At 67.1% G+C, this 55,009-nt stretch carries 59 protein-coding genes (1 of these 59 cut by a window edge); 26 read left to right on the top strand and 33 right to left on the bottom strand.

Annotated elements, in window-relative coordinates:
- Window positions 1-4,233: the 5' portion of an NAD-glutamate dehydrogenase gene (locus tag VHA82_RS24380; RefSeq protein WP_325548145.1), read on the bottom strand. The gene continues 576 nt to the left of window position 1, outside the view; 4,233 of the gene's 4,809 nt are visible here — the first part of the coding sequence; its start codon is at window positions 4,231-4,233; its stop codon lies off the left edge, out of view.
- A gap of 3 nt (window positions 4,234-4,236) precedes the next feature.
- Here VHA82_RS24380 and VHA82_RS24375 point away from each other — a divergent pair, with 3 nt between their 5' ends.
- From VHA82_RS24375 to VHA82_RS24360, 4 genes are all read left to right on the top strand, one after another.
- On the top strand, window positions 4,237-6,723 hold the full coding sequence (locus tag VHA82_RS24375; RefSeq protein ID WP_414708696.1) for an NADP-dependent malic enzyme: 2,487 nt from the start codon (window positions 4,237-4,239) through the stop codon (window positions 6,721-6,723).
- Window positions 6,724-6,931: 208 nt separating this feature from the next.
- On the top strand, window positions 6,932-7,333 hold the full coding sequence (locus VHA82_RS24370) for a ribonuclease (protein WP_325548141.1): 402 nt from the start codon (window positions 6,932-6,934) through the stop codon (window positions 7,331-7,333).
- Between the two features lie 51 nt (window positions 7,334-7,384).
- Window positions 7,385-7,813 carry a barstar family protein gene (locus tag VHA82_RS24365; RefSeq protein WP_325548139.1) on the top strand — a complete coding sequence of 143 codons (429 nt, stop codon included), beginning with the start codon at window positions 7,385-7,387 and terminating at the stop codon, window positions 7,811-7,813.
- Window positions 7,814-7,869: 56 nt separating this feature from the next.
- Entirely contained in the window at window positions 7,870-7,992 is a 123-nt protein-coding gene (locus VHA82_RS24360; protein WP_325548137.1) for a hypothetical protein, read from the top strand.
- Between the two features lie 45 nt (window positions 7,993-8,037).
- On the opposite strand, the gene rsmA is transcribed toward VHA82_RS24360, so the two are convergent.
- Genes rsmA through VHA82_RS24345 form a run of 3 tightly spaced genes read right to left on the bottom strand, consistent with a single transcriptional unit; the run spans window position 8,038 to window position 12,591 of the window.
- Window positions 8,038-8,796: a 16S rRNA (adenine(1518)-N(6)/adenine(1519)-N(6))-dimethyltransferase RsmA gene (gene rsmA / locus VHA82_RS24355; RefSeq protein ID WP_325548135.1), complete on the bottom strand. Its 759-nt coding sequence runs from the start codon at window positions 8,794-8,796 to the stop codon at window positions 8,038-8,040.
- 55 nt (window positions 8,797-8,851) lie between these two features.
- Window positions 8,852-10,210: a peptidylprolyl isomerase gene (locus VHA82_RS24350; RefSeq protein WP_325548133.1), complete on the bottom strand. Its 1,359-nt coding sequence runs from the start codon at window positions 10,208-10,210 to the stop codon at window positions 8,852-8,854.
- 11 nt (window positions 10,211-10,221) lie between these two features.
- Window positions 10,222-12,591, bottom strand: a complete 2,370-nt coding sequence (locus VHA82_RS24345) for an LPS-assembly protein LptD (RefSeq protein ID WP_325548131.1) — start codon at window positions 12,589-12,591, stop codon at window positions 10,222-10,224.
- 69 nt (window positions 12,592-12,660) lie between these two features.
- On the opposite strand from VHA82_RS24345, the gene VHA82_RS24340 reads away from it, so the two are divergent.
- The 3 genes from VHA82_RS24340 to VHA82_RS24330 are packed head-to-tail and all read left to right on the top strand — an operon-like array spanning window position 12,661 to window position 15,163.
- Window positions 12,661-13,734, top strand: a complete 1,074-nt coding sequence (locus VHA82_RS24340; protein WP_325548128.1) for an aminoglycoside phosphotransferase family protein — start codon at window positions 12,661-12,663, stop codon at window positions 13,732-13,734.
- On the top strand, window positions 13,715-14,476 hold the full coding sequence (locus VHA82_RS24335) for a 16S rRNA (uracil(1498)-N(3))-methyltransferase (RefSeq protein WP_325548126.1): 762 nt from the start codon (window positions 13,715-13,717) through the stop codon (window positions 14,474-14,476). The genes VHA82_RS24340 and VHA82_RS24335 overlap by 20 nt, the downstream gene beginning before the upstream one ends.
- 27 nt (window positions 14,477-14,503) lie before the next feature.
- Complete coding sequence (locus VHA82_RS24330) at window positions 14,504-15,163, top strand: hypothetical protein (RefSeq protein ID WP_325548124.1); 660 nt, start codon at window positions 14,504-14,506, stop codon at window positions 15,161-15,163.
- 10 nt (window positions 15,164-15,173) lie between these two features.
- Here the strand turns inward: VHA82_RS24330 and VHA82_RS24325 are convergent, their stop codons facing one another.
- Both VHA82_RS24325 and VHA82_RS24320 read right to left on the bottom strand, forming a co-directional pair.
- The gene (locus VHA82_RS24325; protein WP_325548121.1) at window positions 15,174-16,031 is read right to left on the bottom strand and encodes a lysophospholipase; all 858 of its coding nucleotides are present in this window, start codon (window positions 16,029-16,031) and stop codon (window positions 15,174-15,176) included.
- A 122-nt stretch (window positions 16,032-16,153) separates the two neighbouring features.
- Window positions 16,154-17,611 carry a M20/M25/M40 family metallo-hydrolase gene (locus tag VHA82_RS24320; RefSeq protein ID WP_325548119.1) on the bottom strand — a complete coding sequence of 486 codons (1,458 nt, stop codon included), beginning with the start codon at window positions 17,609-17,611 and terminating at the stop codon, window positions 16,154-16,156.
- 90 nt (window positions 17,612-17,701) lie between these two features.
- On the opposite strand from VHA82_RS24320, the gene VHA82_RS24315 reads away from it, so the two are divergent.
- Both VHA82_RS24315 and VHA82_RS24310 read left to right on the top strand, forming a co-directional pair.
- Window positions 17,702-18,409 (top strand): hypothetical protein, encoded by a 708-nt coding sequence (locus VHA82_RS24315; RefSeq protein ID WP_325548117.1) that lies wholly within the window; start codon window positions 17,702-17,704, stop codon window positions 18,407-18,409.
- Window positions 18,406-19,158 (top strand): DUF72 domain-containing protein, encoded by a 753-nt coding sequence (locus VHA82_RS24310; protein WP_325548115.1) that lies wholly within the window; start codon window positions 18,406-18,408, stop codon window positions 19,156-19,158. The genes VHA82_RS24315 and VHA82_RS24310 overlap by 4 nt, the downstream gene beginning before the upstream one ends.
- 53 nt (window positions 19,159-19,211) lie before the next feature.
- Here the strand turns inward: VHA82_RS24310 and VHA82_RS24305 are convergent, their stop codons facing one another.
- From VHA82_RS24305 to metX, 4 genes are all read right to left on the bottom strand, one after another.
- On the bottom strand, window positions 19,212-19,796 hold the full coding sequence (locus tag VHA82_RS24305; protein ID WP_325548113.1) for a YigZ family protein: 585 nt from the start codon (window positions 19,794-19,796) through the stop codon (window positions 19,212-19,214).
- A gap of 19 nt (window positions 19,797-19,815) precedes the next feature.
- Window positions 19,816-20,625: a 2-oxo-tetronate isomerase gene (gene otnI / locus VHA82_RS24300; RefSeq protein WP_325548110.1), complete on the bottom strand. Its 810-nt coding sequence runs from the start codon at window positions 20,623-20,625 to the stop codon at window positions 19,816-19,818.
- Between the two features lie 64 nt (window positions 20,626-20,689).
- Window positions 20,690-21,274, bottom strand: coding sequence for a methionine biosynthesis protein MetW (gene metW, locus VHA82_RS24295; protein WP_325548108.1), 585 nt, complete (start codon window positions 21,272-21,274; stop codon window positions 20,690-20,692).
- Between the two features lie 13 nt (window positions 21,275-21,287).
- On the bottom strand, window positions 21,288-22,415 hold the full coding sequence (gene metX, locus VHA82_RS24290; protein WP_325548106.1) for a homoserine O-succinyltransferase MetX: 1,128 nt from the start codon (window positions 22,413-22,415) through the stop codon (window positions 21,288-21,290).
- Window positions 22,416-22,588: 173 nt separating this feature from the next.
- On the opposite strand from metX, the gene VHA82_RS24285 reads away from it, so the two are divergent.
- The 3 genes from VHA82_RS24285 (at window position 22,589) to VHA82_RS24275 (ending at window position 24,081) form a co-directional block, all read left to right on the top strand.
- Window positions 22,589-23,161, top strand: coding sequence for a sigma-70 family RNA polymerase sigma factor (locus tag VHA82_RS24285; RefSeq protein ID WP_325548103.1), 573 nt, complete (start codon window positions 22,589-22,591; stop codon window positions 23,159-23,161).
- Window positions 23,161-23,361, top strand: coding sequence for a zf-HC2 domain-containing protein (locus tag VHA82_RS24280; protein ID WP_325548101.1), 201 nt, complete (start codon window positions 23,161-23,163; stop codon window positions 23,359-23,361). The genes VHA82_RS24285 and VHA82_RS24280 overlap by 1 nt, the downstream gene beginning before the upstream one ends.
- A 258-nt stretch (window positions 23,362-23,619) precedes the next feature.
- On the top strand, window positions 23,620-24,081 hold the full coding sequence (locus VHA82_RS24275; protein ID WP_325548099.1) for an RNA-binding protein: 462 nt from the start codon (window positions 23,620-23,622) through the stop codon (window positions 24,079-24,081).
- Between the two features lie 134 nt (window positions 24,082-24,215).
- Here VHA82_RS24275 and VHA82_RS24270 read toward each other — a convergent pair whose 3' ends face one another.
- The 4 genes from VHA82_RS24270 to VHA82_RS24255 are packed head-to-tail and all read right to left on the bottom strand — an operon-like array spanning window position 24,216 to window position 27,153.
- Window positions 24,216-24,995 (bottom strand): SDR family oxidoreductase, encoded by a 780-nt coding sequence (locus tag VHA82_RS24270; RefSeq protein WP_325548096.1) that lies wholly within the window; start codon window positions 24,993-24,995, stop codon window positions 24,216-24,218.
- Window positions 24,992-25,618: an LPS export ABC transporter periplasmic protein LptC gene (gene lptC / locus VHA82_RS24265; RefSeq protein ID WP_325548517.1), complete on the bottom strand. Its 627-nt coding sequence runs from the start codon at window positions 25,616-25,618 to the stop codon at window positions 24,992-24,994. Before lptC ends, VHA82_RS24270 begins: the two co-directional genes overlap by 4 nt.
- A gap of 5 nt (window positions 25,619-25,623) precedes the next feature.
- Window positions 25,624-26,166, bottom strand: coding sequence for a KdsC family phosphatase (locus VHA82_RS24260; protein ID WP_325548094.1), 543 nt, complete (start codon window positions 26,164-26,166; stop codon window positions 25,624-25,626).
- 9 nt (window positions 26,167-26,175) lie between these two features.
- The gene (locus VHA82_RS24255; protein WP_325548092.1) at window positions 26,176-27,153 is read right to left on the bottom strand and encodes a KpsF/GutQ family sugar-phosphate isomerase; all 978 of its coding nucleotides are present in this window, start codon (window positions 27,151-27,153) and stop codon (window positions 26,176-26,178) included.
- Between the two features lie 101 nt (window positions 27,154-27,254).
- On the opposite strand from VHA82_RS24255, the gene VHA82_RS24250 reads away from it, so the two are divergent.
- Complete coding sequence (locus VHA82_RS24250) at window positions 27,255-29,240, top strand: cation:proton antiporter (protein WP_325548090.1); 1,986 nt, start codon at window positions 27,255-27,257, stop codon at window positions 29,238-29,240.
- Between the two features lie 4 nt (window positions 29,241-29,244).
- Window positions 29,245-29,811: an adenine phosphoribosyltransferase gene (locus VHA82_RS24245; RefSeq protein WP_325548087.1), complete on the top strand. Its 567-nt coding sequence runs from the start codon at window positions 29,245-29,247 to the stop codon at window positions 29,809-29,811.
- A gap of 70 nt (window positions 29,812-29,881) precedes the next feature.
- Here the strand turns inward: VHA82_RS24245 and VHA82_RS24240 are convergent, their stop codons facing one another.
- From VHA82_RS24240 to rpmH, 8 genes are all read right to left on the bottom strand, one after another.
- A complete protein-coding gene (locus VHA82_RS24240; RefSeq protein ID WP_325548085.1) occupies window positions 29,882-30,331 on the bottom strand; it encodes a cyclic nucleotide-binding domain-containing protein in 450 nt (149 codons plus the stop codon).
- A gap of 101 nt (window positions 30,332-30,432) precedes the next feature.
- Complete coding sequence (locus VHA82_RS24235) at window positions 30,433-31,260, bottom strand: hypothetical protein (protein ID WP_325548083.1); 828 nt, start codon at window positions 31,258-31,260, stop codon at window positions 30,433-30,435.
- Window positions 31,261-31,426: 166 nt separating this feature from the next.
- Window positions 31,427-31,918: a cyclic nucleotide-binding domain-containing protein gene (locus VHA82_RS24230; RefSeq protein WP_325548081.1), complete on the bottom strand. Its 492-nt coding sequence runs from the start codon at window positions 31,916-31,918 to the stop codon at window positions 31,427-31,429.
- Window positions 31,919-32,054: 136 nt separating this feature from the next.
- The gene (gene mnmE / locus VHA82_RS24225) at window positions 32,055-33,449 is read right to left on the bottom strand and encodes a tRNA uridine-5-carboxymethylaminomethyl(34) synthesis GTPase MnmE (protein ID WP_325548079.1); all 1,395 of its coding nucleotides are present in this window, start codon (window positions 33,447-33,449) and stop codon (window positions 32,055-32,057) included.
- Complete coding sequence (gene yidC, locus VHA82_RS24220; protein WP_325548077.1) at window positions 33,446-35,203, bottom strand: membrane protein insertase YidC; 1,758 nt, start codon at window positions 35,201-35,203, stop codon at window positions 33,446-33,448. The genes mnmE and yidC overlap by 4 nt, the downstream gene beginning before the upstream one ends.
- A complete protein-coding gene (gene yidD / locus VHA82_RS24215; RefSeq protein ID WP_325548075.1) occupies window positions 35,200-35,448 on the bottom strand; it encodes a membrane protein insertion efficiency factor YidD in 249 nt (82 codons plus the stop codon). Before yidD ends, yidC begins: the two co-directional genes overlap by 4 nt.
- A complete protein-coding gene (locus VHA82_RS24210) occupies window positions 35,445-35,963 on the bottom strand; it encodes a ribonuclease P protein component (protein ID WP_325548072.1) in 519 nt (172 codons plus the stop codon). The genes yidD and VHA82_RS24210 overlap by 4 nt, the downstream gene beginning before the upstream one ends.
- 43 nt (window positions 35,964-36,006) lie before the next feature.
- On the bottom strand, window positions 36,007-36,141 hold the full coding sequence (gene rpmH, locus VHA82_RS24205; protein ID WP_006299042.1) for a 50S ribosomal protein L34: 135 nt from the start codon (window positions 36,139-36,141) through the stop codon (window positions 36,007-36,009).
- A 170-nt stretch (window positions 36,142-36,311) separates the two neighbouring features.
- On the opposite strand from rpmH, the gene dnaA reads away from it, so the two are divergent.
- The 5 genes from dnaA to VHA82_RS24180 all read left to right on the top strand — a co-directional run bounded on the left by dnaA (window position 36,312) and on the right by VHA82_RS24180 (window position 43,280).
- A complete protein-coding gene (dnaA, locus tag VHA82_RS24200; RefSeq protein WP_325548068.1) occupies window positions 36,312-37,724 on the top strand; it encodes a chromosomal replication initiator protein DnaA in 1,413 nt (470 codons plus the stop codon).
- Window positions 37,725-37,966: 242 nt separating this feature from the next.
- Window positions 37,967-39,073: a DNA polymerase III subunit beta gene (gene dnaN / locus VHA82_RS24195; protein WP_325548066.1), complete on the top strand. Its 1,107-nt coding sequence runs from the start codon at window positions 37,967-37,969 to the stop codon at window positions 39,071-39,073.
- A 100-nt stretch (window positions 39,074-39,173) separates the two neighbouring features.
- Window positions 39,174-41,750: a DNA topoisomerase (ATP-hydrolyzing) subunit B gene (gene gyrB / locus VHA82_RS24190; protein ID WP_325548063.1), complete on the top strand. Its 2,577-nt coding sequence runs from the start codon at window positions 39,174-39,176 to the stop codon at window positions 41,748-41,750.
- Between the two features lie 95 nt (window positions 41,751-41,845).
- Window positions 41,846-43,015 (top strand): Fic family protein, encoded by a 1,170-nt coding sequence (locus VHA82_RS24185; protein WP_325548061.1) that lies wholly within the window; start codon window positions 41,846-41,848, stop codon window positions 43,013-43,015.
- A complete protein-coding gene (locus VHA82_RS24180; RefSeq protein ID WP_325548059.1) occupies window positions 42,945-43,280 on the top strand; it encodes a helix-turn-helix transcriptional regulator in 336 nt (111 codons plus the stop codon). The genes VHA82_RS24185 and VHA82_RS24180 overlap by 71 nt, the downstream gene beginning before the upstream one ends.
- Window positions 43,281-43,300: 20 nt before the next feature.
- Here VHA82_RS24180 and VHA82_RS24175 read toward each other — a convergent pair whose 3' ends face one another.
- Window positions 43,301-44,173: an NmrA family NAD(P)-binding protein gene (locus VHA82_RS24175; RefSeq protein ID WP_325548057.1), complete on the bottom strand. Its 873-nt coding sequence runs from the start codon at window positions 44,171-44,173 to the stop codon at window positions 43,301-43,303.
- A gap of 158 nt (window positions 44,174-44,331) precedes the next feature.
- Between VHA82_RS24175 and VHA82_RS24170 the strand changes: the two genes are divergently transcribed.
- Complete coding sequence (locus VHA82_RS24170) at window positions 44,332-45,225, top strand: sigma-70 family RNA polymerase sigma factor (RefSeq protein WP_325548054.1); 894 nt, start codon at window positions 44,332-44,334, stop codon at window positions 45,223-45,225.
- Window positions 45,226-45,256: 31 nt separating this feature from the next.
- Here the strand turns inward: VHA82_RS24170 and VHA82_RS24165 are convergent, their stop codons facing one another.
- Window positions 45,257-45,847: a TMEM175 family protein gene (locus VHA82_RS24165; protein WP_325548052.1), complete on the bottom strand. Its 591-nt coding sequence runs from the start codon at window positions 45,845-45,847 to the stop codon at window positions 45,257-45,259.
- Window positions 45,844-46,548, bottom strand: a complete 705-nt coding sequence (gene queC, locus VHA82_RS24160; protein WP_325548049.1) for a 7-cyano-7-deazaguanine synthase QueC — start codon at window positions 46,546-46,548, stop codon at window positions 45,844-45,846. The genes VHA82_RS24165 and queC overlap by 4 nt, the downstream gene beginning before the upstream one ends.
- A gap of 117 nt (window positions 46,549-46,665) precedes the next feature.
- Here queC and VHA82_RS24155 point away from each other — a divergent pair, with 117 nt between their 5' ends.
- From VHA82_RS24155 to VHA82_RS24135, 5 genes are all read left to right on the top strand, one after another.
- Window positions 46,666-47,565, top strand: coding sequence for a DUF2785 domain-containing protein (locus VHA82_RS24155; RefSeq protein WP_325548046.1), 900 nt, complete (start codon window positions 46,666-46,668; stop codon window positions 47,563-47,565).
- A gap of 202 nt (window positions 47,566-47,767) precedes the next feature.
- Window positions 47,768-48,067 (top strand): hypothetical protein, encoded by a 300-nt coding sequence (locus VHA82_RS24150; RefSeq protein ID WP_325548043.1) that lies wholly within the window; start codon window positions 47,768-47,770, stop codon window positions 48,065-48,067.
- Between the two features lie 25 nt (window positions 48,068-48,092).
- Complete coding sequence (locus tag VHA82_RS24145) at window positions 48,093-48,665, top strand: NnrU family protein (protein WP_325548041.1); 573 nt, start codon at window positions 48,093-48,095, stop codon at window positions 48,663-48,665.
- Between the two features lie 31 nt (window positions 48,666-48,696).
- Window positions 48,697-49,104, top strand: a complete 408-nt coding sequence (locus VHA82_RS24140; protein WP_325548039.1) for a PPC domain-containing DNA-binding protein — start codon at window positions 48,697-48,699, stop codon at window positions 49,102-49,104.
- 60 nt (window positions 49,105-49,164) lie between these two features.
- A complete protein-coding gene (locus tag VHA82_RS24135; protein ID WP_325548037.1) occupies window positions 49,165-49,545 on the top strand; it encodes a VOC family protein in 381 nt (126 codons plus the stop codon).
- 122 nt (window positions 49,546-49,667) lie between these two features.
- Here the strand turns inward: VHA82_RS24135 and VHA82_RS24130 are convergent, their stop codons facing one another.
- The 5 genes from VHA82_RS24130 to minC all read right to left on the bottom strand — a co-directional run bounded on the left by VHA82_RS24130 (window position 49,668) and on the right by minC (window position 52,349).
- Window positions 49,668-49,871, bottom strand: a complete 204-nt coding sequence (locus VHA82_RS24130; protein ID WP_325548035.1) for a hypothetical protein — start codon at window positions 49,869-49,871, stop codon at window positions 49,668-49,670.
- Window positions 49,872-49,988: 117 nt separating this feature from the next.
- On the bottom strand, window positions 49,989-50,468 hold the full coding sequence (locus tag VHA82_RS24125) for an SRPBCC domain-containing protein (RefSeq protein ID WP_325548033.1): 480 nt from the start codon (window positions 50,466-50,468) through the stop codon (window positions 49,989-49,991).
- Between the two features lie 72 nt (window positions 50,469-50,540).
- Complete coding sequence (minE, locus tag VHA82_RS24120; protein WP_325548031.1) at window positions 50,541-50,801, bottom strand: cell division topological specificity factor MinE; 261 nt, start codon at window positions 50,799-50,801, stop codon at window positions 50,541-50,543.
- A 2-nt stretch (window positions 50,802-50,803) separates the two neighbouring features.
- Window positions 50,804-51,619: a septum site-determining protein MinD gene (minD, locus tag VHA82_RS24115; RefSeq protein WP_325548029.1), complete on the bottom strand. Its 816-nt coding sequence runs from the start codon at window positions 51,617-51,619 to the stop codon at window positions 50,804-50,806.
- 16 nt (window positions 51,620-51,635) lie between these two features.
- Window positions 51,636-52,349, bottom strand: coding sequence for a septum site-determining protein MinC (gene minC / locus VHA82_RS24110; protein ID WP_325548027.1), 714 nt, complete (start codon window positions 52,347-52,349; stop codon window positions 51,636-51,638).
- A 176-nt stretch (window positions 52,350-52,525) separates the two neighbouring features.
- Between minC and VHA82_RS24105 the strand changes: the two genes are divergently transcribed.
- Window positions 52,526-52,927, top strand: coding sequence for a hypothetical protein (locus VHA82_RS24105; RefSeq protein WP_325548025.1), 402 nt, complete (start codon window positions 52,526-52,528; stop codon window positions 52,925-52,927).
- A gap of 50 nt (window positions 52,928-52,977) precedes the next feature.
- Here the strand turns inward: VHA82_RS24105 and VHA82_RS24100 are convergent, their stop codons facing one another.
- From VHA82_RS24100 to VHA82_RS24090, 3 genes are all read right to left on the bottom strand, one after another.
- Window positions 52,978-53,310, bottom strand: a complete 333-nt coding sequence (locus VHA82_RS24100) for a uracil-DNA glycosylase family protein (RefSeq protein WP_325548023.1) — start codon at window positions 53,308-53,310, stop codon at window positions 52,978-52,980.
- Complete coding sequence (locus VHA82_RS24095) at window positions 53,307-53,969, bottom strand: TIGR03915 family putative DNA repair protein (protein ID WP_325548021.1); 663 nt, start codon at window positions 53,967-53,969, stop codon at window positions 53,307-53,309. Before VHA82_RS24095 ends, VHA82_RS24100 begins: the two co-directional genes overlap by 4 nt.
- A 79-nt stretch (window positions 53,970-54,048) precedes the next feature.
- On the bottom strand, window positions 54,049-55,009 hold a 961-nt coding region (locus VHA82_RS24090), incomplete at its 5' end, for a YbhN family protein (protein WP_325548018.1).

Here is a 55,009-nt window from a genome sequence, read left to right as displayed (position 1 = left end):
CGTCGAGCGCGTGATGAGTCCTCGCAGCGCGATCACCATCTCGGCCTGCACCTCGTCGGCGACGACGTTGTCGAGCGCCTCGATCTCCTGCCAGGTCGCAACGAAGCCGAAGACCTCGCGCGTCGCGAGATACGCGCGCACGATCTGCGCCGCCGTCGTGCCCGTGATCTCGGACATGCGGTGCACGAAGGTCGGTCCCACGCGGTTGATCATGCTGTTGAGCACATGCGTGACGATGATCTCGCGCTTCAGCGGATGCCGCGGGATGTAGGCCGCGAATTTTTCCTTCAGCAGCTTCGGGAAGTAGCGCTCGAGCGCGGTCGCGACCCAGGGGTCTTCCGGCAGCTCGGAGGCGATCAGCTCGTCGTTCAGCCACATCTTGCTGTACGCGAGCAGCACCGCCTGTTCGGGCTGCGTGAGCGCGTCGCCTTTGAGCTTGCGCTCGGCGATTTCGTCGTCGCCCGGCAGGAATTCGATCGCGCGGTTGAGCTCTCCTTGCTTTTCGAGGAAGCGGATGAACCGCGCCTGTTCGTCCAGCAGCCGCGGCGCGAGCCGATGGCCGATCGACAGCGCCTGCGTCTGGAAGTAGTTGTCGCGCAGCACGAGCGCCGCGACGTCGTCCGTCATCTGCGGCAGCAGCGCGTTGCGCTGCTTTTGCGTCATCTCGCCGTCGGCCACCGCGATGCCCAGCAGAATCTTGATGTTGACTTCGTGGTCGGACGTGTCGACGCCCGCGGAGTTGTCGATGGCGTCGGTGTTGAGCTTCACGCCGTGCTGCGCCGCTTCGATGCGCCCGAGCTGCGTGAAGCCGAGGTTGCCGCCTTCGCCCACCACCTTGCAGCGCAGTTCACCGCCGTCGATGCGGATCGCATCGTTCGCGCGGTCGCCCACGTCGGCCTGCGTTTCGCTGGACGCCTTCACGTAGGTGCCGATGCCGCCGTTGTAGAGCAGGTCCACCGGCGCTTTCAGGATCGCCGTGATGAGCTCCGAGGGCGTGAGGTGTTCGGCCGCGATGCCCAGTGCCGCGCGCGCCTGCGGCGAGACCGGAACCGATTTCTCCGAGCGCGCCCACACGCCGCCGCCATCCGAAATCTGCTTGACGTCGTAGTCGGCCCACGACGAGCGGGGCAGCTTGAAGAGGCGCTCGCGTTCCGCGAACGTCGAGGCCGCATCGGGCGCGGGATCGATGAAGATGTGCCGATGGTCGAAGGCCGCCACGAGCCGGATATGGCGCGACAGCAGCATGCCGTTGCCGAAGACGTCGCCCGACATGTCGCCGATGCCCACGCAGGTGAAGTCGGTCGTCTGCGTATCCACGCCCATTTCGCGGAAATGGCGCTTCACGCTTTCCCACGCGCCGCGCGCGGTGATGCCCATCGCCTTGTGGTCGTAGCCCACGCTGCCGCCGGAGGCGAAGGCGTCGCCGAGCCAGTGGCCGTATTCGGCGCTGACCTGGTTCGCGTAGTCGGAGAACGTGGCCGTGCCCTTGTCGGCCGCGACCACGAGGTAGGGATCGTCCCCGTCGATGCGCACCACTTGCGGCGGCGGCACCGTCTTGCCGCCCACGAGGTTGTCCGTGAGGTCCAGGAGACCGCGCAGGTAGTCCTGGTAGCAGGCGACGCCTTCTTTCATGTAGGCCTCGCGGTCGCTCGCGGGCGGCGCCTTCTTCAACACGAAGCCGCCCTTGGAGCCGACCGGCACGATGACGGTGTTCTTCACCATCTGGGCCTTCACGAGTCCCAGCACCTCGGTGCGGAAGTCGTCGGGACGATCGGACCAGCGCAGGCCGCCGCGCGCGACCTTGCCGCCGCGCAGATGGATGCCTTCGAAGCGCGGCGAGTACACGAATATCTCGTAGAGCGGCCGCGGCTGCGGCATGCCCGGCACCTTCGCCGAATCGAGCTTGAAGCTGAGGAACGGCCGCCGCGCGCCGATCGCGCCCGAGTGGCCGACACCGGTGCGCCAGAAGTTCGTGCGCAGCGTCGCCTGCACGAGCGCGAGCAGCTGCCTCAGGACGCGATCCTCGGAGAGGTTGCTCACCTTCTCGAGCGCCTTCTCGATCGCGTTCACCTGCGCCTGGGCGCCGGCCTCGTCGCGCTTTTGGGGATCGAACCGCAGTTTGAAAAGGCCCACGAGCATGCGTGCGATGCGCGGGTGCGCGGCAAGCGTGGCGGAGATCGTGGCCTGCGACTGCGCGAAGCCGATCTGCTTCAGGTACTTCGCGTATGCGCGCAGCACCACCACTTCTTCGGCGGCGAGGCCCGCGAGCAGCACGAGGCGGTTGAAGTCGTCGTTCTCGACGTCGCCGCGAAAGACTCGCGCGAAGGCGTCTTCGAAGAGCCGCGCGAGCGATTCGGGTTCGGCCTGCGTCCCGGGCTGGGCCTGCAGTTCGAAGTCGTGCAGGAAGACCGGGCCGTTCGCGCCCTCGACTCGGTAGTTCGCCTCGCCGAGCACGCGCACGCCCATGTGTTCCAGCATCGGCAGGCTGTCCGAGAGGACCACCGGCGCGCCCAGGCGATAGACCTTCAGGCCGAGCGCACCGGGTGGCGCGCCGAGCGGCCAGTAGAGCGATTGCGCGAGCGCGGCACCGGGCGACAGCGTCGCGATCTTGCGCAGGTCGGGCACCGCCGAGCGCGGCGCGACGCGGTCCCGGTACGCCGCCGGAAAGGCCGCGCTCCACTGCTTGTAGAGCGCGAGGCCGTTGGCTTCGCCTTCGGCGTCGACGAGCGCATCGCGCAGGTCGTCGTCCCAGCGCCGTGCCGCGGCGGCGAGCTTGCGCTCGATGTCCTTGCGGTCGTAGGGCGGCGGCTGCTCGCCCGGGGCGGTGCGCACCGTGAAGTGGATGCGCGCGAGCGTCGTGCCCGACAGCAGCACGTCGAATTCGGCGCTCTGGCCGTTGAGCGCGGCAAGCAGGATGCGCTGGAACTTGATGCGCAGATCGGTCGAATAGGCTTCGCGCGGTGCGTACACGAGGCACGACACGAAGCGCGCGAACGGATCGCGCCACATGAAAAGTCGCAGGCGCTGGCGTTCGCCGAGGGCCAGCACGCCGAGCGCGGTGTCGTAGAGGTCTTCGAACGGGATCTGGAAGAGATCGTCGCGCGGATAGGTTTCGAGGATGTGCTGCAGCGCCTTGGCGAGGTGGCCGCCGGGCGAGAAACCCGCGCGCTGCACGATGGCGTCGACCTTGCCGCGCAGCAGCGGCGTTTCCGACACGCGCGAGCTGTAGGCGGTGGATGTGAAAAGGCCGATGAAGCGGTGTTCGCCGATCACGCGCCCGTCGCTCGCATAGCGCTTCACCCCGACGTAGTCGAGATGCCCGTCGCGATGCACGGTCGAGAGGCTGTTGGCCTTGGTGACGACGAGCACGGGCAGCGGCGCGCGCGCCACGGCGTACGAGGAGGGCGGCAGCACGGAAGTCGCCTGCATCATCGCGCCTTCGTCCGGGCGCAGGAGCCCGAGGCCGGTGCCGGGCACGACGCGCAGCGCGAGCTGGTCGCCTTCTTCCACGAGTTCGTGCTGACGGTACCCGAGCAGCGTGAAGTGCTGGTCGGCGAGCCAATCGAGGAAGGCGCGGCTCTCGGCGAGGTCCGCGGCAGGAACGGATGTCGCGGCCGCGAGTTCGTTCGATGCCTCGGTCAGGTGCGAGAGCATCGGCTTCCAGTCGGTGACGGCGGCGCGCACGTCGTGCAGCACGCGCTCCACGCCTTCGGCCATGCGCTGGCGCTGCGCGGCGTCGACCAGGCGGTCGATCTCGATGTACATCCACGATTCGCGCGGCGCATCGGCTGCGTCGCTGCGCGGGGCGATCGACTGCAGCAGCCCCTCGGCATCTCGCCGCACCGCGTAGATCGGGTGGATGATGAGATGCAGGCTATGGCCCTGGCGCTTGATTTCCATCGTGACGGAGTCGACCAGGAACGGCATGTCGTCGTTCACGATCTCGATCACGGTGTGACGCGAACCCCAGCCGTCGTCACCGAGCGAGGGGCTGAAGACGCGCACGCGCGCCACGCCGGCGTCGCGTTGCGCGCCGAACTGGCGATGCGACAACACCGCGCCGAGCAAGTCCTCGGGGCTGCGCTCCGACAGGTCGTCGGCGTCGACCTGCAGGAAGTATTCGCGTGCGAACGGTTCGAGCGCGCGGGCCTCGTCCGCGCCCAGCCGGGCGGCCGCGAGGGCCAGCACGGCGTCGACGCGCTCCGCGCGCATCAGTTCGATGGAGGCGTTCATGCGGTGTTCTCCTCGTGCGGGCCGCACTGTAAGGCGCGCCGAGCCGTTAAGGCCAATGCCGTTTGCTCGGCGCGCCATGCAAACGCGGCATGGCGCAAACGCTGCCCCGATACGCACATCCCCGTACTAGGGTTTACCCGAGCGGAGACTACAATCGCGATCCCGCAGGAGACAAGCATGCCCCCCGATCAATCGGTCAGCACCGAAGAAAAACGCGCGCAACTGCGCCAGGCCGCGCTCGAATACCACGAGTGGCCCACGCCCGGCAAAGTCGCGATCCACGCCACCAAGCAGCTGCTGAATCAGCACGACCTCTCGCTCGCCTATTCACCGGGCGTTGCCGCGCCGTGCGAAGAGATCGTGAAGGACCCGACCGCGGCATTTCGCTACACGAGCCGCGGCAATCTCGTGGCCGTCATCACCAACGGCACCGCCGTCCTGGGGCTCGGCGACATCGGCCCGCTCGCGGCCAAGCCGGTGATGGAAGGCAAGGGCGTGCTGTTCAAGAAGTTCGCCGGCATCGACGTCTTCGACATCGAGATCAACGAGAAGAACGATCTCGACAAACTCGTGGACGTGATCGCGGCGCTCGAGCCGACGTTCGGCGGCATCAATCTCGAAGACATCAAGGCGCCCGACTGCTTCTACGTGGAGCGCAAGCTTCGCGAGCGCATGAAGATCCCCGTGTTCCACGACGACCAGCACGGCACGGCGATCGTGGTGGGCGCGGCCGTCCTGAACGGCCTGAAGGTGGTCGGCAAGGACATCTCGCGGGTGAAGGTTGTGACCTCCGGCGCGGGCGCCGCGGCGCTCGCGTGCCTCGGGCTGCTGCTGAAACTCGGCGTGAAACGCGAAAACGTGTGGGTGACCGACCTCGCGGGCGTCGTCTACAAAGGCCGCAAGGAACTGATGGACGAGGACAAGGTGCAGTTCGCGCAGGAGACCGCGGCTCGCGGCCTCGCCGAGGTGATCGAGGGCGCCGACGTGTTCCTCGGCCTTTCGGCCGGCGGCGTGCTCAAGCCGGAGATGGTGAAGATGATGGCGGCGAGCCCGCTCATCCTGGCGCTCGCCAACCCGACGCCGGAGATCACGCCGGAAGAGGCGAAGGCCGCGCGCGCCGACTGCATCATCGCCACCGGCCGCACCGACTACGCCAACCAGGTGAACAACGTCCTGTGCTTTCCCTACATCTTCCGCGGCGCGCTCGACTCCGGAGCGACGACGATCACGATGGAGATGGAAATCGCCGCGGTGCATGCGATCGCGGAGCTCGCGCAGGCCGAGCAAAGCGAAGTGGTCGCGGCCGCCTACGCCGGGCAGCAGCTCGCCTTCGGGCCCGACTACCTGATCCCCAAGCCGTTCGACCCGCGCCTCATGATGAAGATCGCGCCCGCCGTGGCCAAGGCCGCGGAGGCAAGCGGCGTCGCGCTGCGGCCGGTGCGTGACATGGACGCCTATCGCGAGAAGCTGCAGGCGTTCGTCTACGCCTCGGGCACGACGATGAAGCCGATCTTCTCGGCCGCCCGGCTCGCCGCGAAGAAGCGCGTGGCCTTCTGCGAAGGCGAGGAAGAGCGCGTGCTGCGCGCGGCGCAGGTCGTGGTGGACGAGCAGATCGCGCGGCCCACGCTCATCGGGCGGCCGAAGATCATCGCCGAGCGCGTGGACAAGTTCGGGCTGCGCCTGCGCGAAGGCGTCGACTACGACGTGGTGAACACCGAGTACGACGAGCGCTATCGCGACTTCTGGCAGACCTACCATCGCATGAGCGACCGCAAGGGCGTGACGGCGCAGATGGCCAAGATCGAGATGCGACGGCGCCTCACGCTGATCGGCGCGATGCTGCTGCACAAGGGCCAGGTCGACGGGATGATCTGCGGCACCTGGGGCACGACCGACATCCACCTGCGCTATATCGACCAGGTGATCGGCAAACGCGCGGGGGTGAACACCTATGCCTGCATGAACGGCCTGCTGCTGCCGGGGCGGCAGGTGTTCCTGGTCGACACGCACGTGAACCAGGACCCGACCGCCGGGCAGCTGTCGGAGATCACGATGCTCGCGGCCGAGGAGATGCTGCGCTTCGGCATCAAGCCGAAAGTCGCGCTGCTCAGCCACTCGAACTTCGGCTCCCACAACTCGCCGAGCGCCACCAAGATGCGTGAGACGCTGGCCCACCTGCGCGACGAGGCGCCGTGGCTGGAAGTCGATGGCGAGATGCACGGCGACGTGGCGCTCGACGGCCATGCCCGCAACCTTCTGATGCCGCGCAGCACGCTCGCGGGCGACGCGAACCTGCTCGTTCTGCCCAACATCGATGCAGCCAATATTTCTTACAACCTGCTCAAGACCGCCGCGGGCGGCAACATCGCGATCGGCCCGGTGCTGCTCGGGGCCGCCAAGCCCGTGCATATCCTCACCGCCAGCACGACCGTGCGCCGGATCGTGAACATGACCGCCCTCACCGTCGCGGACGCCAACGCTGCACGGTAAGCGCTGCGCCGAGAGCTTGCGCTAACTCTCGCCGCCACGCCGCAGCTCGCGCACGTCAAGCGAAAGACCACCAAAGGCCTTGCCTTCCTGCCCAAAAAGTGGGCAGGCACTTGCTTTTTGGGGGGACCTGCGTCACACTACCGCTCTTGATTTTCCGGGTTTACCCGGAGTGTTTTTCCTCACGAAGGTCACCGTAGAAGGTCCGTTCATGGCCCGCGTTGCGGCTGTCAAGTTTGCGCTCACTAGCTGCATCCTGGCGGCGTTTTTCGGCGGCATCCCGGCTGAAGCCCGGCCGCCCGCGCAGGCGAACCTCCTGGGCGCAGAAGCGACGATCCAAGTCGCCGAGCTGCCCTCGCAGGCCCGGACCACCTACGAACGCGTCCGCCGCGGCGGGCCGTTTCCCTTCGACAAGGACGGCACGGTGTTCGGGAACCGGGAACGTTTGCTTCCGGTCAATACACGCGGCTACTGGCGCGAGTACACCGTCCGGACGCCGGGATCAAGTGACCGGGGGGCCCGGCGCATCGTGTGCGGAGGACCGATGAAGGCGCCGCACGCTTGTTATTACACCGCTGACCATTACGCCAGCTTTCGCAAGATCGTGGAGTGATCACCCCAAATGAAGCGGGACGACTTTTTGACTACGCAGAAAGACACGGAGATGGATACGCCACTTCGTCCAGAAACTTCCGAGGCACTGCTGAAGGGGGTACGCAGCAACATCGTGCAGTCGATCCGCGCCTTTCGCGTGCAGGATCTGCAGGATGCCGCGCGCGCGACCGGCCACCACTTCCTGTACGCCAACCTCGCCAATGCGCAGAGCAAGCAGGACGTGCTCGACCTGATCGCGCAACAGTTCATGTTGCCGACGCACTTCGGCAAGAACTTCGACGCGCTGTACGACTGCATGACCGACCCGCTGCACAAGTCGGGGCCGCAGCCGGGCTTCATCGTGGTGCTGGAACACATTCCGGCCAACGGCAAGTTCGACAAGGAAGCGCGTGAGCAGTTGCTGGACATCTTCCGGGACACGGCCGATTTCTGGGCCGACCGAAGGGTGCCATTCAGGTGCTTCTATTCTTTTCGGTAGCCCGTTCCGCACAACCAGGCCAAGCGGAACGGGCGAATGAGGCCCAAGGGGAAGTCGTGGCCCCCGTCGTCGCCGAAGGCGGCGAGAAGATGCCCACCGACAAGCTGCTCGATGTGTCGCCGCTCGCGCTGCGCATGAGCAGCCCCTTCAACGCCGGCTACTGGCTGGCGGCTGCGTGATCTGAAATCGGCATCCCCGCGGCTTCGGCGGCGGGGATGCTCGCTTCAGAGCGTCTGTGCCAGCGCCACGTACTGCGCCACGGGCACTTCCTCCGCGCGCCGCTGCACGTCGAATTCGCCGCCGAAGCCGCGCTGCTCCAGCCATCGTCCCAGTGTGTGCCGCAACAGCTTGCGGCGCTGGCTGAACGCCACCCGCACCACTTCGCCGAGTAGCCGGGGGTCCACCGGCGCCGGCGTCGCAAACGGAGTCATCCGGACCACCGCACTGTCCACCTTCGGCGGCGGATCGAAGGCGCTGGGGGACACGAAGAGCACCGACTCCATCGCGTAGCGCCACTGCAGCATCACGGAGAGCCGCCCATAGTCCGAGGTCGCCGGCGAGGCGACCATGCGATCCACCACTTCCTTCTGGAGCATGAAGTGCTGGTCCTCGATCCCAGGCGCAAAGGCGAGCAGATGAAACAGGATCGGCGTGGAGATGTTGTATGGGAGGTTGCCTACGACGCGCAGTCGGCCCGCGCCGAGCGTTCGCGCCAGCTCGGCGAAGTCCACCTTCAGCACGTCCGCTTCGATCACCGCAAGCTGCGGGTGTGTGCGAAGGCGCGCCGCGAGATCGCGGTCGAGCTCGATCACGGTGAGCCGCCCGAGCCGCTCCACGAGCGGCTGCGTGAGCGCGGCAAGGCCGGGGCCGATTTCCACCATCGCCTCACCCGCCTTGGGCGCGATTTCGCGCAGCATCGCGTCGATGATCGCGTCGTCGGCGAGGAAGTGCTGGCCGAAGCGCTTGCGGGCAACGTGTCTCATTTCACCGGCCGGCAGCGGCGAGGGAGCGGGTCCCGCGAAGGAGCGCGGGGCTCCATCAGATTTGCGGCGGCTCGCGATACTCCACGAATGCGCGGCCCCGCACTTCCTGCGCCCAGGAGACGTACGCTTCATCCAGCTTGCGCTCGCGCACGAGATTGCGTACCAGCTCGCGTTGCTCGCGCTCCGACAGCGTCACCTCGCGGCGTTCCAGAAGCTGCACCAGATGCACGCCGAAGCGCGTGATCACCGGCTCGGAGATCTCGCCCGGCTTCAGGTGATCGAGCGTCTCTTCGAATTCGGGCACGAACACGCCGGGATTGACCCATCCCAGGTCGCCGCCGTTGCGCGCGCTCGCATCCTGCGAGAAATCGCGCGCGAGTTGCGCGAAGTCCGCGTTGCCGGCCTGCACGCGCCGCTTGAATTCCGCCAGCCGCTCGAGCGCCTGGGCTTCGGTCAACTGCGGGCCGGGCCGCAGCAGGATGTGACGCACATGGCTTTGCGTCACCGCTGCGCCGGGCAAGCCGGCCTGGTGCTTTTCGAGCACCTTCACGATATGGAACCCGGCCGCGGACCGGATGATGTTGCTCACGCCGCCCGAAGGCAGGTCCTTCACCGCCTCGACGAAGAGCGGCGGCAGGCGGTCGGCCGAGCGCAGGCCGATCTGCCCGCCGTTGGTCGCGGCACCGGCCGCGTCCGACATTTCGGCGGCCACCTTGCCGAAGTCCTCGCCGGCGCGCACTCGCGCGAGCGCACGCTGTGCCTTCGCCTGCAGCTGAGCCACCTGCGCGTCGCTGGCCGTTTCCGGTACCGCGATCAGGATGTGCGCGAGCCCGAGCTCCAGACCCGTGAGGTCGTTGCCGCTGCGGGCGTCGCGCAGGTACTGGTCGATGTCGAGCTCGGTCACACGCACGCGCGATTCGAGCTCGCGGTCCCTCACACGCTGCAGCAGCATCTGGCTGCGCAAGTCTTCTCGGAAGCGGGACGGGTCCGCGCCCTCGGCGCGCATTCGTTCGCGCAGCTCGGCCACGGTGAGGCCGTTGTTGCGCGCGAAGTTCTGCTCCGCCTGGTCGACCTGGGCCTCGTCCACCTTCAGGCCGTTTTCGCGTGCGAGCTGAAGCTGCGCCTTCTCGTTGACCAGGCGCTCCAGCACCTGGACCGCGAGCTCCGACCTCGGCGGCAGGGGCTGGCCTTGCTGCTGCAGCTGCTGCTCGTAGCGCAAGAGCCGCATGCGCACCTCGTTGTTGGTGATCGGCTCGGAGTTCACGACCGCCACGATGAAGTCCGCCGGCCGCGGTCCGATGTCGGGTGCCCGCAGCGTGACCTGAGGCGTGACGCGCAGCCCCTGCGCGTGGGCGGGCAGCGCCGCGCAGGCAAGGATCAGCGCGAGCGCGCCGGTCGAAAGGCGGGAAATCATGGCTCTTTCCATCAGTCGTAATTCGTGAAGCGGCTCGGAGTCTTCGTCTCCTCGCGCAGGAACTGGTAGCGAGGGATATTTTCCCTGAGGGCCTGCAGGGCGTTGGACCCCAGCTTGCTGAAGCCCACGAACTCCAGCTGGAACAGCACGCGCGTGTTGGAATTCGTCGTGCCGCTTTGCAGGCGTTCGAACACGACACGCCCGATCCAGCAGCCGCCATCGTATTCCAGGCCGACGACCGAGTCGACCATCCGGTGATCCTTCATGCTGAAGTTCAGGCGCCCGACGCTGTACCAGCGGCCTGGGCCTTCACCCCGGCCCGGCCCCTGATGGGTCCCGCGGTCGCCCCAGAGGTCGTTGAGCGGCCACTGCCAGCCGACGTCGATCTGCTCGCTCTGGCCGCGCTCCAGCCGGTAGGCCGCGCTCACGACCCGGTAGTTCCCCGGGTGAAAGCTGCCGCCGAGGGTGGAGCGCTCGGACCGCCCGGTCTTCGGGTTGTATTGCACGGTCCCCGTGAAGTTCCATTGCGGCGACCAGTTGAGCGTCGCGCCGAAGAGCATGTCGGAAAAGCGTTCCGACACCGGCGTTTCGCCCGGGAGCACGACCTTCTGGTCCTCAAAGCGCAGGCGCTGCGCGATGCCGAAGCGCGCGATCTCCGCGCCGGTGGCTTCGTCGAGCAGGCGGCTGTTCACGCCCAGCGTGAGCAGGTTGTTGTCGGCGATGCGGTCGTTGCCGCCGAACGCGTTTTCCGTGTAGATGGTCGCGAAGTTGAAATCGTTGCGGGCCGAGTCGTAGTTGGGCAGCCAGTTCTGGTCGCGAAAGGGCGTGTATACGTAAAAGGCGCGCGGCTCCAGCGTCTGGCGAAACGTCCGCCCGAAGAACGTGGCGTCGCGCTCGAATACGAGGCCGCCGTCGAGGCTGAAGGTCGGCACCGTGCGATGCGCGGTCGTCTGGCCGCCCGCGAGCGGCGCGTCGAACTCGTATTGCGTCACGTGCAACTGCGCCTTCGGAATGAAGAACCAGCCGGGCGCCTGCCACGGCCGGCTCACCTGAGCGAGGACGAAGGCGCGCCGCGCGTCGGGCTGCAGCGTCAAGGCCGGCTCCGACTCGAACCGCGTGTGGTCCGCCTGCACGACAACATCCAGGCCGCCCGGAAAATCCGAGTGCTGATACGTCGCGACGAACTGCGGCGCGCGGTCGTACGGGGGCGTGATCGGCGCGGCCGGATCCTGCAGCGTCTGCCACTTGAGCACGCGCCCCTGCAGCGAGAAGTCGCCCAGGCTCCACGTGAGCAGGCCATCGTTGGCGAGCAGGCGCTGAGTGAGCGCCGCGCTGCTGTGCGAGAAGTCGCGCCAGTAGTTGTCGTCGCTCACGCGATTCAGGTTGACCGCCAGGCCGAGCGCGGGCAATCCCGGAAATTTCACCGCGCCTTCGTGCTGGACCGAATAGCCCCAGCGATCGCGGTCGCGCAGCTTGTCATCGGGCAGATAGTCCGCGCGAACGATGCCCTTGTAGTCGCGCTCCAGGTAGCGGAACTCGCCACCGAGGTCCACGCCGCGCTTGCTCATGAGCGTCGGATAGAACGTCGCGTCGCGGTTGGGCGCGATGTTCCAGTAGTACGGCAGCGTGATTTCGGCACCGTTCACGCTGCCCAGGCCGAATGTGGGTGGCAGCACGCCCGACTTGCGCGTGTCCGAAAGCGGAAAGCTCATCGAGGGGATCGGCAGGATCGGCAGGCCCATGAAGTCGAGTTCGGCGCCTTTGGCATAGCCGACGTCCTGCTCGGTGTCGAGCGCGATCGAGGCGGCCTTCAGTATCCAGTCGGGCATCCAGCTCGGACCGGGCAGCCGCTTGCACGTCGTGTAGGTCGCGTTGTGCACGACGGCGTGCCGCTCGTCGGTGAAGTCCACGCGGTCGGCTTCGCCGTAGGCTTCGTTGCGCAGGAACCGGTAGCGCGGCTCGTTGAAAAAGCCGGTGAAGGAGTCGACCTGCAGCTCGAGGTAGGGCCCCTCGAAGATGTTGCCCGCCTTGTTGATGTGCACGTTGCCGCGCGCGCGCGCCATGTCCGTGGGCTGCTGGTATTCGAGGCGGTCGGCCCGGATCACGGTGTCGCCGCGGCGCAGCTCGGCGTGGCCTTCGACGTCGGTTTCGAGGTCGGTGCGGCCGCTCACGTGCTCGCCCGAGACGAACGTGGGCAGCTCGTGCCGGCCGCCCGAGGGGATGTCCTCCCGCAGGCGCGGGCTCGCCTTCAGGCGCGGCTCGGGCTCCCCGGTCTGCGCACGCGCGAGGATCGGGGAGAGCGCCGCGAGCAGCGCCGCGGCCAGCGCGACCGGCGTGAGGGCGAAAAAGACGCGCGAAGCCTTCGGTGTCGAACGATGCATCGAAGTGTGACTGGGAGCGCCGGCATTCGCGAAAAGGCCGGCGCGGAGGATTTGTAGAATCGATTATCCATGAGCGATCCCGAGCCCTTGCCCGCAGTCCACTGGGCCGATCCCCGGCGCGAGCGCAGCTTTCACGACTGGCTCGGCCGGGCGGCCCCCCGCCACCGGCTCGACCCCGCCACCGTGCGCACGGCTTGCGCGGACGCGAGCTTTCGCCGCTATCTGAGAGTGGACGGCGAAGCAGGCAGTCTCATCGTGATGGATGCGCCGCCCGACAAGGAGGATTGCAGGCCGTTCGTGCGCGTGGCGTCGCTGATGCTCGAAGCCGGCCTCAACGTGCCGCGGGTGCTCGAGTGGGACGAGGCGCAGGGCTTCATGCTGCTCGACGACCTCGGCGAGCGCACCATGATCGAGGCGGTCGACCCCGCGCGGCCCGAGGCGAGCCAGCCGCTTTTCCTGCGCGCGCTCGATGCGCTCCTCGCGTGGCAGAGGGCATCTCGGCCCGGCGTCCTGCCGGCCTACGACGAGGCGCTCCTCGCCCGCGAACTGGCGCTCTTTCCCGACTGGTATCTCGCACGGCACAAGGGCGTCGCGGTGGAAGGCGAATTGCGCGACACGCTCGCTTCGCAGTTCGCGTTGATCGTGCGGCGCAATCTCGCATCGCCTTCCGTGTACGTGCACCGCGACTTCATGCCGCGCAACCTGATGGTGCCGCGCGACGAGGCCCAGTCGCGCCTGGGCGTGCTGGATTTCCAGGACGCGGTGCACGGCCCCATCACCTATGACATCGCGTGCCTGATGCGCGATGCGTTCGTGTCGTGGGACGAGGAATTCGTCCTCGACATCACCGTGCGCTACTGGAAGCAGGCGCAAAAGGCCGGACTGCCGGTGGACGGCGACTTCGGCGAGTTCTACCGCGCGGTCGAGTGGATGGGCCTGCAGCGGCACCTGAAGGTCGCGGGCATCTTCGCGCGGCTCACGCTGCGCGACGGCAAGCCGAAGTACCTCGCCGATGCGCCACGCTTCGTCGGCTACATCCGCGCGACGGCGGCCCGCTATCGCGAGCTCGCGCCGCTCGCGAGGATCGTGGACGAGGTGGAGGGCACGACCGCGGAAGCTGTCTATGCCTTCGGACGGGTCTAGCGCGGCCGCCTCGCCGAGGCCCAATGCCCAGCCGCGCATTCACGTGCCGGCGCGGCTCGAAAGCGGCGAGCGCGTCGATCTGCCCGCACCCGCGGCCCGGCACGTGCAGGTCCTGCGCCTGCAACCGGGCGATGCGCTCACGCTCTTCAATGGCGCGGGCGGCGAATTCGCGGCCACCGTGGAGCGCATGGGCCGCGGCGACGTCGCCGTGCGCGTCGGCCTTCATCGCCCCGTCGAACGCGAAGCGCCTCGTGCCGTGCATCTCGCGATCGGCATGCCGGCCAACGAGCGCATGGACTGGCTCGTGGAAAAGGCCACGGAACTGGGCGCCGAAAGCGTCCAGCCGCTCGCGTTCGAGCGCAGCGTGGTGAAGCTGCAGGCCGAGCGCGCCGCGAAGAAGCGCGACCACTGGCAGGCGATCGCGATCGCCGCGTGCGAGCAATGCGGCCGCAACCGGGTGCCGGCCGTGCACGCGCCGCAGGCACTCGCGCAGTGGCTGCGAGGCAACTCGACCGTCGGCATGCGACTTTTGCTTTCGCCTGGCGGCAAGCGCCTGCGCGACGCCCTTGGCGATGCCTCGAGCGCCGTGTGCGTGCTGAGCGGCCCCGAAGGCGGATTGAGCGCGGCGGAAGAAGCGCTCGCGATGGCGCATGGTTTCGTCCCCTCGACACTTGGCACGCGCATCCTGCGCGCCGAAACCGCCCCGCTCGCGGCGCTCGCATTCCTCGCGATTTCGGCCTAGCATTCGCCTCGGGGGGAGGACAATGCCATGCCGACACTGCAGCTCGCGCTCGAGATGCTCAAGAGCGACCCGGAGCAGTTCCTCAACATCTACTACCTGAAGGTGGTCGGTGCCGGGCGGAACAACCGGCAGATCTGGTACCGCTTCATGGCGTTCGAGGAAAACCGCGGCCTGAACGGTGTCAACGACTGGCACTTCATCCGCCGGCACAACGACGGCGGCAAGGACAAGAAGAATTTCCAGCTGGTCCCGAGCTGGGGCCAGATCCAGTACTCGCACTTCGGAGAGCTCGCCTTTCCGGTCTGGCACGTGCCCGTCGTCGAATCCACCAACATCACGTGGAACGACATCCAGCGCTGGGAGGACATTCCGCGCGACGGCGGCTCCGACATCATGGTGACGACGCTGCTGAACGCATGCTCCTTCGTCTGCGTGGGGATGCAGGACTGCGTGCGGATGATGCACGTGCAGCCGTCCGGAGGCCTCACCAACTACGACGTGATGCAGCGCGTCTCGCTGATCCAGGGCGGCCAGTACTGCAGCGCGCCGTTCGACTACAACCCCGTCACGACGGAAGTGACGATCATCGGCATCCGCCGCGACCGGCGCTGGACCGTGTATGCGCAATCGCACGTGCGCGACGGCTCCTTCAACATCAAGGCCGTGTGGACCGTCTTCGACGGCTGAGGCGAGGGCTTCAGGGAAAGCGTTCGTCCAGCCACTGCTTCACCGCTTCGAAGGCCGGCTCGGCATCGGGCTCGTTGAAGACCTCGTGGAAGGCCTCACCCAGGCAGCGCTCGGTGACGACGCCCTGCGGCGCCGCGCGTGCGAAGGCTCGGCTTCCCGAAGGGTCGACCAGCTGGTCGGCCCCGGCGTAGACGAGAAGCGTCGGCACTCGCCATTGCGGCGCGCGCTGGATCACCCAACGCCCGCCCTCGGCGATGAAGAGACCGAGCCGGCCGGAGATGCGGTCGTGCACTCGCTCGTCGTTGCGATAGGCCGCCGCCACCGCTGGGTCGCGCGAGAGGAAGTCCGGATTGAGGCCGTTGCCCACCGTGAAGTTGGGCGCGATGCGCGGAATGCCCGCGAGCATGAGCCGCTGCGCGAGCGACAGGCGCGTCGCGAGGGCGGGCGACGACAGCACGAGTCCGTCGACGGGCCCGCCGAGCTTTGCGACGAACGCACAAGCCACGAGGCCGCCCATGCTGTGGCCCATGACGATGAGCGGCGTGCGTTCGTCCATGCGCGAACGCGTGCTGCTCACGATGTCCGCGAGATCGTCCACCAGCCGCCAGTGGCTGGGCAACGCGCCACGCACGCCGCCCGAGTCGCCGTGGCCGTACTGGTCGTAGCCACGCACGGCAAAGCCCCAGTCGTTCAAGCGCCGCGCGATGCGGTCGTAGCGCCACGCGTGCTCGCCGAGACCATGCACGATCACGACGACGCCGCGCAGCGCGAGTCCTTCGGGCAGCGGCCAGTCCTGCACGGCGAGGTTGTCACCGTCGCTCGCGGTGTAGGTGGACAAGGTGGAGTCGCTGGCAGACGACGATCTCATTGCGATCAATCATCGCCGCGCACCGCAAGCCACGCAACATGCGCCGGCCACGCGGCGCGCGAAATGATCCGACCGGCAAGTGCGCAGCGCTTCCAGTGACTTGCGTCACAGGATTGGCGCGCTCACGGCATCTGTGCGATCACTTCCGCCACCGACGCGGTCAGCCGCTTGGCGTACGGCACGTGCAGGAATTCGTTCGGGCCGTGCGCGTTGCTGCGCGGGCCGAGCACGCCGCACACCATCATCTGCGCCGTCGGAAAGCCGCGGCTCAGCATGTTCATGAGCGGGATGGTGCCGCCTTGTCCGACGAAGCCGACGGGCTCGCCGTAGTGCGCGAGCGACGCGGCGTTGAGCGCGCGCACGAACCATTCGTCCGTCGCCGGCGCGTTCCATCCCGATGCCGCGCTGCCCGGCTGAAACGTGACTTTCGCCTGATACGGCGCGTTGTCTTCCAGCAGCGTCTTCAATTCCTGCACGGCCGCGGCGGCATCCACGAGCGGCGGCAGGCGCAGCGACAGCTTGAACGCGGTGAAGGGGCGCAGCACGTTGCCCGCGTCCAGCAGCGCGGGCAGGCCTTCGGCGCCCGTCACCGACAGCGTGGGCGTCCAGGTGCGGTTGATGAGCGCCTGCACCGGATCGGTCGTCGTGGGCAGAGCGCTTTGCGCGACACCGTCGCAGTCGGCGTGCACCCAGGGGAAGCGCCGGTAGACCTCTTCGCCCAGGATCGCCGCCGTCGCCTTCGCCTGCTCGATGCGCTCGGCCGGGATGTCGCAATGAAAACTCGCGGGCAAGAGGCGCCCGGTGGCGCTGTCTTCCAGGCGGTCGAGCACCTGCCGCATGATGCGAAAGCTCGACGGCACGAGGCCCGACGCGTCGCCCGAATGCACGCCTTCGGTGAGGATTTCGACCTTGAGCGTGCCCGACGCCATGCCGCGCAGCGACGTGGTGAGCCACAGCTGATCGTAGTTGCCCGCGCCGGAGTCGAGGCACACGACGAGCCCCACGTCGCCCAGGCGATCGCGCAAGGCATCGACGTAGGGCAGCAGATCGAAGGAACCCGATTCCTCGCAGGTCTCGACGAGCCCCACGATGCGCGGATGCGTGCCGCCGTTGGCCTTCAACGCCTCGATGGCTGCGACCGCCGCGTACACCGCATAGCCGTCGTCCGCGCCGCCGCGCCCGTAGAGCCTGCCGTCTTCGTACTTGGGCGTCCACGGCCCGAGGTCGCCTCGCCAGCCGGTGAATTCGGGCTGCTTGTCGAGGTGGCCGTACATGAGCGCCGTCTTGCCGCTGCCCCTACGCGTCGCGGGGACTTCGAAGAAGATGAGCGGCGTGCGCTGCGGCAGGCGCACGATCTCCAGCTTCAGCCCTTCGATCTTCTGCGCCTCGACCCACGCGGCCGCATTGCGCGCCACGGTCTCGAGCAGCCCGTGCTGCGCCCAGTCGGGATCGAACCCGGGCGACTTGGCCGGAATCTCGATGTAGTTCGTGAGCTGGCGCACGATGTCGCCGTCCCACTTCTCGGTGACTTGCGACAAGACGGCGGCGCTGTCGAGCACGGGGGTGGCGGTATCGTTCATGGCGACACTGTACGCCCGTTGCCGCGGCCTCCGCTACCATGCGCCCATTGGATGGGCCCGCTGGAGGGTCCGCGGCTTCGGAGATCCGCCTTGGTCAAATTCCTGGTCTGCGCCCTCTTCTACGGCGACTTCCCGCAGATCGCGCAGCGCTGCGCGCTCACGCTGCGGTCGATCCGCGCGACCGGAAAGGTCGACATGCGCATCGGCCTGAACGAGGTCTCGCGCACGACGCGCGAGGTGATCGACGCCGCGCTGCCCGGCGTGGACCTGATCGAAGCGAATCCGCAAATCTACAAGTTCCCGATGATGCGACGGCTCGTGCACGAGTATCGCGGCGACGCGACGCACCTCATGTGGTTCGACGACGACACCTGCCTGCACCCGGGCACGCAGGCAGTCACGTGGCTCGCGTCGGTCGCGATGCGGGCCGAACGCACGCAGGGCTCGCTCGGCTCGACCTACAAGCAGCGCCTCACGCCCCGCCAGCACGACTGGATTCGCGAGCAGCGCTGGTACACGGGCCGCGAGTTGCCGGACGAGATCGTGTTCAACACCGGAGGCTGGGTGGTCGTGCCGCTCGCGCTCTTGCGCCGGTGGGACTGGCCCGGCCCGGAGCTCGCGCACAATGGAGGCGACATGGTGCTGGGCGCGCTTCTTCTGCAGCAGGGGCTTCCCGTGGAGCAGTTCCGCGTGGGACTTGCCATCAACGCGGACGACCAGCTGCGCGAATCCGCGGCGAAGCGGCGTGGATACGTCGATCCGCAGGGGTCTGTCTGGCACGACCGCAACGGCATATGAACGAGCGCATCCATATCGGCGTCGGCGGCTGGACCTTCGAGCCCTGGCGCGACAACTTCTACCCGAAGGGGCTGCCGCACAAGGAGGAGCTCGCCTATGCGAGCCGGCATCTGACGGCCATCGAGATCAACGGCACCTTCTACAGCACGTTCAAGCCCGCGCAGTTCGCGAAGTGGCGCGACGAGACGCCCGAGGGGTTCGTGTTCTCGCTGAAGGCGCACCGCTTCGCGACCTATCGCCGCGACCTCTCGACGGCGCGCGAGCCCATCGAGCGCTTCGTGGGCAGCGGAATCGCCGAACTCCGCGACAAGCTGGGGCCGATCGTGTGGCAGCTCATGCCCTCGGCGAAGTTCGACGCGGACAACGTCGGCGCCTTCTTCGCGATGCTGCCGAAGGAAGCGGCCGGCCGGCCGCTGAAGCACGTGCTCGATGCGCGCCACGAGAGCTTCGATTGCGAACCGTATTTCGAGCTCGCCGAGCGCTACGGCGTGGGGACCGTGCACAGCGATTCCGACGACTATCCCGGCCTCGCGGATGCGGGCAGCGAGCTCGCGTACCTGCGCCTCATGCGCACGTCGGCGGACTGCCCCACGGGCTATCCGACGGAAGAGATCGCGAAGTGGGTGCAAGGCGCACGGGCGTGGGCCGGCAAAGGGCCCGGGCGCGAGGTGTTCATGTACTTCATCAGCGGCGCGAAGGAGCGCAATCCCGCGGCGGCGATGGAGGCGTTGCGCCTTCTCGCCGGGTAGGGGCGCGGTCACCGAAAGGGCGCTCTCCACCGCGCTCGCTTCGCCTGACTCGGTCAGGGAGTCCAGACGAGCCGACCCGCGGCAGCGTCGTCGAGCGCCGAGCGGATGTCGGCCACGCGCTCGTCCACCACGGCGAACGCCACTTCGACGCTTTCGCGATGCACCACCTCGAGCAGCTTCGCATCCGCGAGCTGCAACTGCCGGCGGACCATCCCTTCCAGCGCATACGGCACCGAACAGCGCAAGGTGACCGTGCGGCGCAGTGGCACCTTGCTCGCCGCCATCAGCGCCTGCGCGACCGCATCGGTGTACGCGCGCGCGAGACCGCCCGAGCCGAGCTTCACGCCGCCGAAATAGCGCACCACCGTCGCGAGCACGCCTTCCAGCGCCTGATGGCGCAGCACTTCGAGCATCGGCCGGCCCGCGCTGCCGCTCGGCTCGCCATCGTCGTTCGCAGCAGACTGCCCGCCTGCCAGCAGCGCCCAGCAGACGTGGGCCGCACCCGGATGCTCGGCGCGCAGGCGCGCCACGATTTCCAGGGCTTCGGCCCGGCTCGCCACCGCCCGCACGCAGGCAATGAAGCGGCTCTTGCGCACGACGAGCTCGGCTCGCGCCGGCGCTTCGATCGAATACGGCATGGGCGGCGCGCACCCGGCTTCAGGCCGCGCGCATCCATCCGAGACCGGCCGTCGTGCCCCCCGGCCGCGCGCCGAGCGCGGGCCGGTACTCGCAGCCGACCCAGCCGTCCCAGCCGTCCCAGCCGCATTGCGCCGACACCTCGTCGATCACGGCGAAGAGATAGCGGCAGTTCAGCTCGCCGCGGTCCGGCTCGTGCCGTTCGGGCACGCCCGCCACCTGCATGTGCCCGACGCGGCCCGTGGGGAGGAACTCTCGAATCTTCATCGCGACGTCGCCTTCGGCGACCTGGCAGTGATACAGGTCCATCTGCACCTGAACGTTGGATGCGCCGATCTCCTGCACGAGTGCATGCGCGTCGTGCTGGCGGTTCAGGAAATAGCGCGGGATGTCGCGCGTGTTGATCGGCTCGATCATGAGGTTCACGCCGCCGGCGGCCGCAAGGCGCGCGGCCCACCGCAGGTTGGAGACGTACGTGTCGCGCAGCCATCCGCGGTCCGCGCCTTCGGGCGCGAGCCCCGCCATCACGTGGATGCGCGGGCATCGCAGTTCCTCGGCGTAGCGCAGCGCGGCTTCGATGCCGCTGCGAAACTGCGCCTCGCGCCCCGGCATGCAGGCGAGGCCCCGTTCGCCCTCGGCACCGGGCGGCGCGTTGAAGAGGACCTGCTGCAGGCCCTGGTCGCGCAGACGCGCGGCGAGTTCGCGTGCCTCGTATTCATACGGGAACAGATACTCGACGGCGCGAAAGCCGTCGCGAGCCGCGGCCTCGAAACGGTCGAGGAACGCGTGCTCCGTGTACAGCATCGACAGGTTGGCGGCGAATCTGGGCACGAATCTGCGTGTTCGATCGAAATGTCGTGCGATTGTGCTCCGGCCGCCGGATGCGGGCCAGCGTTCAGCCGCGTTCGAACTTGAAGACCGCGGTGCTCGCCGTGAGGTTCGGCAGCATGCGCCGCACGGCGCCTTCCTGCAGCCCGAACGACTCCAGGATCGCGAGCCGGTTTCTCGTGGCGAGCACCTCGAAATCCTTGAACGTGCCCACCCGGATGTTGGGCGTGTCGTACCACTGATAGGGTAGCCGCTTGGTGACGGGCATGCGGCCGCGCAGGATGGCGAAGCGGTTCGGCCAATGCGCGAAGTTGGGAAAGGCCACCACGCCGCACTTGCCGACGCGAGCGGTTTCGCGCAGCATGGTTTCGGCGTTGCGCAGGTGCTGCAGCGTGTCGATCTGCAGCACGACGTCGAACGAGTCGTTGTCGAACATGGAAAGACCCTCTTCCAGGTTCAGCTGGATCACGTTCACGCCGCGCTTCACGCAGGCAAGCAGGTTCGCGTCGTCGATCTCGATGCCGTAGCCGCTGCAGCCGCGTTCGCGCTGCAGGAGGTCCAGCAGCGCCCCGTCGCCGCAGCCGAGGTCGAGCACGCGCGAGCCCTCGGGCACGAGCGAGGCGATGATCCGCAAGGTGGCACGATCGCTCATGGTGCGGTGCGCTTCATGAATGCTCCGCGGCGATGCGCTCGAAGTACGCTCGCACCACGGCCAGGTACTGCGGGTCCTCCAGCAGGAACGCGTCGTGGCCGTGCGGCGCGTCGATCTCCGCGTAGCTGATGTCGCGGCCGTTGTCGAGCAAGGCCTTCACGATCTCGCGGCTGCGCGCGGGCGAAAAGCGCCAGTCGGTCGTGAAGCTCACCAGCAGGAATTTCGCGCGCGCCGCGGCAAGCGCCCGCGAGAGGTTGCCGTCGAAACGCTTCGCCGGATCGAAGTAGTCCAGCGCGCGCGTGATGAGCAGGTACGTGTTGGCGTCGAAGTATTCGCTGAACTTGTCGCCCTGGTAGCGCAGGTAGCTTTCGATCTGGAACTCGATGTCCTGCGTCGTGTATTGCAGCTCCAGCCCGTTGCGCAACTGGCGCCCGAACTTCTCGTTCATCACGTCGTCCGAGAGGTACGTGATATGGCCGACCATCCGCGCGATGCGCAGCCCGCGCTTGGGCACGACGCCGTGTTCGTAGAAATGGCCGCCGTGAAAATCGGGGTCGGTGGTGATCGCGCGGCGTGCGACTTCGTTGAACGCGATGTTTTCCGCCGTGAGGTTGGGCGCGCTCGCCACGCCGATCGCGTGGCGCACGCGGTCGGGATACTGGAGCGTCCACGAGAGCGCCTGCATCCCCCCGAGGCTGCCGCCCATCACGGCCGCGAGGCGTTCGATGCCGAGTGCGTCGATGAGGCGCGCCTGCGCATCCACCCAGTCCTCGACGGTCACCACGGGAAAGTCGGAACCGTAGATGCGGCCGGTGTCGGGGTTCGCGTGCATGGGCCCGGTGGAGCCGAAGCACGATCCGAGGTTGTTCACGCCGATCACGAAGAAGCGGTCCGTATCCACGGGCTTGCCGGGCCCGATCATGCTGTCCCACCAGCCCACGTTGCCCGGCTGGTCCGCGTACACCCCCGCCACGTGGTGCGACGCGTTGAGCGCATGGCAGATCAGCACCGCGTTGCTGCGCTGGGCGTTCAACGTGCCGTAGGTTTCGTAGGCGAGGGTGTACCCGCGCACGGACGCGCCGCTTTGCAGCGCAAGCGGCGCGTCGAACTGCATGTTCTGCGAATGGGCGATGAGAGTCATCGAAACGGAAAGCAAAAAACCCGGCTCGCTAAACACGAAGCCGGGTGAGTCGCAGGCGTTTCGTCTTTAGCTGCATTTGGTAAAGCGCCCGCAAGCGGAAGAGCAAATCGGCGCTGCAGGCAGTATAGCAGCGCGCAGCGCGCGGCTCGCCGTGTGCGAAGATGCGGCCCCTGATGGCCACGCCACCGATCGAACACCAGCTCGAAGAGCACCGGGCGTATCTGCTGCGGTTCGCGCGGCTGCAGCTTCGCAACGAGACATGGGCCGAGGATGCCGTGTCCGAAACGATCCTGGCCGCCCTCGCGAAGCCGCAGTCCTTCGGCAACCGCAGTGCGCTCAGGACATGGCTCGTGGGCATCCTGAAGCACAAGATCATCGACACCTTGCGCGAGCGCCGTCGCGAAGTGGCATTGGACATCGACGCGGGCGACGCCGTCGATGAGCTCGATGCGCTCTCGTTCAGACCCGACGGCCACTTCCTGCAGCAGCCCGCCGAATGGGGCGACCCGGAGCAGTCCCTGCGTTCGCGCCAGTTCCTGCTGGTGCTGGAGGCGTGCACGGACAAGCTGCCGCCCGCGATGGGACGCATCTTTCTCATGCGCGAATGGCTGGAGCTGGACAGCGAGGAAATCTGTAAGGAACTCCAGCTCACCCCGACCAACCTTTACGTCCAACTGCATCGTGCACGGCTGCGCCTGCGCGAATGCCTCGAACTCAACTGGTTCGCCGACCGGCTCGCTGCATGATGTTCTTTCGCCGAACTTGCAAGGAAGTGTCGGCCCTCCTCGTCGCGCGGGAGGACCGCGCGCTGCCCTGGGTGGAGCGGGTTGCCCTGCGCCTGCACCTGGCCGCCTGCGACGCATGCCCGAAGTTCGAACGCCAGATGCTCACGATGCGCCGCGCTTTTGCGCGTTGGCGCGCGTACTCGCAATCCGGCGAGGAGTGAGCGCCCCCTCGTGGGCCGCTGTTCCCCTATCCGGGGGATCCGGCCGAACCCGGCGATTCAGGGTTTCCGTGGGTTCGGCGCCACTTCGCGGCTTGCCAGCAAAGCCCGTATCTGCTTCATAATGAAACGGCGCGGGCATGACGGCCCTGCGCAGGCTGCGGTGTACAGGTCACTTTCGCGTCGTCGCTCGTTCGGTTGGCATGCGTTTTCGGGACTCCATCGCTCAAAAGGTTCATTCGTTTCTTAGGAGTCCCATTCATGGGCAACAAGCTATATGTCGGCAACCTGCCGTACCAGATGCGTGACAGCGATCTGGAGCAGGCGTTCAGCCAGTTCGGTACGGTCACGAGCGCCAAGGTGATGATGGAGCGCGAGACCGGCCGCTCCAAGGGCTTCGGCTTCGTGGAGATGGCGAGCGATGCCGAGGCCCAGGCCGCGATCAACGGCATGAACGGGCAGCCACTCGGGGGACGCAGCGTCGTCGTGAATGAAGCGCGCCCGATGGAAAACCGGCCGCGCAGCGGCGGCGGTGGCTATGGAGGTGGCGGTGGCTACGGCGGCGGCGGTGGCGGCGGCTACGGCGGCGGCGGCGGTGGTGGCGGGCGCGGCCAGGGTGGCGGCGGGCGCGGCGACCGCGGAGGCCAGGATGGCGGCTTCCGCAGCCCGTACGGCGCCGGTCCGCGCGGCGGTGGCGGCTGCGGCGGTCGCGGCGGCTACTGAGAGATTCTTTCGCAACCCTTGGGTTGTTGTTCAAAGGCTCCTGCGGGAGCCTTTGTCATTCCAGCGCGGCGGCGCTCAGCCCGCGAGCGCCCCGGCCGGCTGGCGGACCGAAGCGGATTCGCGGCCGCCTCCGGCTACTCGTGCTCGCGCCGCTTGCGCGGCCGGCCGGTCATGACGCGGTCGAATATCGCGTTGGGCATCGCGCGCAGCAGCTTCGCGACGAGTCCCATCTGCCAGGGAATCACGCGATAGCTCGCGCCCGATTCGATCGCGCGAAATGCGCGTGCGGCGAACTCGTGCGGCTGCAGCAGGAACGGCATGCCGTAGCGATTGCGCGCGGTGAGCGGCGTCGCGACATAGCCCGGACAGATCGTCACCACGCGCACGCCGCTCGAGCGCAGCTCGCCGCGCAGGCTCTCGCAGTAGCTGATCACGGCGGCCTTGCTGGAGCAATACGCGCCGTGCCCGGGCAGGCCCCGGATGCCCGCCACACTCGAGATGCCCACGAGCCGGCCCGAGCCTCGCCGGGCCATCGGCTGCACGAAGGGGTGGAACGTCGCGGCCACGCCCACGGCGTTCACGGCATAGGTGCGCGCCATCACGTCGAGGTCGTCGCGCTCGGCGCTGTCCATGCCGATGCTGATGCCGGCATTCGCGATCACCACATCGGGCACACCCTGCGCGGCGATGCACGCGTGGCCCGCCGCCACGATGCTGCCGATGTCGGCGACGTCGGCGCCGTACACCGCCCAGCGCCCGGTCTCGAGCCCCGCGCCCGCGGCCCATCGTTCGATTTCCTGCGTGCGGCGCGCCACGAGCGCGAGGCGGCAGCCGGCCTGCGCGTATCGCTCGGCCAGCGCCTGCCCGATGCCGCTCGATGCGCCCGTGATGAAGGCAAGCGGCCCATCGCTCAAGGCAGGACCTTCTCGCCGTGCGGCGCGATCGTGCCGCGCACATTGCCCCGCAGTTCCAGCACGCGGTCCAGGTGGTTGTAGTCCAGTGCGTCCGCGCGGAATTCGTCGCTGCCGCGCCTGAGCATCACGGGCTTGCGGGTGTGCACTTCTTCCTTCTGCACAAGCACATCGAGGAAATCGCTGCGGATCTCGAGCGGGGGAAGGTCCGCGGCGCCGGACTTCGCGAGCGGGGCGCGCGTCACCACCGCATCGCCGAAGAGCTGGACTTCGCTGCCGTCCGCATTCGAGAGCGCGCGAGCCGCGGTCGCTATCGTGAGCTGCCCGTCCTGGCCGAACGAGCGGATGCGGGGCTGGTCGATCTCCAGCGTGTCGCTGTCCGGATAGTGGCGCGCCTGCGCGCCGCGCACTTCGCTTTTGAGGCGGCCGGCGGCGTCGAAGCTCTTCACGGAGAAGGCGCGCATGAAATAGTCCGGCTCATGGGTGGGCGGCCGCTGCACGCCCGGCACATTGAAGCTCGGCGTGTTGCGCGCGAGCCAGTAGGTGCCAAGCGCCATCACGCCCATCAGGATGAGCGGCAGGTAGACCGTCGCGCGGTCCCATGCCCGCCAGAGGCGCGCGGGCAGCGTGCTCACTCGTACCCTTCGAGCAGGCCCGCGTAGCGGCCGGACGCCACCAGCAGCAGGTCGCAGAATTCGCGCGCCGCCCCGTTGCCGCCCGCGGCTTGCGTCACATGGTGCGCGACCGCGCGCACCTCCACGTGCGCGTTCGGCGGCGCCACCGCGAAAGCGCTGCGCGTGAGTACGGGCAAGTCGGGCCAGTCGTCGCCCATCGCCGCGGCTTCGCGCCATTGCAGGCCGAGCGCCGAAAGCGTCGCCTCCGCCGCGGGCCGCTTGTCTTCGGTGCCGTAGTGCGCGTGCACGATCCCAAGAGCCCTGAGGCGCTCGCGAAGCGGTGCCGAATCGCGGCCGGTGATCACGGCCGGCACGATGCCCGCCTTCTGCAAGAGCTTCAGCCCGAGGCCGTCGAGGATATGAAAGCGCTTGAGCGTTTCGCCCGCGTCCGACATGAAGACGCCGCCGTCGGTGAGCACTCCGTCCACGTCGAAGAAGGCGACCCGCACGCCTTGCGCCGCGAGCAGCAATTCGGGGGGAAAGTTCAGTGCGGGCTGCACGGGGGCAAGTCAGATGACCTTGGCGCGCAGCAGGTCGTTGGCGTTGACGGTCCCCACGAGGTGGCCATGCTCGTCGACCACGAAGAGCAGCGTGACGCGCGTCTGCTCCATCACCTGCGCCGCTTCGACCGCCATCTGCCCGGCTCTCAGCGTGCGCGGGCTCGGGTTCATGATGTCGCGCGCGACGCTTTCCCGCAGGTCGGTGCCGCGTTCGACGTGCCGGCGCAGGTCGCCCGCGGTGAAGATGCCCACCAGATGCCCTTCGGCATCCACCACGGCCGACGCGCCGATGCCCTTGGCCCCCATCTCGCGCATGAGCGCCGAAAACGGGGCATGGGGCTGAACCTTCGGCACCGCGTCGCCGGTGCGCATCACGTCGCCCACCAGCGTGAGCAGCTTGCGTCCGAGCGAGCCGCCGGGGTGCGACCGCGCGAAGTCCTCGGGCGCGAAGCCGCGCGCATCGAGCAACGCCACCGCCAGCGCGTCGCCAAGCGCCATCTGCGCCGTGGTGCTCGCGGTGGGCGCGAGGTTGTGCGGGCAGGCCTCCTTTTCCACGCCGCTGTCGAGCACGACGTCGGCGTGCCGCGCGAGCGTCGACTTGAGCCCGCCGGTGAGCGCGATCATCGGTACTCCGAGCCGCTTCACGACCGGCAGCACGGGCACCAGTTCCTCCACCTCGCCGCTGTTCGACACGGCCAGAAGCAGGTCGCCCTTGGTGATCATGCCCAGGTCGCCGTGGCTCGCCTCCGCGGGATGGACGAACATCGCCGGCGTGCCGGTGGAGGCGAGCGTCGCGGCGATCTTGCGGCTCACATGGCCGCTCTTTCCCATGCCCATCACGACCACGCGGCCGGGAATCCCGAGGATCATCTGCACCGCGCGGGCGAACGGCTCACCCAGACGCGCGCGCAGGCCGAGCACCGCCTGCGCTTCGATCTCGAAGGTGTCGTGGGCCAGGCGCAGCGCGCGGTCGGCGTCGAAATCCATCCGGGCGATTCTATTCGGGCGGTCGCGGCGGGGCCCATACAGCGGGCGCGTTCGGCGGGCGCGTTCGGCGGGCGCATTCGGCGGGCGTATAGCATGCGGGGATGACCTCGCTCGAGCTCACACTGGTTTACCTGCTCGCGGCCGTGCTGGGCGTGGTGGGGTGCCGCTTGCTCAAGCTGCCGCCCATGCTCGGCTATCTCGTGGTCGGCATCCTGATCGGCCCCAACGCGCTCGCGGTCGCCCGAGATTCGGCGGGCGTGCGCCACCTCGGCGAATTCGGCGTCGTGTTCCTCATGTTCGTGATCGGCCTGGAGTTCAACCTGCCCAAGCTGCGCGCGATGCGAGGCTTCGTCTTCGGGCTCGGCCTGTCGCAAGTCGTGCTCACCGTGCTGCTTTCCATGGTCGGATCGCTCTTTCTGGAAGCACTCGCGCCGCGGCTGTGGCACGTCACCTGGCAAAGCGCGCTCGCGCTCTCGGGTGCGCTCGCGATGAGCAGCACTGCGATCGTCGTGAAGCTGATGGCCGAGCGCCTGGAGCTCGAATCCGAGCACGGCAAGCGCGTGATGGGCGTGCTGCTGTTCCAGGATCTGGCCGTGGTGCCCTTCCTCGTACTGATCCCGGCGCTGGGGAGCCCAGCCGAGACGCTGCTGCGCGAACTCGCCGTGGCGGCAATCAAGGCCACCGCCCTCATCGTGCTGCTGCTGACCGGCGGGCAGGCCGTGATGCGCTGGTGGCTCACGCTCGTCGCACGGCGCAAGAGCGACGAGCTCTTCGTGCTGAACCTGCTGCTCGTCACGCTCGGGCTCGCGTGGCTCACCGAACTCGCGGGTCTCTCGCTCGCGCTCGGCGCCTTCATCGCGGGCATGCTGATTTCCGAGACCGAATACAAGTACCAGGTGGAAACGGACATCCGGCCGTTTCACGACGTGCTGCTCGGCCTGTTCTTCATCAGCATCGGCATGCTGCTCGACTGGAAGGACGTGGCCGGCCATCTGGCGCTCGTGCTGGCTCTGCTCACCGCGCCGGTGCTGTTCAAGCTCGCGCTCGTGACCGCGATCGCGCGCGTCGCAGGCGCGACGACGGGCGTGGCGCTGCGCACCGGTCTCTACCTCGCGCAGGCGGGCGAATTCGGCTTCGTGCTGCTCGCGCTCGCGCAGCAGGGACACCTCGTGCCGCCCGGGATGATCAATCCGATTCTCGCGAGCATGGTGCTTTCGATGCTCGCCACGCCGCTCATCATCCAGTGGAGCAACCGCATCGTCATGAAGCTCGTGGCGAGCGAGTGGATGATGCAGTCGCTGCAGATGACCACCATCGCGCGGCGCTCGATCAACGCCAACAAGCACGTGATCATCTGCGGCTATGGCCGCTGCGGACAGAATCTCGCGCGCATGCTGGAGCCCGAGGGCATTCCGTACATGGCGCTCGACCTCGATCCCGATCGCGTGCGCCAGGCCGCGGCGGCGGGCGATTCGGTGGTGTTCGGCGACGCCGCGCGGCTGCAGGCATTGATGGCCGCGGGCCTGGCCCGCGCGAGCGCGGTGGTCGTGACCTACCTCGACGTGCCCGGGGCGCTCAAGGTGCTCGCCAACACGCGCGCGCACGCGCCGCAGGTGCCGGTCATCGTGCGCACGCAGGACGACCGAGAGCTGGACAAACTGATGAGCGCGGGCGCGACCGAGGTCGTGCCGGAGACGATGGAAAGCTCGCTGATGCTCGCCTCGCATGCCCTGGCGCTCGTGGGCGTGCCGATGCGGCGCGTGATCCGCATCGTGCAGGATCAGCGCGATGCGCGCTACAGCCTGCTGCGCGGCTACTTCCACGGCGCGGACGACAGCACCGCGGACGACCTGGAGCAGGAGCGGCTCGCCTCCGTCACCCTGCCGTTCGGCGCCCGGGCGCTCGGCCGCGCGCTCAGTCATTTCGCGCTGCACGCGCAAGGCGTGCGGGTGGTGAGCCTGCGCCGCAGGGACGGCAAGCCGCTCGATCCGCAGAGCGACCCCGAGCTGCAGGATGGCGATACGCTCGTGCTGTCGGGCCGTCCGGAGACGCTCGCCACGGCCGAAGAGATCCTGTTGAAAGGATGAGGCGATGAATTTCGACGACACGCTCACGGGCAGGAGCATCGGCGAGTACCTGCGCTCGCACATCCGCACGGTGCCCGACTGGCCGGCGCCGGGCGTTCAGTTCCGCGACATCACGCCGCTGCTGCAGGACCCGAAGGTTTTCCGGGTGCTGATCGACGCGTTCGTGCACCGCTACATGGATCGCCGGCCCGACGTCGTGGCGGGCCTCGACGCGCGCGGCTTCATCCTGGGTTCGGTCGTCGCCTACGAGCTCGGGCTCGGCTTCGTTCCGATCCGCAAGAAAGGCAAGCTGCCATTCACGACCGTCGAGGAAACCTACGAGCTCGAGTACGGCAACGCGACCGTCGAGCTGCATGTGGACGCGGTGAAGCCCGGCCAGCGTGTGCTGCTGATCGACGACCTCATCGCCACGGGCGGGACGATGATGGCGGGCAAGCGCCTGCTGGAAAAGCTGGGCGGCAGCGTGGCCGAAGGCGCCGCGATCGTCGATCTGCCCGAGCTGGGCGGCTCAGCGCGCCTGCGCGAACACGGGCTCGACGTCTTCACGTTCGTGCATTTCGAGGGGCATTGAACGAGCCGGGGGTATCGTGCTTGCGGACCCGCCGGCTAGCGCCGTCCCGGCATCGGCCGATTCGGCGTGCCTACGCGAAGTGCTCCACCAGCACCGCCTGCCGCATGCGGATGGCAAGCACGATCGCCAGGCCCTTCAGCAGATCGATCGCGAGGCCGGGATGCTTCTTGGAGAGCGCCTCGAACCGATCCCACTTCAATCCCCAGGCGACACCGGTCTTCGTGGGAACGACCGTTGCGCTGCGCGGCTCGCCGGAGAAGAACGTGCCCTCTCCGACGACGTTGCCGGCGCCGAGCGTGGCCAGCGCATGGTCCTGGATGCGCACCTCCACTTCGCCTTCGGCAAGGATGTAGACCTCGCGGTCGGCGTCGCCCTCGAACATCAGCGGATCGCCCACGCGCATGAAGCGCACCGAAAGATACGGCGCAAGCGCCTTCCATTCGTCCAGGGAAAGCTTGCACTGAAGCGCATCTCGCGCGTTCAGCTGCTCCACCGCATCCATCAATTGTTGTACGTTCATACCGGCCCTCCAGGACCCTGCCGGGGCAGGGGGAGCCAGTGTAACCTAAAGCTCTAGTTTGAGCGAGGGGTTGGATGGCCCCCGGAATCAGAGCTCAGTCCTCACCGCAAGTCGCCGTACTGCGTCGCGCTGAGCGCGCCCGGCATGGGGTGGGATTCGTCCTCGGCGAGTTCGGTGTCTTCGAAGCCGGTCAGAAGCGTGTAGCTTTGCGGGCCGTGCTTCATGGTGCCGTCGAAACTCTTTGCCGTGGCGCCGGCCGCCGCCTGCATTGCGGCGGCGCCGGACACGCCCTGGGCGAACGCCTGCCGAAAAGCCTCCACCTCGTCGTGCTGGATGGGCTCGAAGCGTGCGCCGCCTTTGGCGAGCGGTGTTTCAGGGGGTGCCTCAGGGGGTGTTTCGCGCGCCGCCTCAACCGGCATCGGCTGCGACGCGACCGGCGCAGCCTGCGACGGGGCCGCCGCCGCGGTGCCGATGGATGCCTTGCCGTGATGGCGTCCCGTGTTGATGCCTACGGCCACATGCTCGTTCATCCGCCAGTAGACCGCCGTCACGACGATGTCGTAACGCACCTTGGCCATCTGGGCGATCATCGCCTCGATTTCCGCCAGGCCGCTCGTCTCGCTGCCGTACTCGCGCGCGAGGTCCACCATGACGAGGAACTGGCGGCCGCGCGCGTCGAGCGAGAGCACTTTGAACTTGTAGCTGGCGGAGACGACGCCGGACTTCGCCATGGTTTCGCGCACGACCGTATAGAGCAACTCGCGGCGCGCCATGCGCTCGCTCTTGCGATTCGCGGGCCGGGCATTGGGGTCCTGCGGTCCGCGCGGCGGATACGGCTTGGTCGATTCCATGCGCGAGAGGCCGGAGCTTTCCGCCGCTGTCGCGGGCTTGGCGGGCTTGCGGCCTGTGAACCAGCTGAAGAAGGACATCGTCATCTCCGGGTGCGCGAACGCGGACTTTCGTTTTCAGCGCTTCTGCGGCGCAGTGTAATGCCGCCAGAGAAAAAAATGGCCAACTTTTTCACGGCACCTTCGTCCACGGGAGTGCCATGCGGTCTTCCGTGAAATAGTGGCATCGCCGCGATGCCCCCGGGGCTCAGGTGACGGCAACGCGCTTGGGCCGGTTGGCAAGGCGTCTCGACACGAGCGAGCCGAGCGCCATCGCGACTTCGAGCGCGAGGTTCGGCTGTCGATTGGTGAGCTCGGTGAAGCGGATCGGCGTGAGCGACCAGATCTTGCAAGGGCTTGCGGCCTGCACCGTCGCGTTGCGCGGCAGGCGGGTGAAGAACGCGCCTTCGCCCACGGCCGAACCCGGCCCGACCGTCGCGAGTCGCAGCCGCCCCTTGCCGTCTTCGTAGTGCACGGTGAGCGTGCCCGCTTCGACGACGTAGACCGTGCGGTCCGAGGCGTTCTGCTCGATCAGCACCTGGCCGTTCATCAGCGCGAAGGGCTGCATGTAGGTCGCAAGCAGCTCCCACTGCTTCGCATTGAGTGCGGGCCTGAAGACGTCTTCCGACTCGTTTTGCTGGATGGCCCGTACGAGCCCCTGGATGTCGAACTGGATCGGGATGCGAAGCGGTGCGTTCATGCGGCGCATGGTGGATGCGCGACCGCAAGGGCACAAGGCGCATTAACCGGGCGTTGCACGTGATACCCGAGCCGTTCGAAGGGTAACGCGCTCGTACCCGCGAGCGGTCGGTGGGCGCGGACGAACGGCGAGCCGACTACTTCCCGATGCAAAACCGCGAGAAGATCACCCCGAGCAGATCGTCCGAGCCGAACTCCCCGGTGATCTCGTTGAGCGCATTCTGCGCAAGACGCAGCTCCTCGGCCAGCAGATCGAGCGCCTGCGCCTGAAGCGTGAGGAGCGCGGCCGCGTCCTTCAGGTGCAGGTCGGCACGCGCGAGCGCATGCACGTGGCGTTCGCGCGCGATGAAGACGCCCTCGGGCGCAGCCTGCCAGCCGGCGATCTCGAGCAGACGACGGCGCAGGGCCTCCAGGCCGGTCCCCGTGCGGGCCGACACCACGACGTCCTGCCGCGCCGTGTGCGCGGCCTGCGTATCGGGCGGCACGACATCGGCCTTGTTCCACACGTCGAGCACCGTGGCTTGCCTCGGCAGGCGGTCGGCGAGTTCGCGCGCGATGCGCTCGTCCGCCGCGACGTAGTCCGCATCGCGCCAGCGCGTCATGTCATGCAGGAACAGGATGGCATCGGCGCTCCTGATCTGACCCCACGCGCGTTCGATGCCGATGCGCTCCACCGTGTCGCCGCCTTCGCGCAGGCCCGCGGTGTCGATCACGTGCAGCGGCACGCCTTCGATCTGGATCTGCTGGCTCACCACGTCCCGCGTCGTGCCGGGGATCGGCGTCACGATCGCGAGTTCGACTCCCGCGAGCGCGTTCAGCAGGGAACTCTTGCCCGCGTTCGGCTGGCCCGCGATCACGACCCGGATGCCTTCGGCGAGCAGCGCGCCCTGGCGCGCGCGCGTCATGACGACAGCGAGCTGCTGCCGGATGCGATCGAGCTGGCCTTGCGCGTCCGCCTTGCGGAGGAAGTCGATCTCCTCCTCGGGAAAATCGAGCGTCGCTTCCACGAGCATGCGCAGCTCGATCAACGCGTCGCGCAGCGCGTGAATCTCGCGCGAGAACTCGCCCGCGAGCGAACGCGACGCACTGCGGGCCGCGGCTTCGGTGGACGCATCGATCAGATCGGCGACCGCTTCGGCCTGCGCGAGGTCCATCTTGTCGTTCAGAAAGGCCCGTCGCGTGAATTCACCCGGTTCGGCCACGCGCAGACCCATTGCGGCGCCTGCCTCCAGGCAGCGGGCCAGCAGAAGCTGCAGCACGACGGGGCCGCCGTGGGCCTGCAATTCGAGCACGTCCTCGCCGGTGTAGGAATGCGGCGCGGGAAAGTGGATCGCAAGGCCCTGGTCGATCGTGGAGCCGTCTGCCGCCTTGAAGGGCAGATAGGTGGCTTCGCGCGGCTTCAGCGCGCGGTGGCAGATCGCTTCGATGAGCGGCTGAACCGACTTGGCCGACACCCGCACGATTCCGACCGCGCCGCGCCCCGGCGCCGTGGCGATCGCGGCGATCGGCTGGTCGAGAGTGGCGAGCGTCAACCGAACTTCGGCAGGTTGAATTCCACCTTCACGCCCATCCGCGTATTGATGAGCCACTGCTGGGCGATCGAGAGGATGTTGTTCGTGACCCAGTACAGCACGAGGCCCGCGGGAAAATAGAAGAACATCACCGCGAACACCATCGGCATGATCCACATCATCTTGGCCTGCATCGGGTCGGGCGGTGCCGGGTTCAGGGCGGTCTGGAAGAGCGTCGTGACCGTCATCACGATCGGCAGGATGTAGTACGGATCGCGCGAGGAGAGGTCGTGAATCCAGCCGATCCAGGGGGCGTTGCGCATCTCCACGCTGGCGAGCAGCACCCAGTACAGCGAGATGAAGACCGGAATCTGGATGAAGATCGGCAGGCACCCGCCCAGCGGATTCACCTTCTCCTCGCGGTAGATGCGCATCATCTCCTGCTGCATCTGCTGCGGATTTTCCTTGTAGCGTTCGCGCATCGCCATGACGCGCGGGTTGATGGCCTTCATCTTGGCCATGGACTCGTAGCCCTTCGCCTGCAGCCAGTAGAACGCGATCTTGATGAGCAGCACGAGCGCCACGATCGACCAGCCCCAGTTGCCGATGAAGCTGTGCAGCTTGTCGAGCAGCCAGTAGAGCGGCTTCGCGAGGATCGTGAGATGGCCGTAGTCCTTCACGAGTTCCAGGCCGGGCTCGATCTTCTCGAGCATCTTCTCGTTCTCGGGGCCGGCGAAGAATCTCGCATTCACTTCGCTCGCCTGCCCGGGCGCGAGGGCGGCCAGCTTGTCGATCATGCCGACCGCATAGAGGCTCGAGCCGAGCTGCGGCGCGCTGGTGTTGGGGATCGCGCGCAGGAAGAGTTCGCGCCGCGTGCCATCCGGCAGGATCCATGCGCTCGCGAAGTAGTGCTGCACCATCGCCACGTAGCCGCGATCGGATTCCTTCTGGATGTCGGCCTTGTTCTTGTCGATGTCCTCGAACTTCACCTTCTGGAACTTCTGCTCCTCGGTGTAGACGGCGGGGCCCGTGAAGGTGGAATAGAAGCTCGACGTGCCCGGCAGGTCCTTGCCGTCGCGCACGATCTGCAGATAAAGCTGCGGCTGCACCGGCGCACTGCCCGCGTTCTGCACCTGGTGCGTCACCGTCATGTCGTACGCGCCGCGCTTGATCGTGTAGGTCTTGGTGAGCTTCACGCCGCCCACCACGGGCGACTCGAACTTCACCTGCAGCTCGTTTGCACCGGCTTTCAACGTGCGCTCGCCGCTCGCGGTCATGATCGTCTTGTGATTGGGGAAATCGCCTCCAATCAGACCGCTTTGCGCGACGTATTCGCGCCCGGCGCTCTCGTCGAGCAACACGAAAGTCTCGGTGCTGCCCTTCGTGCCGGTCTCGGCCGGATGCTCGAGCATTTCGGTGCGCACGACCGAGCCGCCTTCGGTGTCGAAGGTGATGCGCATGACATCGGTGGTCACGGTGAAGCGCTCACGCGGAACCTGCGGCGCGGAAGCGCCTGCCCCCGGCACGGCCGCGGCGGTGGTCGCAACGGCGCCGGGTGCGGCGGTGTTCCCGGCGGGCGAAGGCACGGCGCTCGTTTGCGAAACGGCGCTGGCGGATGCGGATGCGGATGCCGATGCGGGTGCCTGCGCCGTGGCGGCCGGCTTGTGCGGCAGGAAAGTCGCCTGGCGGCCGTTGTAGACCTGCCATTGGTCCCACAGCATCACCAGCGAGAAACCGAAGATCACCCACAGGATGGTGCGGCGAATGTCGTTCATGGGTTGTTCTTGTGTGCGAGAAAGGAAAACATCTGCGGGACCGGATCTTGCCCGCCTTTGCACAGAGGGTTGCAGCGCACGATGCGCGCTGCCGTGAGATAGGTGCCGGCTAGGGCGCCGTGCCGTTGCAGCGCTTCGATGCCGTACTGGGAGCAGGTCGGCCTGAAGCGGCACGCGTTGCCGATCACGGGCGACAGCAGCAGGCGATAGGCCTTGATCAGCTGGATCAGAAAGCGCCGGATCATTTCTGGACGCCCTGGATTCCCGCCTTCGCGGGAATGATGGTGGGGGCCGCGGGGGCGGCGCGAGAGGCAGTGGGAATGACGGACGGAGGACGGGCCTTGGGCTCGTCGCGGCGAGTACCGAGCGATTCGAAGAGGCTCAGCAGTTCGGCGCGGACCGTCTTCTTCAGCGGCTCGGACCAGGCGCTCTTGAACGCGTCGGCTGCAAACCCCATGCGCAGCCGCACGACATGCGCGGCGTTGGGCAGTGTGGGGGCGAAGCGCGCGGACACGTCGTAGATCTGCCGCCGGATGCCGTTGCGCCTCACGGCCCGCTTGGCCCAGCGCTTGGGGACGACCGCGCCGACCCAGGGCTCGTCTCGTACGGCAAAGAGGGGCCGCGAACGCACGGACTCGGGCCCCGCATTCGCAGCAGGCACTTCGAGCGCTGCGTGGTGCAGAACGAAATGCGCGGTCCGGGAAATGATGCCACCCGCCATCGCCGCCTCGTACTGCGACCGTGTTCTCAGCCGTTGCACGACAAGGATGCGGCGCGCGAAATGGCGCGAGCTCCGCTGAGCCTCAGACCGCGAGACGCTTGCGGCCCTTGGCGCGGCGGGCGTTGATCACGGCGCGGCCTCCGCGGGTTTTCATGCGCACGAGAAAGCCGTGGGTGCGGGCTCGGCGGATCTTGGAGGGTTGGTAGGTACGCTTCATGGCGAGGGCCGGTATGGTTCTGAGGGGAACCCATGATTATCGTGGAAAATGCCCCGCCCCACAACGCGAGACCGCGGCGCCGCCCGTCGGCCCGTTTGTGGATAAGGTCTTCACAAACTAGAATGCAGCGTTTCGCCTGCAAGAACTAATCCACAGGAGCGAACGGAAGTATGAGCGAGGGGCAACACAACAGCCTGGCGGCCACCGCCAGTCTGGGCGCAGGCGACAGCCTGTGGCAAGCCTGCGTGGATCAGCTGGCGCAGGAACTCCCCGAGCAGCAGTTCAACACCTGGATCAAGCCGCTGGCCGCACAGGTGTCCGAAGACTTTTCCCGGGTCACGCTGTTCGTCGCGAACCGGTTCAAGCTCGACTGGGTGCGAGCCCAGTATGCCGGCCGCATCGCCGGCATGCTGGAAAAGATGTATGGCCAGCCGGTTCATCTTGAGTTAGCCATTACTCCCAGGGAAAACGGTGCCAGGGTTTACGCTGCGCCTGCGCTGTCGTCGATCGCACGGGCGAGCGAGCCGGCCGAGATCGAAGAGGCCGAGGCACCTCAGGGCTTCAAGACTCGCCTGAACACCGCTCTCACATTCGACAACCTCGTCGAAGGCACGGCCAACCGGATGGCCCGCGCCGCGGCCATGCACGTGGCCGGCACACCCGGCCAGCTGTACAACCCGCTCTTCATTTATGGCGGGGTGGGCCTCGGCAAGACCCACCTGGTCCACGCGGTGGGCAACAGGCTCCTCGCCGACCGGCCGCAGTCGCGGGTTCTCTACATCCATGCGGAGCAGTTCGTCTCCGATGTGGTCAAGGCCTATCAGCGCAAGACTTTCGACGAGTTCAAGGAACGTTATCACTCGCTCGACCTGCTCCTCATCGACGATGTGCAGTTCTTCGCGAACAAGGACCGGACGCAGGAGGAATTCTTCAACGCGTTCGAAGCGCTTCTTGCCAAGAAATCGCACATCGTGATGACCAGCGACACCTACCCGAAGGGGCTGGTCGACATCCACGAGCGGCTCATTTCGCGCTTCGATTCCGGGCTCACGGTGGCGATCGAGCCGCCGGAACTCGAGATGCGGGTGGCCATCCTCATCAACAAGGCCCGCGCCGAGAACGCCGACATGCCGGAGGAAGTCGCCTTCTTCGTCGCGAAGAACGTGCGCTCCAACGTGCGCGAGCTCGAAGGGGCGCTGCGCAAGATACTCGCCTATTCGCGCTTCAACCAGAAGGAAGTGTCGATCCAGCTCGCGCGCGAGGCGCTGCGCGACCTGCTGTCGATTCAGAACCGCCAGATCTCGGTCGAGAACATCCAAAAGACCGTGGCCGACTACTACAAGATCAAGGTGGCCGACATGTATTCGAAGAAGCGGCCGGCCTCCATCGCGCGGCCGCGGCAGATCGCGATGTATCTGGCCAAGGAGCTCACGCAAAAGAGCCTGCCCGAGATCGGCGAGCTCTTCGGCGGGCGCGACCACACGACCGTGCTGCACGCGGTACGCAAGATCGCGGGCGAGCGTCAACAGCTCACCGAGCTGAATCAGCAACTGCACGTGCTGGAACAGACGCTGAAGGGATGATCGGGCAATGGGCCAGAAAGGCTGGGGACATTTCCGGGACAAGCTCGTCCTTATCCACAAGAGCGGGCCGGACGCGCAAGTTGTTCCACTTCGAGCGACACCCGCAAGCACACCCGCCCACAGCAGTCCAGCCACGGCAAGTGCTTGACGAAACAGGCGAAAATAGCGGTTGTCCACACCGGTCGGCCGGCTCCTACTACTACGACTAATTTGAAATAGACAAATCCAAGGAAGAGGCAGACATGATCGTCCTGAAGGCAACACAGGAAAAATTGCTGGGAGTGCTGCAGTGCGTCGCGGGCATCGTCGAGAAACGCCATACGCTGCCGATTCTCGCCAACGTGCTGATCCGCAAGTCCGGCGGCAGCGTGCAGTTCACCACGAGCGACCTCGAAATCCAGATTCGCACGAACGTCGAGATGGACGGCGATGCGGGCAGCTACACCACGACGGTCGGTGCCCGCAAGCTGATCGACATCCTGCGCACCATGCCGGCCGAGCAGACCGTGAGCATCGAGTCCAGCCAGAACAAGCTCGTCCTGAAGGGCGGCAAGAGCCGGTTCACGTTGCAGACCATGCCGGCCGAGGACTTTCCGCTCGTGCAGGAGGCCCCGAGCTTCGGTCCGAAGTTCAGCGTGCCGCAGAGCACGCTGAAGGACTTGCTGAACCAGGTGAGCTTCGCGATGGCGGTGCACGATATCCGCTACTACCTGAACGGAATCCTCTTCGTCGCGGAAGGCAAGCAGCTTTCGCTCGTCGCCACCGACGGGCACCGCCTCGCCTTCGCAAGCGCGACGCTCGACGTCGAAGTGCCCCGCCAGGAGGTGATCCTGCCGCGCAAGACGGTGCTGGAGCTGCAGCGGCTGCTCTCGGATGCCGAGGGCGCGATCGAAATGCAGTTCGCGAACAACCAGGCCAAGTTCGCGTTCGACGGGATGGAATTCGTCACCAAGCTCGTGGAAGGGAAGTTCCCCGACTACAACCGCGTGATCCCGAAGAACCACAAGAACACGGTGACGCTCGGCCGCGCGCCGCTGCTCGCGAGCCTGCAGCGCACGGCGATCCTCACGAGCGAGAAGTTCAAGGGCGTGCGGCTCAACCTGGAAAAGGACACGCTGCGGGTCGCGAGCAACAACGCCGAGCAGGAAGAAGCGGTCGACGAGCTCGACATCGACTACAGCGGCGACGACATCGAGATCGGCTTCAACGTGACCTACCTGATCGATGCGCTCGCCAACATGGGCCAGGAGATGGTGAAGATGGAACTGGCCGATGCGAACAGCTCGGCGCTCATCACGATCCCGGAGAACGCGACGTTCAAGTACGTCGTGATGCCGATGCGAATCTAGCGGCGTTCCTCCCCCGCGTCCGCAGGGATGACGCGAGGGTCGGGCGAGCCGCCGCAGAGGGCGGATTCGCTCCTTTCAAGAGATTTGGATACTCACCTTCATGGCTGAAGAACACGCGCAACCGGATTCCATCTCCGACAACAACCACAACGGCAGCGGCTCCGGAAGCGGCGACTACGGCGCGAGCAGCATCCAGATCCTGGAGGGCCTGGAGGCGGTGCGCAAGCGCCCGGGCATGTACATCGGCGACACGTCCGACGGCACGGGACTGCATCACCTGGTGTTCGAAGTCGTCGACAACTCGATCGACGAGGCGCTCGCCGGCCACTGCGACGACATCGTGGTCACGATCCACACCGACAACTCGATCAGCGTGGTGGACAACGGCCGCGGCATCCCGACGGGCATCAAGTGGGACGACAAGCACGAGCCGAAGCGCAGCGCGGCGGAAATCGCGCTTACCGAGCTGCACGCGGGCGGCAAGTTCAACCAGAACAGCTACAAGGTCTCGGGCGGCCTGCACGGCGTGGGCGTGAGCTGCGTGAATGCGCTTTCCAAGTTCCTGCGGCTCACGGTGCGCCGCGAAGGCAAGGTCCAGACGCTGGAATTCAGCAAGGGCTTCGTCACCCAGAACGGCGAAGTCACGCAGGCGGCGAACCCCGAGACAGGCGAGCGCGCCTTGATCCGTCCGATGCAGATCCTCGGCGACACCGACAAACGCGGCACCGAGGTGCACTTCCTGCCGGACACCGAGATCTTCAAGGAGAACGCCGACTTCCACTACGAGATTCTCAGCAAGCGCCTGCGCGAGCTGAGCTTCCTCAACAACGGCGTGCGCATTCGCCTGTGCGACGAACGCACGGGCAAGGAAGACGACTTCGCGGGTGCCGGCGGCGTGAAGGGCTTCGTCGAATTCATCAACAAGGGCAAGCAGGTGCTTCACCCGAACGCCTTCTACGCCGTCGGCGAGAAGGCGAGCGATCAGGGCTCGATCATCGGCGTCGAAGTCGCGATGCAGTGGAACAGCGGCTACAACGAGCAGGTGCTCTGCTTTACCAACAACATTCCGCAGCGCGACGGCGGCACGCACCTGACGGGCCTGCGCGCGGCGATGACGCGCGTCATCAACAAGTACATCGAGGAAAACGAGCTCGCCAAGAAAGCGAAGGTGGAAATCACCGGCGACGACATGCGCGAGGGCCTCACGTGCGTGCTGAGTGTGAAGGTGCCCGAGCCGAAGTTCTCGAGCCAGACGAAGGACAAGCTCGTCTCGAGCGAGGTGCGCGGCCCGGTGGAGGACGTGGTGGCCAACAAGCTCGGCGACTTCCTGCAGGAGCGGCCGAACGACGCGAAGATCATCGTCGGCAAGATCGTGGAGGCGGCTCGCGCGCGCGAAGCCGCCCGCAAGGCGCGCGAGATGACGCGCCGCAAGGGCGTGCTCGATGGCCTCGGGCTGCCCGGCAAGCTCGCGGACTGCCAGGAGAAGGACCCGGCGCTGTGCGAGATCTACATCGTGGAGGGCGACTCCGCCGGCGGCAGCGCGAAGCAGGGCCGCGACCGGAAGTTCCAGGCGATCTTGCCGCTGCGCGGCAAGATCCTGAACGTGGAGAAGGCGCGCTACGAGAAGCTTTTGACCAGCAACGAAATCGTGACCCTGATCACCGCGCTGGGCACGGGCATCGGCAAGGCCGCGGTGGAGACGGGCAAGAGCGGGGCGGACGACTTCGACATCGCCAAGCTGCGCTATCACCGCGTGATCATCATGACCGACGCGGACGTGGACGGCGCGCACATCCGCACGCTGCTGCTCACGTTCTTCTATCGCCAGATGCCCGAACTCGTGGAGCGAGGCCACGTGTACATCGCGCAGCCTCCGCTCTACAAGGTCAAGGCCGGCAAGGAGGAGCTGTACCTGAAGGATGGAAGCGAGCTCGATGGCTTCCTGCTGCGCGTGGCGCTGAACGGGGCGAGCGTGAACACGGGCGGCGACGCGAGCCGCGTGCTGCAAGGCGAAACACTGGCGGAGCTGGCACGCAAGCACCAGGTGGCCGAGAGCGTGATCAATCGGCTGAGCGGCTTCATGGATGCCGAGGCGCTCAGGGCGATTGCGGACGGTGTCGCGCTGAACCTCGACACGGTGCCCGATGCGGAGCAGAGCGCGGTGGCGCTGCAGGCGAAGCTGCCCGATGCCGAGGTGGCGGGGGAGTTCGATGTGCGCAGCGACAAGCCGATCCTGCGCATCAGCCGGCGGCATCACGGCAACATCAAGTCGTCGGTGATCACGCAGGACTTCGTGCATGGGGCCGACTACGCGGCGCTTGCCGAGGCGGCGAACACCTTCCGCGGATTGCTGGCGGAAGGCGCGAAGGTCGTGCGTGGGGAAGGCGAGAAGGCGAAGGAAGAGCGCGTGGACGACTTCCGCTCGGCGATGAAGTGGCTGATCGCCCAGGCGGAGAACGGCACGTCGAGGCAGCGCTACAAGGGGCTGGGCGAGATGAACCCCGAGCAGCTCTGGGAGACGACGATGGACCCGGGCGTGCGGCGCCTGCTGAAGGTGCAGATCGACGATGCGATCGAAGCGGACCGGGTGTTCACGATGCTGATGGGCGACGAGGTGGAGCCGAGAAGGGAATTCATCGAGCAGAATGCGCTGAGGGCGGCGAACATCGACGTCTGAGCGCGGCCGCGCGTGCGGCGAATCGGAGCTCTAATCGCCGCAGATTCTGCGGCGATTATCTTGCGCGTGCGGCGGATCGGCCGCACAATCTCCGCATGCCGCGCGGAGAAAAGCTCTATTTGTGGGAAGAGGACGACTGGCCTGCCCTGCGCTACGACCTGCCGGCATTGGCGGTGCAATTGGCGCAGACCAGCCACGCCCAGGGACTTCTGCTGGGCCGCATCGCCGACGTCGGCATGGCGCTGCGTGAACAGGCCAGCCTGGCTGCGTTGACCGAGGACGTGGTGAAGACGAGCGAGATCGAAGGCGAGCACCTCGACGTGGCCTCCGTTCGTTCATCGCTTGCGCGGCACCTGGGCGTCGAGATCGGTGCCGTTGCGCCGGTGGATCGACATGTCGAAGGCGTGGTGGAGATGGTGCTGGACGCGACCACGCATTGCCGGGCGCCGTTGACCGCCAAGCGGCTTTTCGGTTGGCATGCGGCGTTGTTTCCGACCGGCTTCAGCGGGATGACGCCCATCAAGGTGGGCGGTTGGCGCGACGACGCGACGGGGCCGATGCAGGTCGTCTCCGGGCCCGATCACAGGCGCAAGGTCCACTACGAGGCGCCGCCGGCATCGAGGCTGAGGGGGGAGATGAGCAACTTCCTGCGTTGGGCGAATGCGGACACGCCGGAGCCCGTCTTGATCAAGGCGGGCCTGGCGCACCTGTGGTTCGTCACGCTGCATCCCTTCGACGATGGCAATGGCCGCATCGCGAGGGCCGTGGGCGACTTGTTCCTCGCGCGCGCCGATGGCGGTCGGCAGCGCTTCTACAGCCATTCGGCGCAGATCCAGCGCGAGCGCAAGGACTACTACGACGTGCTCGAGCGCACGCAGAAGGGCTCGATGGATGTCACGCAGTGGCTGGGTTGGTTCCTGGCGAACCTGCATCGCGCCGTGGTGAGCGCGCAGACGACGCTGGACGCGGTGCTGGCAAAAGCGCGGTTCTGGCAGCGGTGGGGCGACACGCCGATGAATGCGCGCCAGGTGAAGCTCCTGAATCGCCTGCTCGATGGATTCGAGGGCAAGCTCACGAGCAGCAAGTGGGCGGCGATCGCGAAATGCTCGCCTGACACGGCGCTGCGGGATATCAATGAGTTGGTGGCGCTGGGGGTGTTGAGGAAAGGGGAAGGGGCGGGGAGGAGTACGGGGTATGGGCTGGGGTCGGGCGAGGTCGGAAATGCCGGATCCGAAGCGTCTCTTCGCGATGGAGCGAGGCAATGACGTGTTCCAACGAAGACTCATCACGCCGTGGTCAGGCAGTCAAAGCAGGCTAGGTATTCTGCAGCGCGTCCTAAGATGGGATATCCCATATTGGGATGCAGGATCGCGCGTGCTACGGTCGCCACACGCTCCCGCCTACCGCAAATTGCGCTCAGCTCTCGCTGCGGCTCGAGTCGAGGAAGGCCTCACACAGGCCGACGTGGCCAAGAAGCTGAAAAAGCCTCAGTCGTTCGTCTCCAAGTACGAGAGCCCCCGCGCGGGCTGAATGCGGAAAGCCCTGAACCCTCACTCTCCCGCAAACACCGCCCGATTCCTGCGCGCAAATTCCGCGAACGTCGTCGGCCTTACCCCATACCGCTCCTGCACCGATACATCCACATTCGTCCGCGGATGCCGCAGCCTCTCCTGCGCCTGTTCCGCCAGCGCATCGACCATGAACGCCGGCGCCCCCGCCGCGCGCATGCGCTCGCTGCGCTCCTCCACGCTGACCGGGCGATAGACCACCTCCCGCCCGATCGCCGCGCCGATCAGCCGCGCGATGTGCGCCATGCCCAGTGCCTGTGGCCCGGTGATGACGAACCGCTGCCCGTCCGCCTTTTCATCCGCGAGCACACCGGCCGCGATGTCGGCCACATCTTCGATAGCCACCGGCGCCAGTTCGATGTCCCCCGCCGGCAGCGCGAGCACGCCCCGCTGCGCAATGACAGGCGCATCACGCAGATACACCTGCATGAACTGGCTCGGGCACAGGTGCGTCCAGCGCAGTCCCGAGCGTTCGATGTGCGCTTCGATTTGCACATGCATCCGCGCGAACCGGAAGGCATTCGGATCGAACCCGATGCCCGATTCCTGCCCCGAGAGCTTGATGACGCGCTCAACTCCGGCCGCGCGCGCGGCGTCGACGAAGGTGCATTGCGTCTCGGCCATCCGCGGATCGGCCGACGAATTGAGAATCGCCGTATCGACGCCTTGCAGCGCGGCGCCGAGCGTCTGCGGCAGTGCCATGTCCGCGGTCACCACCTCGACGCCCGGCAGCTGGCGCAGCGTGTCGGCCTTGGCCGCATCGCGAACGAGTGCGCGCACCGGCTGGCCGGTCCGGCGCACGGCCTCCACCAGCAAGCGGCCGGCATTTCCCGCGGCACCTGTGATCAGTAACATGGCTTTCTCCTTCGACAGGGGTGGGGCGCAGCCCGATGCGGCGCCGACCGACTTGCCAGACGTGCCGCGGCCCGAAAAGGATTCGCAAGAGACCGCGAATCCTTTTCGTGGCTGCGAACGTCTGTGTCCTGACGCCATCGCCACAGGAAAGTGCATGCATGACCTCGCCTACGCTGCCGGCTTCCTCTCCGCTCGACGCGCTCACCCCGGCGCTCAGGCGGCAACTGCACGCGCACTGCGCACGGATGGTCGGCTCGACGTTCGAAGGTGAAGACGTCCTGCAGGACGCCCTGCTGAAAGCGCACGAAGCGGCCGCCGTCATGAAGCATCCGATCCTGAACCCGGGCGGCTGGCTCTTTCGCATCGCGCACAACACGGCACTCGACCACCTGCGTCAGCGGCGGCACGATCCGATCGCGCTCGATTCGGGAATGGATACGGACCTCGTGCCTTCCACGGAACCTGCCGCCGAAAGGCGCTGGGCCGTGCAGGCGAGTCTGCGCGTCTTCACGCTGCTGCCACCCTTGCAGCGCGCGGCGGTCATCCTGGCCGACGTGCTCGGCTATTCGCTCGAGGAAACGGCCGCGATCCTCGATCGTTCGCTGCCCGCCGCCAAGAGCGCGCTCTCACGCGGCCGCCGCCGGCTCCAGGAGATCGCGGCGGCGCCACCGCCTCCCGTTCGCGAGCCACCGCGGAGCGAGGAGCATTTCATGGAAAGAGTTCGCGAATACGCGGAGCGCTTCAATGCGCGCGACTTCGATGGCCTGCGCGAGATGCTGGCCGAGGATGTTCGCACCGAGGTCGTGGCCGCCGCGCAATCGGAAGGGCGCGACGCGGTCGCCAATCGCTACTTCAGGAATTACGCCGCAACGCCCGGCTGGCATGCGCAGGCAGCACTCGTCGATGGGGTGCCCGCGATCGTCGTGCGCGAGGAAGGGCGGCCATCCTACTTCATCGTGCTGCGCTGCCGGCCGGATGGTGCCGTGTGTTCGATCCGCGATTTTCGGCACACCGGCTACGACTGCGGCGCGGCGGCGATCCGGGTGCTTTGAGGTGGATGCTGCGCGAGCCTCGCGCCGTCATTCATGAGGGCTTGCCGTTGCCCACAAGCATCCTGCGCGCCCGCCCGTGCATTCGCCCGATCACCGGCGTGATCGCGAAGGTGAGCAGCGACAGCCGAGGCATCACCAGCGCCACGCCCGCGCAAAGCACAAAGAGGCCCGCGAACCACAGGCTCTTCTTCGACTCGAGCCGATGGATGTCACGGTCTTCCCGTACCTGCGCGAGCCGGCCGGCCAGCGTGCGCAAGCGCGCGATCGCGAGCGACACGGCGCACATCACGAGCCCGTACAGCGCCACCGGCAGCGTCGAGCGCCAATGCGCCTCGCCCGCATACGCAGTGGCAAACGGGATGAACGACGCCGCGAACAGCACGAGGCCGTTGCAATGCAGGATCGAACGATCCACCTGCGCCAGACGCTCGAAGGTATCGTGGTGATTCAGCCAGACCTGGAAGACGAACCAGTACGAAAGCGCGTAAGCGGCATAGATGGGCCAGAGCGCCGCGAGGGCCTCCACGGTGTCTTCCTTCGGCACCTTGAGCTCCAGCACCATGATCGTGAGGATGATGGCGATCACCCCGTCGGAGAACGCTTCGAGCCGGCTCTTGCTCATGGCGCCAATTCCTCCTCGTATCTTGCGTACCCCTTCGCGCGCAGCTCGCACGCCGGGCACTTGCCGCAGCCATAGCCCCACGCATGCCGCGTGCTCCTGTCCCCCAGGTAGCACGTGTGCGTTTCCTCCTTGATCAACTCCAGCAGCGCATGGCCTCCCAGGCCCTGCGCCATCGCCCACGTCCCCGCCTTGTCCACCCACATCAACGGCGTCTCGATCACCATGCGCGTGTCCAGCCCGAGGCCGAGCGTCACCTGCAGGCTTTTCAACGTATCGTCTCGGCAATCCGGGTAGCCGCTGTAGTCGGTCTCGCACATCCCGCCCACGAGCACCGGAATCCCGCGGCGATACGCAACGGCGGCCGCGAGTGTGAAGAACATGATGTTGCGGCCCGGCACGAACGTATTGGGCAGTCCGTTGCGCTCGTATTCGATGGCCTTCGCCGTGGTCAAGGCGGTGTCGCTCACACGACCCAGCACGCTCAGGTCCAGCAGGTGATCGTCGGCGAGCTTCGCCGCCCATTGCGCAAAAGACTCGCGCAGCTTCGCAAGAAAGCGCGTACGGCATTCCAGCTCGACGCCGTGCCGCTGGCCGTAGTCGAAGCCGATGGTCTCGACGCGCGCGTAGCGCTCCAACGCCCAGGCGAGGCACGTCGCGGAATCCTGGCCGCCCGAGAAGAGGACGAGAGCTTTGTCGTGCATGACGGCTGCGATTGTCCTCTCTCTCTCTCTGTTCGCTGGCGCGGGCGGGTCGTGCGAATCGGCAAAGGGACAGTCCCCGCTTTGCACGCGCGGCGCTCCGTGATCGAATAGCGGGCCATGAATCGCGCCGCAATCGCGATCTGGCTGGGGTTGGTGGCCGTGGCTTTGCCAGCGGAGGCCGCGACGTGCCCGCCCGCGGGCTACACAGTCGAATCGCTCACGGCGCTCAAGTCGTCCAGATGGCAGCTCGGGCAGCTCGGGCCTGCGTCAACGCAATTGCTCGCGCTCGCGCTCGTCGACTGCCTCGAGCACCCCGATCCGCAGCTGCGCGACGAGCTCGCCTTCGACGGACTGCAGGCGATGATGCGCGCCGGCGCGCTCGGAGGCGAAACCCTGGAGCGGCTCTACGCACGGCTGATCGCGGACCTGGGCGACCCCGACGATCCGCGCGGCTTTCGCAGGCCCTTCGATGCGCTCACACTTGCGGAAGTGGCGCGCGTCGACCGCCTCGAGCCCTTTCTCACGCCCGAAGACCGGCATGCGCTCGTGTTTCGCGCGTTCACGTTCCTCGTCACGATGCGCGACTACCGCGGCTTCGACGAGAAGGAAGGCTGGCGCCACGGCGTCGCGCATGGTGCGGACCTCGTGCTGCAGCTCGCGCTCAATCCGCGGATCGATGCGGCCGAAGGCGAGATGCTGCGCGACGCGATCGGCGCCCAGGTCATCGCTTCGGGCGAGACCGCATACCGGTATGGCGAGCCCGAGCGGCTGATGAAGCCGGTCTTCTATCTTGCGCGGCGCGGATGGTGGTCCGCGCAGCAGTGGGAAGGCTGGTTCGACGAACTCGTGGCCAGGCTGCCTGCGGATGCGTTCAAGTCACAGGCCGGTCTCGCCGCGCGGCACAACGCGGCCGCGTTTGTGTCCGCGCTTTACGTCGCCGTTCGCGAGAGCGGCAACGCGGAGGTCGAGGCGTTGCTGCTGCCGGGCCTCAGGAAGGCGCTCCAGAAGCTGGATTGACCGGCTACTTCTCCCGCGAGGGCCGGTCGTAGAGCTTGCGTAAGGAGTGTGCGACCTTGCCTGCCGCATCGCCGTGAGGTGCGCGCCGAGGCCCGTGTCAGGCGTCCGCCGCTGGCCCATTCCCCTGGCGACAGGAAGAACTCCGGTGAAGACAAAACCTCCGCGGCGGAGTACGCTTTTGGTTCCCGCGAGGAGACGTCCCATGAGAACCGTGATGGTCCGCTACAAGCTGCACCCGGAGAGGGCGGCCGAGAACGAACGGCTGATCGGCGAAGTGTTCGCGCAGCTCGCCGACGAGCAGCCCGAGGGCACGAGCTACCACGTCTTCAAGATGCCCGACGGCGTGAGCTTCATTCACGTGGCGTCGACGCCGGAGGATGTGACGCCCAACCCCCTCACGTCGCTCAAGGCGTTCCAGCGCTTCGTGGCCGGCATCAAGGAACGCGCGGAAGAGCCCCCCGTCACGATCGAGCTGACGCCCGTTGGAAAGTACCTGGGGTAGCATCGGCCGACGCCGTCGCCAAGCCATGACCTATCTCATCGCCGGACTCGTCATCTTCCTCGGTGTCCATTCCGTTCGCTTGTTCGCCGAGCCCTGGCGGGAAGCCACCATCGCCCGCATGGGGCCGCTGCCGTGGAAGGGGCTCTATTCGCTCGTGTCGATCGCGGGCTTCGCCCTCCTCGTGTGGGGCTACGGCCAGTCGCGCGGTCAAGTGCCCCTCTGGGATCCGCCGCATGCCCTGCACTACGTGACCGCGCTTCTCATGCTGCCTGTGTTCCCGCTCTTCATCGCCGCCTACGTGCCGCGCAACGGCCTGAAGGCGGCGCTGCACCATCCGCAGGTGCTCTCGGTGAAGACCTGGGCCTTCGCGCACTTGCTTTCCAACGGAAGCCTCGCGGATGTCCTGCTCTTCGGCGGCTTTCTGCTCTGGGGCGTGCTCAGCTTCCGTGCCGCCCGCAAACGCGATCGCGAGCAGGGCAAGGTCTATCCGCCCGGCACGACTCGTTCGACGGCGATCACCGTCGTCGTGGGGCTCGCGATCTACGTGGTGTTCGCGGGCTGGCTGCACGGTCTCCTGATCGGCGTGCAGCCCGTGTAGGCGAGCTCAGGCGCCCAGACGGAATCCACGGATGACCTCGGCGATTGACTGGCACGTCGTGCGCCTGGAGCCGGGCGAGGATCTTCGAGCGTCCTTGCAGGCGTTCTTCGACGGCGAAGGCATGTCGGCCGCCTTCATCGCATCGGCCATCGGAAGCCTCGAGCAAGCCACGCTGCGCTTTGCGGGCGAGCCTCGCGGCACGAGGATCGACGGGCCGCTGGAACTCGTGTCGCTCGCGGGCACCTTGAGTCTCGATGGCGTGCATCTTCACGCAAGCGTGAGCGATGCGCGGGGTGCGATGCGCGGCGGCCACGTGATGCCCGAATGCATCGTGCGCACGACGGCGGAGATCGTCGTTGCGCAACTGCGGGGCTGGGAGTTTCGCCGCGAGCTGGACGAACGCACGGGCTTTCGGGAGCTGCTGGCAACGAAGGGCTGATGACAGTTACGCGCAAGGCGTTGCGGTACGCTTGGCCTACTTCGATCCGAGGAGAAGCTCATGTCCTGTCTGTCCCACGTCTCCCTTGGTACCAACGACTACGCGCGCGCCAAATCCTTCTACGACGCCGTGCTCGGCACGCTCGGCATCGGCGTGGTGATGGATTTCGAAGGCGGCGCCGGCTACGGCCGCAAGTTCCCCGAGTTCTGGATCCAGCGGCCCTACGACGGCAACGCGGCGACCGCGGGCAACGGCGTGCACATCTGCTTTCTCGCCGATTCGATCGACCAGGTGAAGGCCTTCCATGCGAAGGCGGTCGAGCTGGGCGGCAAGGACGATGGCCCGCCCGACTTTCGCAAGGACTACAGCGAAGGCTACTACGCCGCTTTCGTGCGCGACCTCGACGGCAACAAGATCGAGGCGATGCTGATGGTGAGCTGAAGGGATTGCCGTCCGCCAATGCGTGGGTCTACGGCGAAGCTGGCGAGGACGCTGGGCGCGGCGGGAGGCAGTGAAGGGGCTTGGGGTAGGCCAATCGGCACGCGAACGCGCACCCCCCCGCATCAGCTCGCGTGGATCACGAGCTCACGTTCTTCGAAACAGTGCGCAAGTCCGAGCGAACACCCGCGCGGGCGATACCTTCCATCGGCCTGTCGCACAAAGAGCTGCGCGCCCGAAAGCAGCCGCCGCAGCTCGGGCTCGAACCGCATCAGCGCATGGTCCGCCACGTGGGCGGTGACCATGTCCTGCGGCGTGGGGGAGTGCATGGAATGCGAGGAATGCGAATACTGCATGGGGCCGGCCGGATGATGAGCCTGCCATGCTTCAACGCCCCGGCTCGGGCCGCAGACGACAGGGTAGGGGTTTGCCCCCGTTGCTGGCCGCTATATCCCCACGCGCTTCGGGAATAACTCACGCTCGAGCGTGGCAAGCATCCTCTGCCAGCCGGTGCGGGTCTGCTCTTCGTAGTGACGCGCGATCTCGCTGTCGGGCATTTCGTGCGTCAGGACCAGTTCGCAGGCGGTGGCGGCGAGCGGCGTGATCTCGATCGTCACGCGGGAGGCGGCATCCGTGAATTGCGGCACGGAGAAGTCGAACGCGAGCCGGCGTGGCCGGTCGATCTCGATGAATTCGCCGCGATGGTCGGCATCCATCACGCTTTCTTCGCCGTCCGCCTGGGGTCGCCGGTCGGTGACGAGGAAATGCCCGCCCACACGAGCGTCGATCTGGCATCGCATGATGTTGCCGGTGCGGGTGGCGAAGAAAAAGCGTGAAGCCTGCGAGGGGGTGATCCAGGCGTCGAAAACGCGTTCGGCTGCGGCGCTGAAGCGATGGCTGACCTGGACTGCGAGGGTCGAACTCATTCGCGGGTTATGGACAAGCGGCAGCGGAATGTCAAGGCAAGGGCCACCCCCACCACCGCCGCCTTCCGCCCGTCAGCGCGTCTCCGGCAGTTCGATCTTCACTTCGAGCACGTCCAGATTGTCCTGGCGCTCGAGGTTCACCTTGATGTCGCTCGGATCGATGTTCACATACTTGCCGATCACCGCCACGAGGTCGCGCTGCAACGCGGCCAGGTAGTCCGGCCGGCCCGGGTTGCGGCCGACGCGCTCGTGCGCGAGGATGATCTGCAGCCGCTCCTTGGCCACCGCGGCGGTCTTTTTCTTTTCTCCGAGGAGGAACGACAGGATCGACATCTTCAGCGCCCCCCGAAGAGGCGCTTCAGGAACCCGGCCTTCTGCGCGTCCACGAAGCGCAGCGGCCTGTCCTCCCCGAGAAAGCGCGCCACGACGTCCGCGTACGCCTGCGACACGTCGGTTCCCTTCAGGTGGATCGCGGGCGTTCCCTGGTTGGAGGCCTGCAGCACCGATTCGCTTTCGGGGACCACGCCGATGAGCGGGATGCGCAGGATGTCCTCGATGTCCTTCAGCGACAGCATCTGCCCCTGGTCGACGCGGTTGGGGTTGTAGCGCGTGATGAGGAGGTGCTCCTTCACCGGCTCCTTGCCGTCGATCGCGCGCTTCGTCTTGCTGGACAGCATGCCGAGGATGCGGTCCGAATCGCGCACCGAGGAGACTTCGGGATTGGTCACGATCAGCGCCTCGTCGGCGAAATGCATCGCCATGAGCGCGCCCGTCTCGATGCCCGCGGGCGAGTCGCACACGATGAACTCGAATCCCATCGCCGCGATGTCGTGCAGCACCCGCTCCACGCCTTCGCGCGTGAGGGCTTCCTTGTCGCGCGTCTGCGAGGCGGCGAGCACGAAGAGGTGCTCGTCGTGCTTGTCCTTGATGAGCGCCTGGTTCAGGGTGGCTTCGCCGTGGATCACGTTCACGAAGTCGTACACCACGCGGCGCTCGCAGCCCATGATGAGGTCGAGATTGCGCAGGCCGACGTCGAAATCGATCACGCAGGTCTTGTGACCGCGGATCGCGAGCCCGGAGGCGAAGCTCGCGCTGGTGGTCGTCTTGCCGACGCCGCCCTTGCCGGAGGTGACGACGATGATTCGGGTCATGGAAGGATTCCTGGAGTCACAGGGCGCTTGCCACCAGCCGGTCGCCGACCAGCCGGACCTGCGCGGCCCTGCCTTGCACTTCGTGCGGAAAGGGCACCTCGCTCGTGCGGTAGGTGCCCGCGATGGAAACGAACTGCGGCTCGAGGCCGAGCGTGATGATGCGAGCCTCCGAGTTGCCGCGCGCCCCGGCGATGGCCTTGCCTCGCAACGGCGCGTAGACGTGCACGTGGCCGTCGGCGATCACTTCGGCGCCGGCGTTGACCATCGAGAGCACCACGATGTCGCGCCCGCGCGCGTACACCTGCTGGCCCGAGCGCAGCGGCCGGTCGATGACGAGTGCCGAGCTCGGCGCGGGAGGCGGCGCGTGCGGTGGTTCCTGCCGGACGCGATCGCTGCCGCGAAGCGTCGCGTCCGCGGCCGGCGCGAGACCCGCCGCCAATGCGCAGCGCATCTGCGCTTCATTGCCGCCTCTGGCGGCAACGGGCAACACGCGGTAGCGCTTCAGGAGTGCGATGAGCTTGTCGAAGTCGAGCTCGGTGCCTTCGACAGGGCTCAGGTCCAGCAGCAGCGCGTCGTCCTCGAAGAATTGCGGCAGCTCGGCAAACCGCTCGTTCAGCTCGCGCTCGAGCGCGCCGAGGTCGGGCGACTTCAGCAGCAGCGCGACCAGCGGCAGGTGGGCGCTCTTGATTTCGAAAGTGGCAGGGGCGCGTCCTGCGATGGCATGCGGCATCGGTGGCAGCAGACTGCAAAGCGGCGCATCTTAGCAGTGGCGCGTAACAAAGCCGTTGCAGCGTGCCGAGGCAAAGAGACAGACGTGCAAAGTGCCCGGCCGCGGCGGCGGCGTCCTACAAACGGAATTGCGGATCGGGCGCTGCGCCGCGCGTTCGCCTGCGCGAGACTGCCTTCATGCGACGACTCTTGCACCCCCGGGGACTCACGATGATGCACCACCCCACGCACTGGATCGCCGTGGCACTCATCGTCGTGCTCATGGTGCTGCTCGCCCGTGGCGCGCACGGCCAGCAGGTGAACCCGCCGAGCACCGATGCCTCCGCCATGTTCGAAGGCCGTCCCGCGCTTGCGGGCGCGCAAGCCGGCCTGGGCGCGCAGGCGGGTCCGCCGCAAGGCGGCATCGGTCTGCAGGGCAATGCGCAGGCCGAACTGGGCTTGCGTCCCCCGCGCATGATCCGCGACCTGCGCGCGGCGCGCCACGAAGCCGAACGCAAGGCCGAGGCACGGCGCGAGGACGCCGTGGTGGCCGCCAACAACACCGACATGTACCTGTTGTCCCCGCGCTTCGCGCGGTAGCGGCCGGCGGCGGCTGGTAGCGGCCCGGTTGTCCCCGTCACCCCAACAACTTATCGGGTCTTGTGGATGCGGCGCTTGCCCCGCAGTTCGTATTTGAAGTGCTTCACCGCGTTGGTGACGAAGCACTGTTCCGGTGGAATGCCCGCTGCGGCGAGTGCGCGCGCGAGCAGCTTGCCCGCGGGGCCCTCGAAGGGATGCCCTTGCAGGTCTTCCTGGTCGCCGGGCTGTTCGCCCACGAGCATCAGAGCGGGCTGCGCGATGCGGCCTTCGCCGATCACCGATTGCGTCGCGAACTGTCCGATGGGGCATTCGCGGCACACCATCGTGGCGGCCTTGAGTTCGGCAAGGGAACCCAGCGGATGCGCTGTCAGATGCGCTGTCACTTCGCGAAGGCCGCGCGCCACCGCGCGAACCACTCGCCGGGCGCCGCGGCCGAAGCGATCGGCGCGCCGCCGGGCGCGTAGTGCAACTGTTTGCCATCCCAGTAGACGCTGCGCTCGGGCGTGAAGAGCGCCCAGCTCGACGCGCCGTGGCGCTTCGCGAACCAGGGCGCCACGGTTTCGACGGTGTGGTGCGCAGGCTCGCACCAGGCCATCTCCAGCAATTCGCCGGGACGCTCGGGGTCGCTCATCGCCTGGAAGCGAAGATGCATCTTGATCTTGTGGATGTCGCGCCGCACCGCATGCGCCATGTGCTGCGCGCGGCTCATGTCGGCGTCCGACGGATCGTGGCGCAACCCGGGCTCGTGCACGAGGCGCCAGAGCAGGCGATAGAGCAGCGCGAACCGGTCGCCATCGCGGTGCTGAACGACATATTCGCACAAACGCACGAAGGAGGCCGGCACGATCGACGACGCGGCCCGTGCGTGGGCGTGCGGACGCGACTCCTCGGCGCGTGGAAGCACCGCGCCGTCTTCGAGGCTGCCTTGCGCAGCGTTCCATTGCACCGACTCGGGAGGAATCCGCTGCGCGAGAAGCTGTCGGGCCTGCGCGTGAAAGCCGGCGATGTCGGTGGGGCTCGATAGGCGGACTTCGGTCGGCATCTGGGCGTCACTGGCGGATGAGCACCCTCTGCGCGAGCAAGGTGGGCTTCATTGATGGATTTTGTCTCATGGCAACGGTTCACCGTGGTGCCTTGAAAACATTTGTACGTACGTTGTGCGGTCGTAACGACTTTCGCGCGTCGAGTTCCAGCCGAAGGTAGAGCAAGGCGGCGACGGCGAGCGGCAGCATGTAGTAGATTGCGCGATAGCCGAGCAGCGCCGCGAGGAGCTGGCCGGCGGGGATGCGATGGGACAAGAGCGTGACGAACACCGCTTCCACCACGCCAAGCCCGGCCGGCACGCGCACGACGATGCCCGCCATCGCGGCCAGCAGGAACACGGGCAGCACGGTGGAGTAGGGAACGCGGCCTTGCAGCAGGGTCCAGATCGTGGCGGCGATCAGCATCCAGTTGCAGCACGAGAGCGCGAGCTGGATGAGCGCGAGCCGCAGCGAAGGCAGGAAGATTTCGTGGCCCCGGATCCTCCAGGTGCGCCGCCTGGACCAGCCGCACAGGCCGAGATAGCCGAGCGCGACCGCCACGAGCGCGATGCCCACGAGCGACAGCTCGTCGCCGTCGAGCTTCCATTGCGGCGGCAGATCGAGCGGCGCGAGGAGAAAGACGGTGCCGGCGAGCAACAGGTAGCCGAGCCAGTTCGTGAGGATGCTGAGCGTGAGGACCCGGGCGATCTGCGCATAGCCGAGCCCGAAGCCCGAGTAGAGGCGCACGCGAAATCCGACGCCGCCGACGGCCGAGCCCATCGTGAGATTGAATGCGTAGCTGATGGCGCCGATCTGCATGACCCGGCGGGTGGCGAGGCGATGCTTCACGTAGTGGCGGCCGATCAGGTCGAAGCAGCTGTAGAGCAGGTGGCTGCATGCGGCGAGTGCGATCGCGCCCAGCACGACGCGATGCGGCAGGTGAGTGAGGCTGTGCCACACCTCGGGCCAGTCGAACCGGCGCGCGTAGCGCACGAGGAGCACGGCCACCAGCGCGAGGAAAGCGCCGATGAGGACGCGGCGCGCCCACAGCCACCACGAG

It is taken from the genome of Ramlibacter sp. (genome assembly GCF_035548915.1).
In the GTDB taxonomy this organism is placed as follows: Bacteria; Pseudomonadota; Gammaproteobacteria; order Burkholderiales; family Burkholderiaceae_C; genus Ramlibacter.
The sequence above is the reverse complement of the archived record's forward strand: the minus strand, read 5'-3'. Positions and strand labels throughout refer to the sequence as shown.

Coding starts and splice junctions, on each gene's coding strand:
- VHA82_RS24370 (WP_325548141.1), top strand. CDS start 6,932: ATGGCCCGCGTTGCGGCTGTCAAGTTTGCGCTCACTAGCTGCATCCTG.
- VHA82_RS24365 (WP_325548139.1), top strand. CDS start 7,385: ATGGATACGCCACTTCGTCCAGAAACTTCCGAGGCACTGCTGAAGGGG.
- rsmA (WP_325548135.1), bottom strand. CDS start 8,796: ATGAGACACGTTGCCCGCAAGCGCTTCGGCCAGCACTTCCTCGCCGAC.
- VHA82_RS24350 (WP_325548133.1), bottom strand. CDS start 10,210: ATGATTTCCCGCCTTTCGACCGGCGCGCTCGCGCTGATCCTTGCCTGC.
- VHA82_RS24345 (WP_325548131.1), bottom strand. CDS start 12,591: ATGCATCGTTCGACACCGAAGGCTTCGCGCGTCTTTTTCGCCCTCACG.
- VHA82_RS24340 (WP_325548128.1), top strand. CDS start 12,661: ATGAGCGATCCCGAGCCCTTGCCCGCAGTCCACTGGGCCGATCCCCGG.
- VHA82_RS24335 (WP_325548126.1), top strand. CDS start 13,715: ATGCCTTCGGACGGGTCTAGCGCGGCCGCCTCGCCGAGGCCCAATGCC.
- VHA82_RS24330 (WP_325548124.1), top strand. CDS start 14,504: ATGCCGACACTGCAGCTCGCGCTCGAGATGCTCAAGAGCGACCCGGAG.
- VHA82_RS24325 (WP_325548121.1), bottom strand. CDS start 16,031: ATGAGATCGTCGTCTGCCAGCGACTCCACCTTGTCCACCTACACCGCG.
- VHA82_RS24320 (WP_325548119.1), bottom strand. CDS start 17,611: ATGAACGATACCGCCACCCCCGTGCTCGACAGCGCCGCCGTCTTGTCG.
- VHA82_RS24310 (WP_325548115.1), top strand. CDS start 18,406: ATGAACGAGCGCATCCATATCGGCGTCGGCGGCTGGACCTTCGAGCCC.
- VHA82_RS24305 (WP_325548113.1), bottom strand. CDS start 19,796: ATGCCGTATTCGATCGAAGCGCCGGCGCGAGCCGAGCTCGTCGTGCGC.
- metW (WP_325548108.1), bottom strand. CDS start 21,274: ATGAGCGATCGTGCCACCTTGCGGATCATCGCCTCGCTCGTGCCCGAG.
- metX (WP_325548106.1), bottom strand. CDS start 22,415: ATGACTCTCATCGCCCATTCGCAGAACATGCAGTTCGACGCGCCGCTT.
- VHA82_RS24285 (WP_325548103.1), top strand. CDS start 22,589: ATGGCCACGCCACCGATCGAACACCAGCTCGAAGAGCACCGGGCGTAT.
- VHA82_RS24280 (WP_325548101.1), top strand. CDS start 23,161: ATGTTCTTTCGCCGAACTTGCAAGGAAGTGTCGGCCCTCCTCGTCGCG.
- VHA82_RS24275 (WP_325548099.1), top strand. CDS start 23,620: ATGGGCAACAAGCTATATGTCGGCAACCTGCCGTACCAGATGCGTGAC.
- VHA82_RS24255 (WP_325548092.1), bottom strand. CDS start 27,153: ATGGATTTCGACGCCGACCGCGCGCTGCGCCTGGCCCACGACACCTTC.
- VHA82_RS24250 (WP_325548090.1), top strand. CDS start 27,255: ATGACCTCGCTCGAGCTCACACTGGTTTACCTGCTCGCGGCCGTGCTG.
- VHA82_RS24245 (WP_325548087.1), top strand. CDS start 29,245: ATGAATTTCGACGACACGCTCACGGGCAGGAGCATCGGCGAGTACCTG.
- VHA82_RS24240 (WP_325548085.1), bottom strand. CDS start 30,331: ATGAACGTACAACAATTGATGGATGCGGTGGAGCAGCTGAACGCGCGA.
- VHA82_RS24235 (WP_325548083.1), bottom strand. CDS start 31,260: ATGTCCTTCTTCAGCTGGTTCACAGGCCGCAAGCCCGCCAAGCCCGCG.
- VHA82_RS24230 (WP_325548081.1), bottom strand. CDS start 31,918: ATGAACGCACCGCTTCGCATCCCGATCCAGTTCGACATCCAGGGGCTC.
- yidC (WP_325548077.1), bottom strand. CDS start 35,203: ATGAACGACATTCGCCGCACCATCCTGTGGGTGATCTTCGGTTTCTCG.
- yidD (WP_325548075.1), bottom strand. CDS start 35,448: ATGATCCGGCGCTTTCTGATCCAGCTGATCAAGGCCTATCGCCTGCTG.
- rpmH (WP_006299042.1), bottom strand. CDS start 36,141: ATGAAGCGTACCTACCAACCCTCCAAGATCCGCCGAGCCCGCACCCAC.
- dnaA (WP_325548068.1), top strand. CDS start 36,312: ATGAGCGAGGGGCAACACAACAGCCTGGCGGCCACCGCCAGTCTGGGC.
- dnaN (WP_325548066.1), top strand. CDS start 37,967: ATGATCGTCCTGAAGGCAACACAGGAAAAATTGCTGGGAGTGCTGCAG.
- gyrB (WP_325548063.1), top strand. CDS start 39,174: ATGGCTGAAGAACACGCGCAACCGGATTCCATCTCCGACAACAACCAC.
- VHA82_RS24185 (WP_325548061.1), top strand. CDS start 41,846: ATGCCGCGCGGAGAAAAGCTCTATTTGTGGGAAGAGGACGACTGGCCT.
- VHA82_RS24180 (WP_325548059.1), top strand. CDS start 42,945: ATGGGCTGGGGTCGGGCGAGGTCGGAAATGCCGGATCCGAAGCGTCTC.
- VHA82_RS24175 (WP_325548057.1), bottom strand. CDS start 44,173: ATGTTACTGATCACAGGTGCCGCGGGAAATGCCGGCCGCTTGCTGGTG.
- VHA82_RS24170 (WP_325548054.1), top strand. CDS start 44,332: ATGACCTCGCCTACGCTGCCGGCTTCCTCTCCGCTCGACGCGCTCACC.
- VHA82_RS24165 (WP_325548052.1), bottom strand. CDS start 45,847: ATGAGCAAGAGCCGGCTCGAAGCGTTCTCCGACGGGGTGATCGCCATC.
- queC (WP_325548049.1), bottom strand. CDS start 46,548: ATGCACGACAAAGCTCTCGTCCTCTTCTCGGGCGGCCAGGATTCCGCG.
- VHA82_RS24155 (WP_325548046.1), top strand. CDS start 46,666: ATGAATCGCGCCGCAATCGCGATCTGGCTGGGGTTGGTGGCCGTGGCT.
- VHA82_RS24150 (WP_325548043.1), top strand. CDS start 47,768: ATGAGAACCGTGATGGTCCGCTACAAGCTGCACCCGGAGAGGGCGGCC.
- VHA82_RS24145 (WP_325548041.1), top strand. CDS start 48,093: ATGACCTATCTCATCGCCGGACTCGTCATCTTCCTCGGTGTCCATTCC.
- VHA82_RS24140 (WP_325548039.1), top strand. CDS start 48,697: ATGACCTCGGCGATTGACTGGCACGTCGTGCGCCTGGAGCCGGGCGAG.
- VHA82_RS24135 (WP_325548037.1), top strand. CDS start 49,165: ATGTCCTGTCTGTCCCACGTCTCCCTTGGTACCAACGACTACGCGCGC.
- VHA82_RS24130 (WP_325548035.1), bottom strand. CDS start 49,871: ATGCACTCCCCCACGCCGCAGGACATGGTCACCGCCCACGTGGCGGAC.
- VHA82_RS24125 (WP_325548033.1), bottom strand. CDS start 50,468: ATGAGTTCGACCCTCGCAGTCCAGGTCAGCCATCGCTTCAGCGCCGCA.
- minE (WP_325548031.1), bottom strand. CDS start 50,801: ATGTCGATCCTGTCGTTCCTCCTCGGAGAAAAGAAAAAGACCGCCGCG.
- minD (WP_325548029.1), bottom strand. CDS start 51,619: ATGACCCGAATCATCGTCGTCACCTCCGGCAAGGGCGGCGTCGGCAAG.
- minC (WP_325548027.1), bottom strand. CDS start 52,349: ATGCCGCATGCCATCGCAGGACGCGCCCCTGCCACTTTCGAAATCAAG.
- VHA82_RS24105 (WP_325548025.1), top strand. CDS start 52,526: ATGCGACGACTCTTGCACCCCCGGGGACTCACGATGATGCACCACCCC.
- VHA82_RS24095 (WP_325548021.1), bottom strand. CDS start 53,969: ATGCCGACCGAAGTCCGCCTATCGAGCCCCACCGACATCGCCGGCTTT.